This is a genomic window from Nocardioides cremeus, assembly GCF_030518195.1.
GTDB lineage: Bacteria > Actinomycetota > Actinomycetes > Propionibacteriales > Nocardioidaceae > Nocardioides > Nocardioides cremeus.
Map to the genome: position 1 here is coordinate 1 of NZ_JAULSC010000014.1, position 56,064 is coordinate 56,064.

General features: G+C 73.8%; 51 protein-coding genes and 1 tRNA gene (1 of these 52 only partly in view). 33 read left to right on the plus strand and 19 right to left on the minus strand.

Annotated features, from left to right (window positions below; translation table 11 throughout):
• Positions 1–354: 354 nt before the first annotated feature.
• A complete protein-coding gene (locus QWJ41_RS13605) occupies positions 355–1,296 on the minus strand; it encodes a matrixin family metalloprotease (RefSeq protein ID WP_302708954.1) in 942 nt (313 codons plus the stop codon).
• Between the two features lie 63 nt (positions 1,297–1,359).
• On the opposite strand from QWJ41_RS13605, the gene QWJ41_RS13610 reads away from it, so the two are divergent.
• On the plus strand, positions 1,360–2,547 hold the full coding sequence (locus QWJ41_RS13610) for a site-specific DNA-methyltransferase (protein WP_302708955.1): 1,188 nt from the start codon (positions 1,360–1,362) through the stop codon (positions 2,545–2,547).
• Positions 2,548–2,556: 9 nt separating this feature from the next.
• Here the strand turns inward: QWJ41_RS13610 and QWJ41_RS13615 are convergent, their stop codons facing one another.
• A complete protein-coding gene (locus tag QWJ41_RS13615; protein ID WP_302708956.1) occupies positions 2,557–3,960 on the minus strand; it encodes a WS/DGAT/MGAT family O-acyltransferase in 1,404 nt (467 codons plus the stop codon).
• Positions 3,961–4,168: 208 nt separating this feature from the next.
• On the opposite strand from QWJ41_RS13615, the gene QWJ41_RS13620 reads away from it, so the two are divergent.
• The 4 genes from QWJ41_RS13620 to QWJ41_RS13635 all read left to right on the plus strand — a co-directional run bounded on the left by QWJ41_RS13620 (position 4,169) and on the right by QWJ41_RS13635 (position 7,989).
• Complete coding sequence (locus QWJ41_RS13620) at positions 4,169–4,840, plus strand: HNH endonuclease family protein (protein ID WP_302708957.1); 672 nt, start codon at positions 4,169–4,171, stop codon at positions 4,838–4,840.
• A gap of 152 nt (positions 4,841–4,992) precedes the next feature.
• Entirely contained in the window at positions 4,993–5,382 is a 390-nt protein-coding gene (locus QWJ41_RS13625) for a hypothetical protein (protein ID WP_302708958.1), read from the plus strand.
• Between the two features lie 34 nt (positions 5,383–5,416).
• Positions 5,417–6,529, plus strand: a complete 1,113-nt coding sequence (locus tag QWJ41_RS13630) for an FUSC family protein (protein ID WP_302708959.1) — start codon at positions 5,417–5,419, stop codon at positions 6,527–6,529.
• Between the two features lie 74 nt (positions 6,530–6,603).
• A complete protein-coding gene (locus tag QWJ41_RS13635; protein WP_302708960.1) occupies positions 6,604–7,989 on the plus strand; it encodes a threonine/serine exporter family protein in 1,386 nt (461 codons plus the stop codon).
• Here the strand turns inward: QWJ41_RS13635 and QWJ41_RS13640 are convergent.
• The 3 genes from QWJ41_RS13640 to QWJ41_RS13650 are packed head-to-tail and all read right to left on the minus strand — an operon-like array spanning position 7,986 to position 10,960.
• On the minus strand, positions 7,986–8,516 hold the full coding sequence (locus tag QWJ41_RS13640) for a ribonuclease FAU-1 family protein (RefSeq protein WP_302708961.1): 531 nt from the start codon (positions 8,514–8,516) through the stop codon (positions 7,986–7,988). The genes QWJ41_RS13635 and QWJ41_RS13640 overlap by 4 nt on opposite strands.
• A gap of 30 nt (positions 8,517–8,546) precedes the next feature.
• Positions 8,547–9,389, minus strand: a complete 843-nt coding sequence (locus QWJ41_RS13645; RefSeq protein WP_302708962.1) for an SDR family NAD(P)-dependent oxidoreductase — start codon at positions 9,387–9,389, stop codon at positions 8,547–8,549.
• Positions 9,386–10,960, minus strand: coding sequence for a flavin-containing monooxygenase (locus QWJ41_RS13650; RefSeq protein ID WP_302708963.1), 1,575 nt, complete (start codon positions 10,958–10,960; stop codon positions 9,386–9,388). Before QWJ41_RS13650 ends, QWJ41_RS13645 begins: the two co-directional genes overlap by 4 nt.
• A gap of 49 nt (positions 10,961–11,009) precedes the next feature.
• Here QWJ41_RS13650 and QWJ41_RS13655 point away from each other — a divergent pair, with 49 nt between their 5' ends.
• Positions 11,010–11,621: a TetR/AcrR family transcriptional regulator gene (locus QWJ41_RS13655; RefSeq protein WP_302708964.1), complete on the plus strand. Its 612-nt coding sequence runs from the start codon at positions 11,010–11,012 to the stop codon at positions 11,619–11,621.
• A gap of 43 nt (positions 11,622–11,664) precedes the next feature.
• Here the strand turns inward: QWJ41_RS13655 and rocD are convergent, their stop codons facing one another.
• Positions 11,665–12,891 (minus strand): ornithine--oxo-acid transaminase, encoded by a 1,227-nt coding sequence (rocD, locus tag QWJ41_RS13660; RefSeq protein WP_302708965.1) that lies wholly within the window; start codon positions 12,889–12,891, stop codon positions 11,665–11,667.
• Positions 12,892–13,135: 244 nt separating this feature from the next.
• Here rocD and QWJ41_RS13665 point away from each other — a divergent pair, with 244 nt between their 5' ends.
• The 5 genes from QWJ41_RS13665 to QWJ41_RS13685 all read left to right on the plus strand — a co-directional run bounded on the left by QWJ41_RS13665 (position 13,136) and on the right by QWJ41_RS13685 (position 21,396).
• Positions 13,136–14,683, plus strand: coding sequence for a hypothetical protein (locus QWJ41_RS13665; protein ID WP_302708966.1), 1,548 nt, complete (start codon positions 13,136–13,138; stop codon positions 14,681–14,683).
• A 70-nt stretch (positions 14,684–14,753) separates the two neighbouring features.
• Positions 14,754–18,659, plus strand: coding sequence for an ATP-dependent RNA helicase HrpA (gene hrpA / locus QWJ41_RS13670; RefSeq protein WP_302708967.1), 3,906 nt, complete (start codon positions 14,754–14,756; stop codon positions 18,657–18,659).
• Between the two features lie 37 nt (positions 18,660–18,696).
• A complete protein-coding gene (locus QWJ41_RS13675; RefSeq protein ID WP_302708968.1) occupies positions 18,697–19,302 on the plus strand; it encodes a hypothetical protein in 606 nt (201 codons plus the stop codon).
• Between the two features lie 163 nt (positions 19,303–19,465).
• Positions 19,466–19,894, plus strand: coding sequence for a type II toxin-antitoxin system PemK/MazF family toxin (locus QWJ41_RS13680; protein ID WP_302708969.1), 429 nt, complete (start codon positions 19,466–19,468; stop codon positions 19,892–19,894).
• Between the two features lie 104 nt (positions 19,895–19,998).
• Positions 19,999–21,396: an extracellular solute-binding protein gene (locus QWJ41_RS13685; RefSeq protein ID WP_302708970.1), complete on the plus strand. Its 1,398-nt coding sequence runs from the start codon at positions 19,999–20,001 to the stop codon at positions 21,394–21,396.
• 53 nt (positions 21,397–21,449) lie between these two features.
• Here the strand turns inward: QWJ41_RS13685 and QWJ41_RS13690 are convergent, their stop codons facing one another.
• Both QWJ41_RS13690 and QWJ41_RS13695 read right to left on the minus strand, forming a co-directional pair.
• Entirely contained in the window at positions 21,450–22,844 is a 1,395-nt protein-coding gene (locus QWJ41_RS13690) for an HRDC domain-containing protein (protein ID WP_302708971.1), read from the minus strand.
• Positions 22,844–23,467, minus strand: coding sequence for a DUF3000 domain-containing protein (locus QWJ41_RS13695; RefSeq protein ID WP_302708972.1), 624 nt, complete (start codon positions 23,465–23,467; stop codon positions 22,844–22,846). The genes QWJ41_RS13690 and QWJ41_RS13695 overlap by 1 nt, the downstream gene beginning before the upstream one ends.
• A 71-nt stretch (positions 23,468–23,538) precedes the next feature.
• Between QWJ41_RS13695 and hemE the strand changes: the two genes are divergently transcribed.
• The gene (hemE, locus tag QWJ41_RS13700; RefSeq protein ID WP_302708973.1) at positions 23,539–24,609 is read left to right on the plus strand and encodes a uroporphyrinogen decarboxylase; all 1,071 of its coding nucleotides are present in this window, start codon (positions 23,539–23,541) and stop codon (positions 24,607–24,609) included.
• Positions 24,610–24,636: 27 nt separating this feature from the next.
• On the opposite strand, the gene QWJ41_RS13705 is transcribed toward hemE, so the two are convergent.
• Complete coding sequence (locus QWJ41_RS13705; protein WP_302708974.1) at positions 24,637–25,563, minus strand: DUF4349 domain-containing protein; 927 nt, start codon at positions 25,561–25,563, stop codon at positions 24,637–24,639.
• Positions 25,564–25,627: 64 nt separating this feature from the next.
• On the opposite strand from QWJ41_RS13705, the gene hemG reads away from it, so the two are divergent.
• The 6 genes from hemG to QWJ41_RS13735 all read left to right on the plus strand — a co-directional run bounded on the left by hemG (position 25,628) and on the right by QWJ41_RS13735 (position 32,281).
• Positions 25,628–27,013 carry a protoporphyrinogen oxidase gene (gene hemG / locus QWJ41_RS13710; RefSeq protein ID WP_302708975.1) on the plus strand — a complete coding sequence of 462 codons (1,386 nt, stop codon included), beginning with the start codon at positions 25,628–25,630 and terminating at the stop codon, positions 27,011–27,013.
• Positions 27,014–27,129: 116 nt separating this feature from the next.
• Positions 27,130–27,888, plus strand: coding sequence for a hypothetical protein (locus QWJ41_RS13715; protein WP_302708976.1), 759 nt, complete (start codon positions 27,130–27,132; stop codon positions 27,886–27,888).
• An 82-nt stretch (positions 27,889–27,970) separates the two neighbouring features.
• The gene (locus tag QWJ41_RS13720) at positions 27,971–30,043 is read left to right on the plus strand and encodes a sensor histidine kinase (protein ID WP_302708977.1); all 2,073 of its coding nucleotides are present in this window, start codon (positions 27,971–27,973) and stop codon (positions 30,041–30,043) included.
• Positions 30,040–30,690: a response regulator transcription factor gene (locus QWJ41_RS13725; RefSeq protein WP_302708978.1), complete on the plus strand. Its 651-nt coding sequence runs from the start codon at positions 30,040–30,042 to the stop codon at positions 30,688–30,690. Before QWJ41_RS13720 ends, QWJ41_RS13725 begins: the two co-directional genes overlap by 4 nt.
• A 49-nt stretch (positions 30,691–30,739) precedes the next feature.
• Positions 30,740–31,450: a hydrogen peroxide-dependent heme synthase gene (hemQ, locus tag QWJ41_RS13730; protein ID WP_302708979.1), complete on the plus strand. Its 711-nt coding sequence runs from the start codon at positions 30,740–30,742 to the stop codon at positions 31,448–31,450.
• Between the two features lie 192 nt (positions 31,451–31,642).
• On the plus strand, positions 31,643–32,281 hold the full coding sequence (locus QWJ41_RS13735; protein ID WP_302708980.1) for a hypothetical protein: 639 nt from the start codon (positions 31,643–31,645) through the stop codon (positions 32,279–32,281).
• Between the two features lie 10 nt (positions 32,282–32,291).
• Here the strand turns inward: QWJ41_RS13735 and msrB are convergent, their stop codons facing one another.
• Positions 32,292–32,711 carry a peptide-methionine (R)-S-oxide reductase MsrB gene (gene msrB / locus QWJ41_RS13740; RefSeq protein ID WP_302708981.1) on the minus strand — a complete coding sequence of 140 codons (420 nt, stop codon included), beginning with the start codon at positions 32,709–32,711 and terminating at the stop codon, positions 32,292–32,294.
• Positions 32,712–32,815: 104 nt separating this feature from the next.
• On the opposite strand from msrB, the gene QWJ41_RS13745 reads away from it, so the two are divergent.
• The 3 genes from QWJ41_RS13745 (at position 32,816) to QWJ41_RS13755 (ending at position 35,558) form a co-directional block, all read left to right on the plus strand.
• A complete protein-coding gene (locus tag QWJ41_RS13745; RefSeq protein WP_302708982.1) occupies positions 32,816–33,901 on the plus strand; it encodes a ferredoxin reductase in 1,086 nt (361 codons plus the stop codon).
• Between the two features lie 62 nt (positions 33,902–33,963).
• Entirely contained in the window at positions 33,964–35,205 is a 1,242-nt protein-coding gene (locus QWJ41_RS13750) for a fatty acid desaturase family protein (RefSeq protein WP_302708983.1), read from the plus strand.
• Positions 35,202–35,558: a hypothetical protein gene (locus QWJ41_RS13755; RefSeq protein WP_302708984.1), complete on the plus strand. Its 357-nt coding sequence runs from the start codon at positions 35,202–35,204 to the stop codon at positions 35,556–35,558. Before QWJ41_RS13750 ends, QWJ41_RS13755 begins: the two co-directional genes overlap by 4 nt.
• Positions 35,559–35,680: 122 nt before the next feature.
• On the opposite strand, the gene QWJ41_RS13760 is transcribed toward QWJ41_RS13755, so the two are convergent.
• From QWJ41_RS13760 to QWJ41_RS13770, 3 genes are read right to left on the minus strand one after another with little or no spacing between them, the layout of a single operon-like run.
• Positions 35,681–36,157 carry a GNAT family N-acetyltransferase gene (locus QWJ41_RS13760; RefSeq protein WP_302708985.1) on the minus strand — a complete coding sequence of 159 codons (477 nt, stop codon included), beginning with the start codon at positions 36,155–36,157 and terminating at the stop codon, positions 35,681–35,683.
• Positions 36,154–38,475, minus strand: coding sequence for a thiamine pyrophosphate-binding protein (locus QWJ41_RS13765; RefSeq protein ID WP_302708986.1), 2,322 nt, complete (start codon positions 38,473–38,475; stop codon positions 36,154–36,156). The genes QWJ41_RS13760 and QWJ41_RS13765 overlap by 4 nt, the downstream gene beginning before the upstream one ends.
• Before the next feature lie 23 nt (positions 38,476–38,498).
• Positions 38,499–39,728, minus strand: a complete 1,230-nt coding sequence (locus QWJ41_RS13770) for a trans-sulfuration enzyme family protein (RefSeq protein ID WP_302708987.1) — start codon at positions 39,726–39,728, stop codon at positions 38,499–38,501.
• A 114-nt stretch (positions 39,729–39,842) separates the two neighbouring features.
• Here QWJ41_RS13770 and QWJ41_RS13775 point away from each other — a divergent pair, with 114 nt between their 5' ends.
• Positions 39,843–40,328 carry an Lrp/AsnC family transcriptional regulator gene (locus tag QWJ41_RS13775; RefSeq protein ID WP_302708988.1) on the plus strand — a complete coding sequence of 162 codons (486 nt, stop codon included), beginning with the start codon at positions 39,843–39,845 and terminating at the stop codon, positions 40,326–40,328.
• A 19-nt stretch (positions 40,329–40,347) separates the two neighbouring features.
• On the opposite strand, the gene QWJ41_RS13780 is transcribed toward QWJ41_RS13775, so the two are convergent.
• Both QWJ41_RS13780 and QWJ41_RS13785 read right to left on the minus strand, forming a co-directional pair.
• Positions 40,348–40,548, minus strand: a complete 201-nt coding sequence (locus tag QWJ41_RS13780) for a hypothetical protein (RefSeq protein WP_302708989.1) — start codon at positions 40,546–40,548, stop codon at positions 40,348–40,350.
• Positions 40,548–41,822, minus strand: a complete 1,275-nt coding sequence (locus tag QWJ41_RS13785; protein WP_302708990.1) for a GNAT family N-acetyltransferase — start codon at positions 41,820–41,822, stop codon at positions 40,548–40,550. The genes QWJ41_RS13780 and QWJ41_RS13785 overlap by 1 nt, the downstream gene beginning before the upstream one ends.
• Positions 41,823–42,058: 236 nt before the next feature.
• On the opposite strand from QWJ41_RS13785, the gene QWJ41_RS13790 reads away from it, so the two are divergent.
• Both QWJ41_RS13790 and QWJ41_RS13795 read left to right on the plus strand, forming a co-directional pair.
• Positions 42,059–43,144, plus strand: coding sequence for a DNA polymerase domain-containing protein (locus tag QWJ41_RS13790; RefSeq protein ID WP_302708991.1), 1,086 nt, complete (start codon positions 42,059–42,061; stop codon positions 43,142–43,144).
• A gap of 331 nt (positions 43,145–43,475) precedes the next feature.
• Entirely contained in the window at positions 43,476–44,105 is a 630-nt protein-coding gene (locus QWJ41_RS13795; RefSeq protein ID WP_302708992.1) for a sulfotransferase family 2 domain-containing protein, read from the plus strand.
• Positions 44,106–44,132: 27 nt separating this feature from the next.
• On the opposite strand, the gene QWJ41_RS13800 is transcribed toward QWJ41_RS13795, so the two are convergent.
• Both QWJ41_RS13800 and QWJ41_RS13805 read right to left on the minus strand, forming a co-directional pair.
• Positions 44,133–44,678: a hypothetical protein gene (locus QWJ41_RS13800; protein WP_302708993.1), complete on the minus strand. Its 546-nt coding sequence runs from the start codon at positions 44,676–44,678 to the stop codon at positions 44,133–44,135.
• A gap of 31 nt (positions 44,679–44,709) precedes the next feature.
• Entirely contained in the window at positions 44,710–45,837 is a 1,128-nt protein-coding gene (locus QWJ41_RS13805; protein WP_302708994.1) for an ATP-dependent DNA ligase, read from the minus strand.
• A gap of 67 nt (positions 45,838–45,904) precedes the next feature.
• Between QWJ41_RS13805 and QWJ41_RS13810 the strand changes: the two genes are divergently transcribed.
• Positions 45,905–45,983 (plus strand) — tRNA-Gln (locus QWJ41_RS13810).
• A gap of 26 nt (positions 45,984–46,009) precedes the next feature.
• Here the strand turns inward: QWJ41_RS13810 and QWJ41_RS13815 are convergent.
• A complete protein-coding gene (locus tag QWJ41_RS13815) occupies positions 46,010–46,399 on the minus strand; it encodes a PaaI family thioesterase (RefSeq protein ID WP_302708995.1) in 390 nt (129 codons plus the stop codon).
• Between the two features lie 25 nt (positions 46,400–46,424).
• On the opposite strand from QWJ41_RS13815, the gene QWJ41_RS13820 reads away from it, so the two are divergent.
• The 3 genes from QWJ41_RS13820 to QWJ41_RS13830 all read left to right on the plus strand — a co-directional run bounded on the left by QWJ41_RS13820 (position 46,425) and on the right by QWJ41_RS13830 (position 50,185).
• Complete coding sequence (locus QWJ41_RS13820) at positions 46,425–47,510, plus strand: FKBP-type peptidyl-prolyl cis-trans isomerase (RefSeq protein WP_302708996.1); 1,086 nt, start codon at positions 46,425–46,427, stop codon at positions 47,508–47,510.
• A gap of 116 nt (positions 47,511–47,626) precedes the next feature.
• Positions 47,627–49,081: a bifunctional UDP-N-acetylglucosamine diphosphorylase/glucosamine-1-phosphate N-acetyltransferase GlmU gene (gene glmU, locus QWJ41_RS13825; protein WP_302708997.1), complete on the plus strand. Its 1,455-nt coding sequence runs from the start codon at positions 47,627–47,629 to the stop codon at positions 49,079–49,081.
• A 123-nt stretch (positions 49,082–49,204) separates the two neighbouring features.
• A complete protein-coding gene (locus tag QWJ41_RS13830; RefSeq protein WP_302708998.1) occupies positions 49,205–50,185 on the plus strand; it encodes a ribose-phosphate diphosphokinase in 981 nt (326 codons plus the stop codon).
• A 169-nt stretch (positions 50,186–50,354) separates the two neighbouring features.
• Here the strand turns inward: QWJ41_RS13830 and pepN are convergent, their stop codons facing one another.
• On the minus strand, positions 50,355–52,796 hold the full coding sequence (gene pepN / locus QWJ41_RS13835; RefSeq protein WP_302708999.1) for an aminopeptidase N: 2,442 nt from the start codon (positions 52,794–52,796) through the stop codon (positions 50,355–50,357).
• 262 nt (positions 52,797–53,058) lie between these two features.
• Here pepN and QWJ41_RS13840 point away from each other — a divergent pair, with 262 nt between their 5' ends.
• The 5 genes in view from QWJ41_RS13840 to QWJ41_RS13860 are tightly spaced (at most 24 nt apart) and all read left to right on the plus strand, a layout consistent with a single transcriptional unit that may run on beyond the window.
• Positions 53,059–53,736 carry a 50S ribosomal protein L25/general stress protein Ctc gene (locus tag QWJ41_RS13840; RefSeq protein ID WP_302709000.1) on the plus strand — a complete coding sequence of 226 codons (678 nt, stop codon included), beginning with the start codon at positions 53,059–53,061 and terminating at the stop codon, positions 53,734–53,736.
• 24 nt (positions 53,737–53,760) lie between these two features.
• Positions 53,761–54,378, plus strand: a complete 618-nt coding sequence (gene pth / locus QWJ41_RS13845; RefSeq protein WP_302709001.1) for an aminoacyl-tRNA hydrolase — start codon at positions 53,761–53,763, stop codon at positions 54,376–54,378.
• 19 nt (positions 54,379–54,397) lie between these two features.
• Positions 54,398–55,171, plus strand: coding sequence for a 3'(2'),5'-bisphosphate nucleotidase CysQ (locus QWJ41_RS13850; RefSeq protein ID WP_193666962.1), 774 nt, complete (start codon positions 54,398–54,400; stop codon positions 55,169–55,171).
• Positions 55,172–55,181: 10 nt separating this feature from the next.
• Complete coding sequence (locus QWJ41_RS13855; RefSeq protein WP_302709002.1) at positions 55,182–55,805, plus strand: HAD-IA family hydrolase; 624 nt, start codon at positions 55,182–55,184, stop codon at positions 55,803–55,805.
• Positions 55,802–56,064: the 5' portion of a lytic murein transglycosylase gene (locus QWJ41_RS13860; RefSeq protein WP_302709003.1), read on the plus strand. The gene runs 493 nt beyond the window's last position; only the first 263 of its 756 coding nucleotides appear in the window; its start codon is at positions 55,802–55,804; its stop codon lies beyond the right edge, outside the window. Before QWJ41_RS13855 ends, QWJ41_RS13860 begins: the two co-directional genes overlap by 4 nt.

The following is a 56,064-nucleotide window of genomic DNA, read 5'->3' on the forward strand; positions in this document are numbered from 1 at the left end:
GCCATGGACTCACGGGGTCTCGAGACGGTTGCTGCGCAACCTCCTCGACCAACGGCGCCGTTGGTCGAGCAGGGAGGAGCGCCAGCGACGAGCGACGCCGAGACCCCGTGAGGTGACCGCCCGCCGCAACCACTCGCCGTACGCCATGGAGTCACCGGGTTTCGCCGACGCTCGAGCCTTCGGCCCTCGCTGCTCAACCAACGGCGGTGCCCGTCGCCGTTGGTCGAGCAGGGAGGAGCGCCAGCGACGAGCGACGCCGAGACCCCGTGAGGTGCCCACTCGCCGTACGCCATGGACTCACGGGGTCTCGAGACGGTTGCGTCGCAACCTCCTCGACCAACGGTGGGGCCGGGCTCAGCAGCCGACGGCACCGAGGCGGGCGAGCCCCTCGAGGTCGCCGTCGCCGAGGTCGGTGCGCACCAGGTTGCCGCCGTACATGAGCTGGGTGTCGTCGTCGACGTGGGCCAGGCCCAGCACGTGGCCGAGCTCGTGCACGAGGATCGCGCGCATCGCCTGCTCGCCGCCGCGCTGGCCGGCGAGGCGGTCGAAGGTGTCGGTGTCGAGGGCGACCATGCCGGTCACGAAGCGCTCGGGCCCGACCTGGCGGGTCTCCCAGGCGCTGCCGCCGAGCCCGGCGACCTCACCCTCGAGCGCGGGGACCTCGTCGGCGTCGGCCCAGCCGATCAGCACCGGGCTGGGTGCGCCGGCCGCGACCGAGCGCCGGTCGAAGTCGCGGTCGTCGGTCTCGCCCTCGTCGGCGAAGACGAACCCGGAGGCCTCCTCGACGGTCTCGACCGACTCCTCGACGATCTCCTCCCAGCCGACCGGGGCGCCGTCGGGGTTGACGACGTAGGGGATCTCCTCGCACGGCGACCAGGTCACCGGCTCCTCGCTGCCGCGCTGGGTGCGCACGAAGGCGTACTCGCCGTCGCCGTCGCTGATGCCGACGATCTCGCCGAGCCGCTCGTTGCTGCCCAGCAGCTCGCGCACCCGGGTGCCGGTGGCGCCGGGGTCGCGGGCCACGATCAGCCCGGCGAGCACCGCCGCGACCAGCAGGCCCGGCAGCACCGGCCCGCGCGACCGCCGCCCGCGCCGGTCGCGCTGACCCGGCGCCGGGTCAGCGGGGGCGCCGTGGCCGCCGGCCCGGTAGAGCTCGCCGTGCGTGGGGGCGGCGGAGTCGTCGAAGAAGGAGGGGTCGAGCCCGTCCGGCCCGTCGAGCCCGGCGAGGCGGCACTCCATGTCGCGCACCCACCGTCGCTGGGCCCGCGCGTGCGCCCGCCGTTGCCAGAACCCCATGGCTCCATGCTCCCCGACGACTGGTGACGGCCCGGGCGCGGGGAGTGCGGCTAGGGTCGGCTGGTGGGCACCTGGAACACCCTCGTCGAGGGCGACAACCTCGACGTGCTCACCGACCTGGCGGCCCGGGAGCAGGTCTTCGACCTGGTCTACATCGACCCGCCGTACAACACCGGCAACGACTTCGCCTACAGCGACGACATCCGTGGCGGCGCGGGTGCCTCGCGGCACCAGGCGTGGGTGGCGATGATGCGCCCGCGCCTGGAGCTGGCGCGCAGCGTGATGTCACCGCGCGCGGCGCTCTTCGTGAGCATCGACGACCACGAGGCCGCCCACCTGCGGCTGCTCCTCGACGACGTCTTCGGCGAGACCTCCTTCGTGGCCCAGGTCGTGGTCAACCTCAACCCCAAGGGCCGCCAGCTCGGCCGCGGCTTCGCCACCAGCCACGAGTACCTGCTGGTCTACGCGCTCGACCCGGCGAGCTGCGCCCTGAGCGCGACCAGCGCGGAGACCGTCGACGAGCGCGACTTCGCGCTGCTGCACGAGGAGAGCGGGCGCCGCTACCGCGAGCTGCCGCTGCGCAACACCAACAAGAAGTTCAACCCGGTCACCGCACGCACCCTGCACTTCAGCGTGTGGGGCGACCCCGGCACCGGTCGGGTGTCGACGCTGCCCTTCGACGGTGGCGTCGAGGTCACCCCGGTCTTCGGCGACGGTCGACCCGCCGTGTGGCGCTGGAGTCGCCCGCTGATCGAGCAGCGCGCCGACGACCTGGTCTGTCGTGTCGTGCGCGGGCGCACCGGCGAGCGCGTCGACGTCTTCCAGCGCGACTGGCTGCACCCGGGCCGGCGCAAGAAGCTGACGACCATCTGGCTGGCCGAGGAGGTCGGCTCGACCGACACCGCCGTGGCCGAGCTCAAGGAGCTCGTGGGCCACGTCTTCGAGTCGCCCAAGCCGACCGGGCTGCTGCGCCGGATCCTGCACACGATGCCCGACGACGTCGCCGTGCTCGACTTCTTCGCCGGCAGCGGCACCACCGGCCACGCCGTCGCCCTGCTCAACGAGGAGGACGGCGGCACCCGCACCTGCCTCAGCGTCAACCGGGCCGAGCCCACCCGGCCCGGCTCCAACGCCGCACAGGCGGGCCTGGCCACGGTCGCCGACATCACCCGGGCGCGGCTGCGCGCGGTCGCCGAGCGGCACGGCGGCGGGCTGGTCGAGCTGGCCCAGCCGCCCGTGCCACCCGCCTGAGGCGACGCCTCAGGCGACCCCGGCCGCCTTCTCCAGCGCGGCGACCTCGTCCTCGAGGTGCACCAGCAGGCGCTGCAGGTGCGGCACGGTGCGGCGGCAGCCGGTCAGCCCGAAGGCGATGCGGCCGTCGTACGACGTGCAGGTGATGTTGAGCGCCATCCCGTTGATCGGGATCGAGAGCGGGTAGGTGCCGACCAGGCGCGCGCCGTTCCAGTAGTGGGTGGTGCGCGGCCCGGGCACGTTGCTGATGATCAGGTTGTACGGCGGTCGCACGATGCCCTCCATCCGCAGCAGCGGAGCCAGGATCATCGGGGCCTGGCCCAGGGCGCTCATCGCCAGGATCTGCACCTGCGTCATCGACGACAGGGCCTCCTTGCCGGCCTGCATCGAGTCGTGGATCGCCCGCAGGCGCTCGGCGGGGTCGGACCGGTGGGTGGCCAGCTGCACCATCACCGCGCCCACGGCGTTGCCGCCCTCGGCGGAGGCGATCTGCGACTGCTTGGCGTTCAGGCCCACCGGCACCATCGCCACCAGCGGGGTGTCGGGCAGGGCGTCGAGCTCGAGCAGGTAGGCGCGGATCGCGCCGCTGCACATCGCCATCACCACGTCGTTGATGGTGGTGCCGGTGGCCTTGCCGATGGCCCGCAGCCGCTCGATGGGCCAGTCCTCGGCGGCGAAGCGCCGGGCGCCGGTGATCTTCTGGTTGAAGATCGTGCGGGGCGCGTGGAAGGAGACAGCCGAGGTCTCGTTGCGCACCCCCTTGCTGAGGGTGCGCACCAGCGCGCCGGGCATCGCGGCGGCCTCGGCGGTCAGCGCCAGCGCGCTGCGCAGCGCGGCGACCGGGATCTGCGGCAGCGACGGCGCCTCGACGCCGCGGCCCGACCGGCTGCGCGGCGGACCGGCCGCCCACGGCGCGGGCATGCCACGCAGGTCGGGGTCGGTGGTCAGCACGCTCTGCAGCAGCCGCATCGCCGAGACGCCGTCGACCAGGGAGTGGTGGGTCTTGGTGTAGAGCGCCACGCGGCCGTCCTCGAGGCCCTCGATGACGTGCGCCTCCCACAGCGGGCGCTCCCAGGCCAGCCGGGTGGAGTGCAGCCGTGAGCACAGGTCGAACAGCTCGCGGTAGCGGCCCGGGGCGGGCAGCGCGCTGTGCCGCACGTGGTGGTGGGCGTCGAACTGCAGGTCGGGCTTCCAGACCAGCTGCCCGGCTGTGCGCACCGAGCGGTGCGGGTGCTTGAGGAAGAGCGGGGCGATCTCGTCGACGTCGCGCATCGCCTCGTACATCTCGCGGATGTACTCCGGGCCGGCCCCGTCGGGCTTCTCGAAGAGCTGCAGTCCACCGACGTGCATCGGCATGTTGCGGTTCTCCGCCAGCAGGAAGCCGGTGGCGGTGGGGTCGATCGGTGAGACCACGATGTGCCTTTCGCTCGGGCGCCGTACGGCGTCGCGGCCCCCGGGCGTGACGGGGACCACAAGGAGAACGTACGCCGGGCGAAGAAGTCATGCGCGCGCCGTCTCGAGTTCATCACGATCCTTCCCCGCCGCCGCCCGGCGCTGCCAGCATCTGCGGCACCGCGTCGGCTCGCTCGGGAGCCGGTGCCACGTCCCACCGGGAGCTGCTGTGCTGCGCCGACTCGTGACCACCCTGGTCCTCACCCTCGTCACCAGCGGGTCGGCGGTGGTGCTGCCCGCGGTGGACGGCGCTCCCGCGGTCGCCGCGACCCAGCAGTACTCCGCGCCGCTGAGCGTGGCGATCGGTGACCTGGTGGGCGCCTCCGAGGTGCGCACCGGCTACAGCCGGACCCTCTTCAAGCACTGGACCGACGCCGACGGAGACGGCTGCTCGACCCGCAACGAGGTGCTGATCAGCGAGGCCGACGACCCGGTCACCGTGGGCTCCGGCTGCTCGCTGACGGGCGGGCGCTGGTTCTCCTACTACGACGGCGTCTCGTGGACCGACCCGTCGGACATCGACATCGACCACATGGTGCCGCTGGCCGAGGCCTGGGACTCGGGGGCCTCCGGGTGGTCGTCGGCCGTGCGCGAGGCCTTCGCCAACGACCTCGACGACTACCGGAGCCTGGTCGGCGTGACCGACAACGTGAACCAGTCCAAGAGCGACAAGGACCCCGCTGACTGGCTGCCCGCCCAGCAGGTCTGCCGCTACGTGCGCGAGTGGGTGGCGGTCAAGCACCGCTGGCGTCTCACGGTCGACGGCTCCGAGCGGTCGGCGCTCTCGTCGGTCGCCTCCGGCTGCAGCGGCACCACCATCACGGTGACCCTGGCGCGCTGAGCACCGGCCCGCGGGCCGGTTCCCGTGCACAGGGCGGGCCCCGGGCGCGGGCGTCCCCAGGGCGCGGCGGGCGCCCCACGGTGGGGCAGGCAGGCTCCTAGCGTTCCCGACGAGCACCGGAACCGCCGGTGCCGGACCCCTCGGGAGCAGCCATGACCACCTCCACAGCCCAGGCACCGCACCAGACCCGTCCCGGCCCGCGCGCGGGCGCCGGCCGTCGCCTGCTGCTCGCCCTCGGCGCCGGCGTCGTCTCCACCGGCCTGGTGGTGGGCGCCGCGCAGGCCACCGGCGCGGCTCGGGACACCCGCGCTCCCGCGCCCGACACGATCGTGCGCGTGACCGGCAACGCCGACGGCGGCTTCGGCATCCAGCACTACGACGGCTCGACCCAGTTCCCGCCCACGATGAGCGAGGCGATGGCCGAGTGCCAGGAGTACCCGAAGAAGATCGGGCGGGTGCGCTGCCGCAAGGAGGTCAAGGTCTGGTACCGCGACCTCGCCGACCTCAAGCAGGCGATCAAGTACGCCCGCCGCGCCGGCTGAGCACGGTGCGGCCCGGCGGTGGCAGGATCGGGCCATGGCAGCGGCCCCGATCGACGAGCTCTGGAACCGTGGCCTGGCGCGCGGCCGCTCGTCGTACCGCGGCCGCGTGGCCCGGTGGAAGACCAAGCGCTGGCACATCGCGCAGTGCGCGGTGGCCGCCGCGGTGGCCTGGCTGGTGGCCTCCGAGCTGCTCGGGCACAGCGTGCCGGTCTTCGCGCCGATCGCTGCGGTGGTCAGCCTGGGCACCTCCTACGGCCAGCGGCTGCGCCGCGTCGCGGAGGTCACCGTCGGTGTGGCGGTCGGCGTCGGCCTGGCCGACCTGCTCGTCGCCGGGCTCGGGGCCGGCTGGTGGCAGCTGGGCGTGATCGTCGGGCTGGCGATGACGGCGGCCGTGCTGCTCGACGGCGGCACCCTGCTGGTCAACCAGGCGGCGATCCAGTCGATCTTCGTGGTCGCACTGCTGCCCGGCACCGGCGAGTCGTTGACCCGCTGGAGCGACGCGCTGGTGGGCGGTGCGGTGGCGCTGCTGGCCGCGACGGTGGTGCCGGCGGCCCCGCTGAGGCGACCGCGCGAGCAGGCCGCGGTGGTGCTGCGCAAGCAGGCCGACCTGCTGCGCGGCGCGGCCGAGGTGATCATCGACGGCGACGCCGAGCACGGTCTCGAGCTGCTCGCCGAGGCCCGCTCGACCGACCCGCTGCTGCGCGAGCTCAAGGCAGCGGCCGACGAGGGGATGGCGGTGGTGGCCTCGTCGCCGTTCCGGGTGCGGCACCGGCCCGAGATCCGCCGGATGGCCGACGTCGTCTCGCCGCTGGACCGCGCGATCCGCAGCACCCGGGTGCTGATGCGCCAGGTGGCGGTGGCGGCCTACCACCGCCGCCCGGTCCCGTCGTCGTACGCCGAGCTGGCCCGCGACCTCGCGCACGCCGTCGACGTCGTGGCCGCCGAGCTCGACACCGACCGGGTGCCGGTCGCTGCGCGCTCGTTCCTGGTGCGCGTGGGGCTCGACTCGGGTCGGGTCGAGCGCTCGCCGGAGATGACCGGCGACGTGGTGCTGGCCCAGCTGCGCTCCATCGTGGTCGACCTGCTGATGCTCACCGGGATGGGTCAGCTGGAGGCCACCGACACGCTGCCGCCACCGCCGCACTGAGGCCGCGGGCGACGTGAGCGAATCCACGCGGTAGGGGATTCGAGTCGCGTGCGGCGACCTGCCACCATCACAGCATGCTCGAAGCACGCGAGGCGAACCTCACCATCGACCTGTGCCTGCGGGTCGGTGAGGTGCTGCTCTCCTCGGGTGCGGGCGCCGCCGACGTGACGGCCACCATGCAGGGCGTCGCGCGCGAGCTCGGCATGCGCAACGCCGACGTCGACATCACCTTCACCTCGCTGGCGATGACGTACCAGGCGAACCCCGAGGAGCCGCCCCTCGCCTCGGCCCGGCAGGTCTCGCGCCGGGCCATCGCCTACGACCACCTGACCCAGGTCGACCACCTGGTGCGGCGCGTCCTCGACGGGCTGGTCGACGTGCACGAGGCGCGCAGCGAGCTGGCCCAGATCGTCTCCACCGGCCACGACCGCAAGCGCTGGGCGGTGACCGGCGGCTGGGGCCTGATGTGCGGCGGCGTCGCCATCCAGCTCGGCGGTGACCTGGTCGTCATCGCGCTGGCCGTGCTGTCGGCGATCCTCATCGACAAGATCCAGGACCGGATGCAGCGCCGCCGGATGCCGTCGTTCTACCAGCAGGTCGTCGGCGGCGGTGTCGCGACGCTGCTGGCCCTCGGCGCCGGAGCGACGCCCCTGTCGGTCAACGTGTCCCTGGTCGTCACCGCCAACATCATCATGCTGCTGGCCGGCATCGGCTTCATGGGAGCCCTCCAGGACGCGCTGACGGGCTTCTACGTGACGGCCTCGGCGCGGCTGCTCGAGGCGTTCCTGGCCACCGCCGGCATCATCGCCGGCGTCACCGGCGGTCTCAGCGTGGCCCGGGCGCTCGGCGTGCGGATCCCGCAGCTGGAGCCGGGCGTGGCGAACCTGCAGACCATCGGCATGCTCGCGATGGGCTCGGCCATCGCCGCCGCCGCCTTCGCCTACTCCACCTACGCCCCCGGGCGCATCCTGGCGCCGATCGCACTCGTCGCCGGGTTGGCGATGACCATCAGCAGGGTGGTCGAGCTGGCCGACGTCGGCCGGGCCTGGGCGGTCGCCATCGCGGCGCTCTTCGTCGGCCTGGTCAGCTTCACGGTCTCGGGCCGGATGCGGGTGCCGCCGCTGGTCGTGGTGGTGCCGGCGATCGTGCCGATGCTGCCCGGCCTGTCCATCTACCGCGGCCTGGCGCTGCTGGGCGAGGGCGGCAGCGCCACCTCGCCGGGCCTGCTCGCGATGGTCGCGGCGATCTCGGTGGCGATCGCGCTGGCCAGCGGCGTGATCCTCGGCGAGTACGTCGCCCAGCCGCTCAAGCGCGAGGCGCAGCGCGTCGAGGCGCGCCTGGCCGGACCGCGCCTGGTCGGCCCGGTGCACGTCATGAGCAGCACCCGCCGGCGCCGGCGCAAGCGGGCTGAGGCCGCGCGCGAGGCCGAGGAGGCCGCCGAGACCGGGGACGGCTCCTAGCGGCTGGCGCCCGTGGTGGCCGCGAGGTGGTCGAGCCACCGCTGGGCGTACCCGTCGTACGGCGCCGCCCCGGCCACGACCCAGTCGCGCACGCGCGCGCACCACTGGCGGGCCGCGGCCTGCACCTCGTCGGGGTAGCCGAACGCGACGCGGTGCTCCTCGAACTCGTCCTCGTCGTCGATGTAGACGCGACCCTCGGCCGTGCGCACCACGTCGAGGTCGAGGTCGACCGAGCGCAGCACGTCACCGTCCCAGACCGGGGGAGTGGCGACGTCGACGTAGACCGAGGCCCAGGTGCCCGGGGCGTGGAAGGTGGCGGCGTACCAGCCCTCGCGCGGGGCCAGGGTCACGGTGTCGACCTGGGAGTGGAACCGGGCGCCGGGGCGCTCGTGCAGCACCCCGGCGCGCACGCCGATCCAGTCGCCCCACTCGTCGGAGCCCAGCAGCAGGCCGTCGAAGCACCAGTGCGGGCGCTCGCCCCACTTGCTCATCTCGACGCGGACCGGGCGGGGGTCGGGCAGGCTCACCCGCCCGACCCTAGTGCGCCGCAGCGCCGTTCAGACGACGGTCGCGTCGGCCGGCAGCATCTTCTTGGCGCCCCGGGCGATGATGTCCTGGTAGCGCGAGCCGGTGAGCTTGGCCAGGTGGTGCAGGGCGTGCGCGTCGGCGCCGACGAGCACGCGGGCCTGGTTGCGGGTGATGCCGCGCACGATGATCTCGGCGGCCTTCTCGGGGGTCATCCGGGCCAGCTTCTTGTCGAACAGCTCGGCCGTCCTGGTCTTGTCCTCACGAGCCGAGACCCGCGCGTTGCGGGCGATCGCGGTCTTGATGCCACCGGGGTGCACCGAGGTGACCCCGACGGGGTGTCCGGCGACGAGCATCTCCTCGCGCAGCGCCTCGGTCATGCCGCGCACGGCGTACTTGGTGGCGTTGTACATGCTCTGGCCCGGCATCGAGATCAGCCCGAAGAGCGAGGAGATGTTGACGACGTGTCCCTCGCCGGAGGCGATCAGGTGGGGCAGGAACGCCTTGGTGCCGTGCACGACGCCCCAGAAGTTGATGCCGATGATCCAGTCGATGTCGTCGTACTCGAGGTCGAGCAGGTCGCCGGCCAGGGCGACGCCGGCGTTGTTGACCACGACGTTGACGCGACCGAAGTGGTCGGCCACCGCGTCGGCGTAGGCCGCGAACGCGGCCCGGTCGGCCACGTCGAGCCGGTCGCCGCGGACCTCGCGGGCGCCGGCGGCGCGGGCCAGCTCGACGGTGCCGGCCAGCCCGGCCTCGTCGACGTCGCTGAGGGCGAGCAGGGCGCCCTTGCCGGCCAGGTCGAGCGCGAGGGCGCGGCCGATGCCGGACGCGGCTCCGGTGATCACGACGACCTTGTCGCGGAGGTTCTTCATGCGGTCACTGCCTCTCGGTCGGTGCTGCTGGGGTGCGGGGGCGTTGCGGGGGAGCCGGGCGATCCGGGGGAGCCGGGCTCGGCGGTGACGGCGTACGCCGACACGTCGAAGCGCGCGAGCAGCCGGCGGAAGGTGAACGTGGTGCGCGGCCACAGCGTCGTGTTGCGCCCGTGCTCGTCGAGGTACCAGCTCGAGCAGCCGCCGGTGGACCACACGGTGCGGCGCATCCGGCGCTGCAGGTCGTCGTTGAAGACGGTGGTGGCGCGCTCGGTGGGCTCGACGCTGGCGTAGCGGTCGCGGCGCAGGGTGGCGATCGCGTCGCGCACGTAGGCCACCTGCGACTCGATCATGAAGACCATGCTGGAGTGGCCCAGGCCGGTGTTGGGGCCCACCAGCATGAAGAGGTTGGGGAACTCCGGCACCGTGGTGCCCTTGTAGGCGGCCATGCCGGTCTCGTCCCAGCGCTGCGCCAGCGTGCGGCCGGTGCGCCCGGTGGTGTGGTGGGCGAAGGGCAGGTCCGTGGCGGTGAAGCCGGTGGCCACCACCAGCACGTCGACCGGGCGCTCGGTGCCGTCGGCGGTCACGACGCCGGTGGCGCTGACCCGGGCGATGGGGTCGGTGACGAGGTCGACGTTGTCGGAGGCCACGGCGGGGTAGTAGCGGTTGGAGATCAGCACCCGCTTGCAGCCCAGCTCGAAGGTGGGGGTCAGCCGCTCGCGCAGGTCGGGGTCGGCCACGGCCTTGCGCAGGTTGGCCAGCGCGGCCTTCTTGGCCGGCAGCGCGATCCGGGCGTCGACGGTGAAGGCCGGCACGTAGGTCTCTCGGCCCCAGTAGATGGCCGAGCGGTAGGCGCGCTGCAGGCCGGGGACGTGGCGCAGCGCGGCCTTCTCGACCGACGAGTAACGCCGGTCGTGGCGCGGCAGCACGTAGGGCGCGGTGCGCTGGTAGAGGTCGAGGTGGGAGACGACCTCCTGCAGCTCGGGCACGATCTGGATCGCCGAGGCGCCGGTGCCGATCACGGCCACCCGCTTGCCGCGCAGGTCGACCGAGTGGTCCCAGCGCGCGGAGTGGAAGACCTCGCCCGCGAAGTCGTCGATGCCCTCGATGTCGGGCAGCCGCGGCTCGGAGAGGCTGCCGGCGCCCATCAGCAGGGTGCGCGAGGTCCAGGTGGTGCGGCCCTCGGGGCCCTCGGTGACGACGCTCCAGCGCTGGGTCGTGTCGTCCCAGGCGGCGTCGACGAAGGCGGTGTGCAGCTCGACGCGGTCGAGGATCCCCGACTCGCGCGCCACGCGCTGCAGGTAGGCCTGGATCTCCGGCTGGGGCGAGAAGGACATCGACCAGTCGGGGTTGGGCGCGAAGGAGAAGGAGTAGAGCTGGCTGGGCACGTCGCAGGCGGCGCCGGGGTAGCTGTTGTCGCGCCAGGTGCCACCCACGTCACCGCCCTTCTCGACGACCACCAGGTCGTGCTCGCCGTCCTCGGCGAGCTTGATCGCGGCGCACAGGCCGGCGAAGCCGGCACCGACGACGAGGTGGTCGACGGTCCGGGCGCGGGAGGGAGCGGGAGTGGACATGTGTGCACGGTATTGCGCCTATTGAATGAGTGTCAATAGTATGGCGTTCGTGAGCACCGACCCGCCGGCACCCCGCACCCGGCTGAGCCCCGAGCAGCGCCGCTCCCAGCTGCTCGACCTCGGCGTGCGGCTGCTGGCCACCCGCTCGGTCGACGAGCTGAGCATCGACCTTCTCGCCGAGGAGGCGGGCATCTCGCGGGGCCTGCTGTACCACTACTTCGGCAACAAGCACCAGTTCCACGAGGCCGTCGTACGCCGCGCGGCCGACGACCTGGTCAGCCAGACCGCGCCGCCGGTGGAGGGCGACCCGGTGCACCGGCTGCTGGTCTCGGTCACGGCGTACGTCGACTACGTGGACGCCAACTACGAGGGCTACCTGTCGCTGGTGCGCGGCGCGGCCAGCGGCAACGAGACGATGCGCGAGATCTACGAGGACGCGCGCCGGGCCCTGACCGACCGGATCTTCGAGGAGGACCCGAACGGCAACCTGGTGCCCGACACCCCCGCCGCCCGGCTGCTCGCGCGGGGCTGGGCGGCGATGGTGGAGGAGCTGGTGCTGCGCTGGAAGGTGCAGCCCGACGGGGTCACCCGCGACGAGCTGCTGGCGCTGATCGCCGGCTCGCTGCCGGCGCTGGCCCAGCTGCTGCCCGAGCAGCAGTAGGGCCAGCGGTAGGTCCGGCGGCAGGTCCGGCGGACCGGGCCGCTCAGGCCCCGCGCACGACCTCGGCGAGCTGGTCGAGGCCCCAGGTGAGGTCCTCGGCGGAGATGACCAGCGGCGGCGCCAGGCGGATCGTGGAGCCGTGGGTGTCCTTGGCGAGCACGCCGCGGGCCATCAGGGCCTCGCACACCTCGCGCCCGGTGCCGACGGCCGGGTCGATGTCGATGCCGGCCCACAGCCCGCGCACCCGCACCGCCAGCACGCCGTGGCCCACGAGGGCCTCGAGGCGCTCGCGCAGGATGGTGCCGAGCTCGGCCGCGCGGGCCTGGTGCTCACCGGTGGCCAGCATCCGCACCACGGCCAGGCCCACGGCGCAGGCCAGCGGGTTGCCGCCGAAGGTGGAGCCGTGCTGGCCGGGCTGCAGGACGCCGAGCACGTCGCGGTCGGCGACCACGGCCGAGACCGGCACGATGCCGGCGCCGAGCGCCTTGCCGAGCACGTAGAGGTCGGGCACGACGTCCTCGTGGTCGCTGGCGAAGGTCTTGCCGGTGCGGCCCAGGCCGGCCTGGATCTCGTCCATGGCCATCAGCACGTCGGTGCGGGTGCACAGCTCGCGCAGGTCGCGCAGGAAGCCGTCGGGGGGCAGCACGACGCCGCCCTCGCCCTGGATCGGCTCCATCAGCACGCCGACGGTGTTCTCGTCGATCGCGGCCTCCACGGCGGCGATGTCGCCGTAGGGCACCATCTCGAAGCCGGGGGCGAAGGGGCCGAAGCCGTCGCGGGCGTCGGGGTCGTCGGAGAAGCCGACGATGGTGCTGGTGCGGCCGTGGAAGTTGCCGGTGGCCACGATGATCTTGGCCTGGTTGGGGGTGACGCCCTTGACCTCGTAGCCCCACTTGCGCATCACCTTGATGGCCGTCTCGACGGCCTCGGCGCCGGTGTTCATCGGCAGCACCAGCTCCTTGCCGCACAGGTCGCCGAGCTCGGCGCAGAAGTCGGCGAACTGGTCGTGCACGAACGCGCGGCTGGTCAGCGTGAGCCGGTCGAGCTGCTCGTGGGCGACGCGCAGCAGGTCGGGGTGGCTGTGACCGAAGTTGAGCGCGGAGTAGCCGGCCAGCAGGTCGAGGAAGCGCTTGCCCTCGACGTCGGTCATCCAGGCGCCCTCGGCGTGCTCGACCACGACGGGCAGCGGCTTGTAGTTGCGGGCCGTGCGGGCCTCGCTGCGCTGGAACAGCTCGCTGCTGGAGCGGGACTCGGTCGCGGATGCCGTCATGGCGTCCTCCTGCTGCGTCGAAGGTGGCCGGCACGGCGTCGGCGTGCGGGTCGTGGGAGATCGTGCGGTGCTACGACTCCCAGGGGAGCAGATCGGAGCCCGAAAACCAAGATCGCGCGCGATCGTACGGCGCCGCCACCCCGGCGGAGCCGCGGGGCGGATTCCCGCCGTCGTCTGCGCGCGACGTACGGTACCGCCCGACACGCGGTCTGGTGCCGCTCCGCCCGACCGTCTGGACCGCTTCATGCTCCTCCCGCGCGCTCACGCGTCCGTGCTCTCCGCCCTCCTCCTCGCCGCCCTCCTCCTGGGGGTCACGGCCCCGGTCTCCGCCGAGGAGACCGACGCGGCCAGGACCGGCTCCCGGTCAGCCACTGTCGTCTTCCCCGACATCGAGGGGATCAACCCCGACAAGGACGAGTACGTCGTCGAGGTCATCGACAACGAGTACGAGAGCCTGCACGCCGAGTGGCGTGGCCACCGCACCCCGCTCGCCCTCGAAGGCCCCACCGTCGTCGAGCTGCCGGACGACAACGCCGGGAGGGTCGTCGTCACGGGATGCACGCAGGGCTCCTGCGCCGAGGTCGCGCAGTCTGGGCGCCTGGTGGTGATGCGCTCGCTGCCTGCGTCCTGGGACGGCAAGGTGCGGGTGGCGCAGGGGGCGGTCTCCGTCCTGGTCGACCTCGCGGTGAGACTGCCCCGTGTCGAGGGCACCGTCGCCTGGGAGCTGTTGGCCACCGACGGCTCCGGACCGGTCGCCTCGGGCGAGACCACGTACGAGACCCGGCACACCACGAGCCGTGGCGGGCTCGTCTTCGCCCTGGAGGTGCCGCCCGGCCTGCCTGAGGGGCGCCACGACCTGCGGGCACAACTGGTCGGCAGCTACCCCGAGCACGGCGAGCTGGCGGGCGAGGTCACCGGCGCCGTCGTGATCGACCGGACCGCTCCCGCCATCGAGGCCCTCGCCCTGTCGAACGACACGGTCTACCCGCCCTATGACGGCTACCTCGACAGCACCCGGATCAAGGTCACCGCTCCTCGTGAGGCTGTAGGAGGCAGCTGGCACGTCGAGAACGCGGTCGGCGAGATCGTCGATCGCGGCATCCTGCGCGAGCGTCGGGGGACCGACCGGCTGATCGGCAACTGGCACGGAAACGTTTTCGACGACAGCGAGGGCACTGTCCCCGCACCCGCAGGCGAGTACGAGGTGCACGCGACCGCCGTCGACAAGGCCGGGAACCACAGCGAGGCGGCCCGGGTGCCGGTCACGACCGTCAGCCAACGGAGGGTCAAGCGCTCCTTCGACCTGCGGCTGCGCCCGACCGATGCCGAGCTCCAGCGGTGGGTGGGCCGGTGCTCCCGGCTCAAGAGCCCCTCGTCGCGCAGGACGGCCGGCTCGATCGGGCTCTACTCGAACCTGCGGTGCGACAAGCCGGACGAGGGGCTGGTGGCGACGGTCAACGGTGTCTACCTGCCGCCCAGTGCTGACGGGCACTACCGCAACCTCGAGCTGACCATCACCGGCGGCCGGTCGAAGCGGCACCGCAACGGGGCGCTGGCCTACCTCGTCGCCTATGTCGAGAACCCGAAGGGACGCCTGAAGGGTCGCACCCAGCTGGGCCGTCGCCACCGGGCGTGGTCGGTCGACAGGTTCGGGGACAAGATGGTGCACGACCGTGACGAGCGGCCCTACGTCATCTGGCACGTGGCCCTGAGCGAGGGCAGCCGCTACGACGTCGACGAGTACCGGGTGCGCGGGCGCTACCACGCGCTCGTGGACGTCCCCACCGACTGAGCGCCGACCCGGCTCGTTCGAACCAGCCGAGTCGGCGGGGTGTGGGGGTGTTTGAGAGGATCGGCGGGTCATGGACGCGGCAGGTACGACGGCACCCGAGCCGAGCAGCAGCCCGTTCGATATCACCTACCCGCCCGAGCTGCCGGTCACCCAGCGCCGCGAGGACATCGCCGAGGCGATCCGCGACCACCAGGTCGTCGTGGTCGCCGGCGAGACCGGGTCGGGCAAGACCACCCAGCTGCCGAAGATCTGCCTCGAGCTGGGCCGTGGGCGCTCGACCGAGCACACCGCCCGCGACGGGAAGACGCGGCGGCGCGGCGGCCTGATCGGGCACACCCAGCCCCGCCGGATCGCGGCGCGCTCGGTCGCCGAGCGGATCGCCGACGAGCTCGGCCGGCCGCTGGGCGAGGAGTCGGTGGTCGGCTACCAGGTGCGCTTCACCGACCGCACCTCGCGCTCCACCCGGGTCAAGCTGATGACCGACGGCATCCTGCTCGCCGAGCTGCAGCGCGACCGGATGCTGTGGAAGTACGACACGATCATCATCGACGAGGCCCACGAGCGCTCGCTCAACATCGACTTCCTGCTCGGCTACCTCAAGCGGCTGCTGCCGCGCCGGCCCGACCTCAAGCTGGTCATCACCTCGGCCACCATCGACGTCGAGCGCTTCGCCGCCCACTTCGCCGACCGCGACGGCAACCCCGCCCCGGTCGTCGAGGTCTCGGGTCGCACCTACCCCGTCGAGGTCCGCTACCGCCCGCTCCTCGATCTCGGCGAGGACGACGACGAGGGCGAGCCGGTGCAGCGCGACCAGACCGAGGCGATCGTCGACGCGGTGCGCGAGCTCAGCGCCGAGGGGCCCGGCGACGTGCTGGTCTTCCTGCCCGGCGAGCGCGAGATCCGCGACACCGCCGACGCCCTGGCCGAGCTGACGACCTCCACCCGCGGCGGCGGCACCGAGGTGGTGCCGCTCTACTCGCGGCTCTCCGCCGCCGAGCAGCACCGGGTCTTCTCCTCCCACACCGGGCGGCGCATCGTGCTGGCCACCAACGTCGCCGAGACGTCGCTGACCGTGCCGGGCATCCGGTACGTCGTCGACACCGGCGTCGCGCGGATCTCGCGCTACTCCGCGCGCACCAAGGTCCAACGGCTGCCGATCGAGCCGATCAGCCAGGCCTCGGCCAACCAGCGCTCGGGGCGCTGCGGCCGCGTGGCGGCCGGCATCGCGATCCGGCTCTACTCCGAGGAGGACTTCGGCGGCCGCCCCGAGTTCACCGACCCCGAGATCCTGCGCACCAACCTGGCCAGCGTCATCCTGCAGATGACCAGCCTGGGCCTCGGCGACGTCGCCGGCTTCCCGTTCGTCGAGCCGCCCGACCGTCGCAACGTCGCCTCCGGCGTGCAGCTGCTCGAGGAGCTCGGCGCCCTGCAGGTGGGCGGCGGGAAGGAGCCGCGGCTGACCCGGCTGGGCCAGCGGCTGGCCCGGATGCCCCTCGACCCGCGGCTGGGCCGGATGGTGCTCGAGGCCGAGCGCCTGGGCTGCCTGCGCGACGTGCTGGTCATCACCGCCGCGCTGAGCCTGCAGGACCCCCGGGAGCGACCCGCCGAGCAGCGCGCCCAGGCCGACCAGCAGCACGCGCGCTTCAACGCCGAGGAGTCCGACTTCCTGACCTGGCTGAACCTGTGGCGCTACGTCAAGGAGCAGCAGAAGGAGCTCAGCTCGAGCGCCTTCCGGCGGATGTGCAAGCGCGAGTACCTCAACTACCTGCGGGTGCGGGAGTGGCAGGACTTCGAGTCCCAGCTGCGCCAGGTCTGCAAGGAGATGGGTCTCGACCTGGGTGCAGCCGGCTCGTCGGGCGGGGCGGCGTACGACGCCGACGGCATCCACCAGGCCCTGCTCTCGGGGCTGCTCAGCCAGATCGGGCTGCTGGAGGAGCGCGAGAAGCCCTCGCCGGGCGCGAAGCAGGCCAAGGGCCGCCGCCCGATGCGCGAGTACCAGGGCGCCCGCGGCGCCCGGTTCGCGATCTTTCCCGGCAGCACGCTGTCACGGAAGAACGCGGCGTACGTGATGGCCGGCGAGCTCGTCGAGACCAGTCGGCTCTGGGCGCGCCAGGTCGCGGCCATCGACCCCGCGTGGGCCGAGCGGCTCGGTGGCGACCTGGTCAAGCGCACCTGGTCGGAGCCGCACTGGAGCACCAAGCGCGCCGCGGTGATGGCCTACGAGCGCGCCACCCTGTACGGCGTCCCGCTGGTCGCCGACCGGCTCGTCTCCTACGGCAAGGTCGACCGCGAGGTCGCGCGCGAGCTGTTCATCCGCCACGCGCTGGTGCAGGGGGAGTGGCGCACCAACCAGAAGTTCCTCGAGCGCAACCGCGCCCGCCTCGACGAGGCCGCCGAGCTCGAGCACCGGGCGCGCCGCCGCGACATCGTCGTCGACGAGGAGACCCTCTTCGACTTCTACGACGCCCGGGTCGGCCCCGAGGTCGTCAGCGGCGCCCACTTCGACCAGTGGTGGAAGAAGGAGCGCCAGCGCAACGGGCGCCTCCTCGACTTCGACCCCTCGATGCTGACCCACGACACCGCCGAGGAGGTCCGCGCCGACGACTACCCCGAGCAGTGGGAGGGCGAGGGGCTGACCTTCTCGATCGCCTACCACTTCGAGCCGGGCGCCGCCGACGACGGCCTGACCATCGACGTGCCGGTCGCCACCCTCAACCGGGTCGCCGCCGACGACTTCTCCTGGAACGTGCCAGGCCTGCGCGAGGAGCTCGTGACCAGCCTGATCCGCAGCCTGCCCAAGAACCTGCGGGTCAGCTTCGTGCCCGCCCCCGACCGGGCCCGCGACTTCCTGCGCGAGACGCCGCCGGGCGAGGAGCCGCTGCTCGACGCGCTCGAGCGCTGGTGCCGCGCGACCGCCGGCGTCGTGGTGCCGCGCGAGGCGTGGGACTGGGCCAAGGTGCCCGAGCACCTGCGCCCCACCTACCGCGTCGTCGACGACCACGGCCGCGAGCAGGCCCGCGGCAAGGACCTGGAGGCCCTGAAGGCGCCGCTGCGCGGTCAGTTCACCCAGGCGCTCGCCGACGTGGCCACCGACTCCGGCCTGGCCCGCACCGGCGAGACCACCTGGGTCTTCGGCGACCTCGAGGCCTCCTTCACCCAGAAGCGCGCCGGCCACGAGGTCACCGCCTTCCCCGGGCTCGTCGACGAGGGCGCCACCGTGGGCCTGCAGGTCGCCGGATCGGAGGACGAGCGCGACGCCCGGCACCGGCTCGGGGTGCGCCGCCTGCTGCTGCTCGACCTCGACCGCGGCGGCGACGCCTCGGTCAAGCGGGTGCTCGACAGCCTCGACAACGCCCAGAAGCTCGGTCTCGCGGGCTCGCCCTACGCCTCGGTGGGCGAGCTGCTCGAGGACTGCCGGGCCGCGGTCGTGCAGGACGCCGTCGACGCGCGGCCCGCGGTGCGCACCCGGGCGGCGTACGACGCGCTGCTGGGCGTGGTGGGCTCCGACCTGGAGGCCCGGCTGCGCGGCGTGCTGGCCGACGTGGTGCGGGTGCTCGAGGGGTGGCGCCGGGCCGAGAAGGCGCTGTCGGGGCGCGCGGAGATGATGGTGCTCCCGGCGCTGACCGACATGCGCGCCCAGCTCGAGCGGCTGGTGCACCGCGGCTTCGTGGCGCAGGCCGGGCCGGCGCGGCTGCGCCGCTACCCGACCTACCTCGCCGCGCTGCTGGCCCGGCGCGAGAAGCTCGACGGAGGGCACCTGGCGGTCAGCCAGGACCGGCGGCTGATGGACACGGTGGCCGAGCTGCAGGAGTCCTACCTGCACCGTCTGGCCGCGCTGCCCGAGGGCCGGCCGCCGGGCGAGGCGCTGCGCCGCGTGCGCTGGATGCTGGAGGAGTACCGGGTCTCGCTGTGGGCCCAGCAGCTCGGCACCGACGGGCCGGTCTCCGACCAGCGGATTCGCAAGGTGCTGGGCTGAGCCCGCCCCCGGCCACCTCCGGCGTAGCGTGGAGCGGGTGAGCAGCGAGCAGCCACGACCCCACCACCGCCCGATGCAGATGACCAGCGCCTTCTTCGACGACGTCGAGGGCGGGGTCGATCCCGCCCTGGTCACCGAGGCCGCCGACCGCGCCGCCCAGCTGCTGGTGCGCGGGGCCCGCGAGAGCGACGACGAGGCGGTCGCCGAGCGGCTGCTGCACCTGGCCGACACCGAGGGCATCGAGGCCGTCGCCGAGGTCTGGGCGGGCTCGCCGGCAGACTCGCTGGCCGGCTGCCTGTGGCGGCTCTACCTGCTGCGTGCCTGGGTGCACGCCGAGCCGGTGCGCGCCGCGGGGGAGTTCGAGGAGGGCCGCACCCGGGCACCCGTCGCCCGGGTGGTCGCCGGGGTCGCGGAGCCACCGGGCCCCGAGGAGCTCAAGGCGATGGTCGACGAGGTGCTGCGCGGCATCGCGAGCGGTGACTTCGCCGACGTGCTCTTCCGCGGCGCCGCCTTCGCGCGCGTCGTCGCCGCCGGTCGGGCGGGGCGCGCCGACAGCGTCCACGACGACGTACGCCGCATGCTCGCGGTGGCCGAGCAGCTCGAGGCCGCGGGCCACGCCGAGCTGGCCGGGCGCCTGGCGTGAGCGCCGACACGCGCCTGTGCAGACCGGACTTGAGTCGTGCGGCTGAGCGTTTATGCTGGATGACGGTGCGCCGGACCGCGGCAGCCCCGGGTCCCACATATAGCCGCTACGAGCGGCCACGCGCCGTGAGGCGCTCCCGGTCCGGCGTACCATCACAGGCCTCATGAGCTTCCTGCCGCGCGCCTTCTCGTCCGTCCGCCGGCGCAGGCCGCGCGTCTCCTACCGTCCCCTGAGTGACGGTCGCCCCGACCCGGGCGAGGTCGTGTGGGCGTGGGTGCCCTACGAGGAGGACGCCTCGCAGGGCAAGGACCGCCCCGTGCTGCTGGTGGCCGCCGACCGCACCCACGTCTACGGGTTGATGCTCACCAGCCAGGACCACGACCGCGACGCGGCCGACGAGGCCCGCTGGGGCCGGCACTGGATGGACGTCGGCTCGGGCGGCTGGGACCGCGAGCGGCGCCCCAGCGAGGTCCGGCTCGACCGGCTGCTGCGCCTGGACCCCGCCGACGTGCGCCGCGAGGGCGCAGCGCTGGACCGCCCGGTCTTCGACGCGGTCGTCGCGCAGGCCCGCCGCTTCCACCGGCTGGGGTGAGGGAGAGGCCGCTCACGTTGCGCGATCGTGACCGTGCTCGGCCCCCGGCCACCGGGCCGCGCTGGATAGGGTGGCGCGGCAGATCCCCGACGGACGAGGTGGCAGTGAAGAGCAAGCGCAGGCAGGCCCGACGGGGCGTGGCCACGACCGTCGCGCTCCTGGCCCTCGGTCTCGTCGCGACCGCGTGCGACAGCGACGCCGGCAGCGAGCAGCCGCTGCCCGGTCCCGAGCCGGTGCCGGCACCGCAGGCCAAGACCGAGCTGACCCTGGGCGTGTGGGGCAAGCAGGAGGAGGTCGCGGGCTACCAGCGGGTCGTCGAGGAGTACAACGAGACCTCCACCACCAGCACCGTGACCCTGGAGACCTGGCCCGACCGCGACGCGCTCGACGACGCCCTGCGTGCCGGCGAGGCCAGCCCCGACGTCTACCTCGCCTCGCGGCGCGACCTGACGTTCCTGCGTGAGGAGGGCTACGCGACGCCGGTCGACGAGCTGCTCGACGAGCGCTCGGTCGAGTTCGGCGACGGCTACTCGCGTGACGCCCTCGAGGCCTTCTCCGCCGACACCCGGCTGCAGTGCATGCCCTTCGGCGTCTCGCCGATGGTGATCTACCGCAACACCGACCTCGTCGACTTCGAGCGGATGGCCGAGCTCGAGTTCGACACGCCCTCGCCCGGGTCGAGCCGCTTCACCTTCGACGAGTTCGCGGCCGCGGCCGAGTTCGCCACCAAGCCGCGCCGCCGCAGCAAGGGCGTCTACATCGAGCCGTCGCTGCGCGGCCTGGCGCCCTTCGTCTACTCCGGCGGCGGCGAGATCTTCGACGACGGCGACACGCCTACCTCGCTGGCGCTGTCGAGCGACGAGTCGCGCGACGCCCTGGAGCGCACCCTCCAGCTGCTGCGCCGCCCCAGCCTGACCCTGACCCAGGAACAGCTCGACAAGGCCACGCCCCAGGAGTGGTTCGAGCGCGGCCGCCTGGGCATGATCGCCGGCTACCGCGACCTGGTGCCCGAGCTGCGCGACGTCGAGGGCCTGGAGTTCGACGTGCTGCCGATGCCGACCCTCGACTCCCCGGCGACCATCGGCGACCTGACCGGGCTGTGCCTCAACCCGGCCACCGAGTCGATCAACGACGCCGCCGACCTGCTGGTGCACATGATCTCCGACGAGGTCGTCGGCGAGCTGACCCGCACCGGCTACCTGGTGCCGGCCAACCAGCAGGTGGCCCTGACCGAGGACTTCGCCCAGCCCGCCCTGCAGCCCGATCGCGCCGACGTCTTCACCTCGGCCGTGCGCTCGATGCGGGTGCCGCCGCTGCTCGACACCTGGACCCAGCTGCAGCGCCTGGTCGACGGCCCGATCGCCGAGCTGGTCACCGCCCCCGGTGTGCTCGACCTCGAGACCGCCACCACGCTGATCGACGAGGTCTCGCGCGAGGTGCTGGCGCCCGAGGCCGAGGAGAGCGAGGACCCCGACGCCGAGGAGACCGACGGCGAGGGATAGTCCCTGACCCTGCTCACCGCGACACGCGGGTGGGCGGTGTGGAACGTCGGGGACTATCCGCCCCCGGGCTCGACCGCATCGGGCTGGTCCGGATCGGCAGGGTCGGCCGGGGGCTCCGGTTCGGGCTCGACGTCGGCACGCAGCACGGCGTCGACGACCACCGGGCCGACGAGGGCGACCTGCCAGGGGCGTGCGCCCATCGCGGCGAGCGCCTCGGCGACGGCCTCGGCCAGCTCCTGCGGCTCGCGGGTCGCGGGCGGCGCCCAGAGCACGCGACGCAGCGAGTCGGGGGTCAGCAGGTTCTCCAGCGGCATGCCGTGCTCCTCGGCCAGCGCGCTCATCGCCTCGCGGGCCAGCACCAGGCGGCGGGCCGCGACCGGGTCGCGGTCGGCCCAGGCGCGCGGGGGAGGGGGACCGTCGGTGCGCGGGGTGCGGGCCGGCAGGTCGGCCTCGGGCATCTCCGCGACCTCGCGCAGCACGGCGGCGAAGCGCGCCGAGTAGCGGTCGGCACCCCGGCCGTGGAAACCCTTGAGCGCCATCAGCGTCGCCCGGTCGGTCGGCAGGGTGGGGGCGGTCGCGGCGGCGGTCAGCGCCGAGTCGGGCACGATCCGGCCCGGGGTCACGTCGCGCTGCTCGGCGATCTCGTCGCGCAGCTCCCACATCGCCTTGACCGCGCCGAGGGCCCGGCGACCGCGGACCTTGTGCAGGCCCGACGTACGACGCCAGGCGTCGACGCGCACCGGCTGCTCGAAGCTGCGCAGGGCGTCGAACTCCTGGCGGGCCCACTCGTCCTTGCCGGTGGCGACCAGCTCGGCCGCGATCAGGTCGCGCAGCTCGACGAGGACCTCGACGTCGAGGGCGGCGTACTCGAGCCAGGGCCGCGGGAGCGGGCGGGTCGACCAGTCGACCGCGGAGTGCTCCTTCTTCATCCGGCGCCCGATGAGCGTCTCGACCAGGGTGGCCAGGCCGACGCGGGGGTAGCCCAGCAGCCGGCCCGCCAGCTCGGTGTCGAAGAGCTCGGTGGGCCACAGGCCCTCGGCGCGCAGGCAGGGCAGGTCCTGGGTGGCGGCGTGCAGGATCCACTCGGACTCGCCGATGGCCTCCTGCAGCGGCGCCAGGCCGTCGAAGGCGATCGGGTCGAGCAGGTGGGTGCCCGAGCCCTCGCGGCGCAGCTGGATCAGGTAGGCCCGGTTGGAGTAGCGGTAGCCCGAGGCCCGCTCGGCGTCGATGGCCACCGGGCCCTCGCCGCCGGCGATCGCCTCGCACAGCGCGGCCAGCCCGGCCTCGGTGTCGACGACCTCGCCCAGGCCGTCGCGCAGGGTCAGCAGCGGGGCCGGCTCGACCTCGGGCTCGGCCGGCTCGGCCGACCGGGTGGTGTCGGGGGTGTCGGGGGTGTCGGTGGGGTCGGTCGAGCCGGTGGGCTCGACCTCCTCGGAGCGGGTCGCCATCAGCGCGCGCCGCGCTGCCCGCGCCGGCTCGGGAGCACCGCGACCCCGTCGGGGACCGGCTCGAGGCCGGCGGCGGTGCACAGCAGCTCGCCCCAGGCCTCGACGTGCGGCGCGGTGTCGGGCACCCCGTCGTCGCCGACGACCGGGGTCCACGAGGCACGGACCTCGATCTGGGCGGTGCCGCCCTCGTCGGCCATCGAGCCGAAGGACTCGGTGGCCACCCGGGTGACGGTGCCGGACTGGTGCGAGTACGCCGCGCCGTGCGCCTCGAGCGCGTCGGTGAGCCAGCTCCACCCCACGCCGGCCAGCAGCGGGTCGCTGACCAGGTCGACCTCGATCTCGGCGCGGGCGTAGGCCACGCAGCGGAAGGTGCCGCCCCAGGCGTCGTTGCCCTCGGGGTCGTGGAGCAGGATGATCCGCCCGGTCGCCACGTCGGTGTCGTCGACGGTCACGTCGGCGCTCAGCGCGGAGGACCACGGCGCGATGCGCTGCGGCGCCGGCATCTCCTCGCAGAGCACCTCGGGTCGCAGACGTGCCGTGCGCAGCCCGGCGACGGCCGCGGTGAACTCGGCGGGGGCAGCGGGCACCCCGGCGCCGGGGTGCGTCTCCTGGCGGACGACCATGCCCCCCAGCGTAGGCGTGGGGGCGTCGAACCGATGTGCGAACACGCCGTGGCACCTGCGACCCTTGCCCTGTGAGCACCGCCGCAGCCGACCCGTCCGGCCCGACCAGCCCCGCCCACGACAGTGCGTTCCTGCGGGCCGCCCGCGGCCAGGACGTGCCCCACACGCCCGTGTGGTTCATGCGCCAGGCCGGTCGCTCGCTGCCCGAGTACCTGCGCGTGCGCGAGGGCGTCGCGATGCTCGACGCCTGCATGGACCCCGAGATGGTCGTCGAGATCACCATGCAGCCGGTGCGCCGCTACGGCGTCGACGCCGCCATCTTCTTCTCCGACATCGTGCTGCCGCTCAAGGCCGTCGGCGTCGACCTCGACATCGTGCCCGGCGTGGGCCCCGTGGTTGCCGAGCCGGTGCGCACCCTCGCCGACGTCGAGCGGATCCCCGAGCTGACCCCCGAGCACGTCGGCTTCATCACCGAGGCGGTGCGCGGCCTGGTCGGCGAGCTCGGCTCGACCCCGCTGATCGGCTTCGCCGGTGCCCCCTTCACCGTGGCCTCCTACCTGGTCGAGGGCGGGCCCTCGAAGGAGCACGCCAAGACCAAGGCGATGATGTTCGGCGCCCCCGAGGTCTGGGACGCGCTGATGCGCAAGATCGGCCGGATGGCCGCCTCCTACCTCGAGGTGCAGGTCGCGGCGGGCGCCTCGGCCGTGCAGCTCTTCGACTCCTGGGCCGGGGCGCTGACCCCCGCCGACTACGCCGAGCACGTCGCACCGCACTCCACCGCGGTCCTCGAGCGCGCGGGCGCCCTGGGCGTGCCGCGCATCCACTTCGGGGTCGGCACCGCCAACCTCCTCGACCTGATGGGCGAGGCCGGCGCCGACGTCGTCGGCGTCGACTGGCGCACCCCGCTGGAGCGCGCGATCCCGCTGGTCGGCGACCGCGCGGTGCAGGGCAACCTCGACCCCACCCTGGTCTTCGCGCCCACCGACGTGATGACCGCACGGGCCGCCCAGGTCATCGAGGCCGGCCGCGCCGCCCGCGGGCACATCTTCAACCTGGGCCACGGCGTCATCCCCGCCACCGACCCCGACCAGCTGGCGCGGCTGACCGAGTTCGTGCAGGGCTACCCGCTCGAGCCCCGCTGACCCTGCCGACCCGGCTGAGCCTGCTGGTCAGGCGGCCGCGCGGCGGCGGCGTACGACGGGACGCAGCAGCAGCCAGGCCGGCGCCCCGAGCAGCAGCCCGAGCACCAGGAAGGGCAGCACCGCACCGGTGACGGTGGCCAGGCCCAGCAGCACCGTGGTCAGGCCGTCCCAGCCGGCCCGCAGCCCGGAGAGGAAGCCGGCCTCGGCGGGCTCGGGATCGGTGCGCGCGGCGTCGGCGCGCTCGACGTGCACGGTGATCGTCGACATCGACGTCTGGTCGGCCAGGTAGGCCTGCTGGCGCAGCAGCGAGTTGAGCCGCTCCTGGCGCTGGGTCAGCTGCTGCTCGACGGCGACCACGTCGCGGATCGAGCCGGCGCGCTGCAGCAGCTCCTCGATGCGGGCGATGCTCGCGCGCTGCACCCGGATGCGCACCCGGGTGTCGACGACCTGCGTGGTGACGTCCTCGCTGGTCGAGGTGGAGGCCTCGAGGTCGGCGACCTTCTCGAGCTCGTCCATGGCCTCGGTGAACTCCGCGCTGGGCACCCGCAGCACCAGGCGGGCGTCGCGCACCTCGCCCTCCTGGTCGGTGCGGGTCTCGCTGTCGGTGACCTGCCCGCGGTAGCGGTCGGCGACCTTCTGCACGTCGAAGCGGGTGTCGGCGACGTCGTCGCTGCGCAGGGAGACGGTGCCGGTGGAGATGAGTGCCGGCTGCTGGGCCGCGACCGCGTCGACGTCCCCCGAGCCGGCGACGGACTCGTCGGTCGAGCCGCCCGCCGAGGAGAAGGCGTTGCGCCCCGCGCGGTCCTCGACGGCGCCGGAGTCGGCGCCCGACATGGGCGCCGCCTCGCCGGAGGAGGAGTCGGACCCGCCGTCGGCACCCGAGCAGGCGCTCAGCGTGGTGAGCAGGGCGAGGCAGCTGCCGGCGAGCAGCAGGCGGGGCGAGGTGGCGGTCATGGGGGTGGGACGCCGCCCGCGACCGCCCGGTTCCCGGGCCGGGCGCGCGTGCCAGCATGGGGGCGTGCACAGGGACGTCGTGGTCGTCGGGGGCGGGATCGCCGGGCTGGCGGCCGCCCACGAGCTGGCCCTGGCCGGGCGCGACGTGCTGCTGCTCGAGGGATCGCCCGAGACCGGCGGCAAGCTGCGGGTGCGCGAGGTCGCCGGTGTGGGCGTCGACGTGGGCGCCGAGGCGATGCTCAACCGTCGCCCCGAGGGCGTCGACCTGGCCCGCGCGGTCGGTCTCGACGTCGAGCACCCCGCCGTGGTCTCGTCGCGGATCTGGACCGGCGGCGCGCTGCGGCCGCTGCCGCGCTCGCTGATGGGCGTGCCGCTCGACCTCGACCAGCTCGAGGCCTCGGGCGTCCTCGACGACGACGCGCTGGCCCGGGTGCGCGCCGAGCCGTCGCTGCCGCCCACCGACGTCGGCGACGACCTCAGCGTCGGCGACCTCGTCGACGCCCGGCTGGGCCCCGCCGTCACCGACCTGCTCGTCGAGCCGCTGCTGGGCGGCGTGTACGCCGGTCGCGCCCGGCGGATCTCCGCGCGAGCGGCCGTGCCCCAGCTGGTGGCGATGGCCGAGCGGGGCTCGCTGGTCGAGCAGGGCGCGGCGATGGCGCCCGCGGGTGCGACGTACGCCGCCCCGGTCTTCGCGAGCATCGCCGGCGGCATGGGCCGGCTGCCCGGCGTGCTGGTCGAGGCCGTGCGTGCGGCCGGCGGCGAGGTGCGCACCGGCGCGACCGTGCGCGTGCTGGCCCGCGAGGGCGCCGGCTTCCGGCTGACGGTCGGGCCGACGACCGCGCGCGAGAGCATCACCGCCGACGCCGTCGTGCTGGCCACCCCGGCCGCCGCGACCGCGCGCCTGCTGGGCGAGGTGGCCCCCGCTGCGGCCGACGCGCTGGCCCGCGTCGAGGCCGCTTCCGTCGGGGTCGTCACGCTGGCCTTCGCCGTCGACGACGTGCCCGAGATGGTCGCCGGCGGCTCGTCGGGGTTCCTGGTGCCGCCGGTGGAGGGCCGCGCGATCAAGGCCTCGACCTTCTCGTGCACCAAGTGGGCGTGGGTGGGCGAGGCGGGCGCCGCGCAGGGCGTCGTGCACCTGCGCACCTCGATCGGCCGGCACGGCGACGAGGCCTCCCTGCAGGCCACCGACGAGCGGCTCGTCGAGCTCTCGCTGGCCGACCTGCGCGACGCCGTCGGGCTGCGGGCGCGCCCCGTCGACACGCACGTGCAGCGGTGGGGCGGCGGGCTGCCGCAGTACGCCGTGGGCCACCTCGCGCTGGTCGCGCGGGTCCGCGAGGCCGTGGCCGCGGTGCCGGGGCTCGCGGTCTGCGGCGCGGCGTACGACGGCGTGGGGATCCCCGCCGTGGTCGGCTCGGCCAGCCTGGCGGTCCGCGAGGTCCTCGGGCGCTGAGCCGGCCCCGCGGCACCCGGTCCAGGGACCAGGTCTGCCCTGTTGTCCCTGTCGGCCGGGACATCCGGCCCCGCACGCTCGGCTCCTCAGCAGAGGACCGACCGAGAGGACCAGGCATGACCGCCACCACCAGCAACCCCGCCCGCACCGACCGCACCGACCGCCTCGACCGCACCGACCGCCTCGGCCGGGGGAGCCTCCCGCGACCCGGCGCCGCGGCGCCACCGCTCCCGAGGGCCTGGGCCCTGACCGGTGTCGCAGGGGCGATCGCCGGTGCCGGCGCCGTCGTCGCCTCCAGCCTGGTGGCGGCGGTCTACGACCCCGCCCTGGCCGGCGACCCGGAGCGGATCGCGGAGGCGGTCGGCGACAGGGCGCCGGTCATCGTCGCCTTCCACGTCCTGGGCGTGCTGGGCGCCGTGGCGACCATCGTGTTCGCCGCCGGCCTGCACCGTCGGCTGCTCGCCCGCCCGGGCGCCGGGCTGGCGCCCTCCGTGGCCGCCGCCGGCCTGCTCGGCACCGCCGTGGTGACCATCCTGGGCACCGGCCTGGACACCGAGTTCCTCTTCGCCTCGCAGGCCGGCGACGCCGCCGCCGACCCGCACGCGGTGGTCTTCTACAACCACTGGATCGGCACCGTCCCGTGGTGCTGGGTGCTCGCCGGTCTCGCCGGGGTCGCCGTGTGGCGCGCCGCCCGGGCCGGGGTCGTGCCGACCTGGATCGGCCGCGTCGGCCTGGTGCTCGGCGGGCTGACGCTGCTGCTCGGCATCTCGCCGCTGCAGTACATGGCCGGGATGACCGGCCCGGTCTGGCTGCTGGTCACGGCGGCCGGCTTCGCGGTCGGCGACCGGGCCCACCGCCACGGTGCCGACGCCTGAGCGGAGCAGTCGCGTGCCGCTCGACGACGCCGGCCGGGGAAATCAGTTCCCCGGCCGGCGTCGGCGCGCCCACAATGAGGCCGTGCTCGTGGCCGGCCGCCGACCTGCTCGCACGCCCGTCGGACGTCTCGTCTCCGGCCCGGGCGTGCCGCTGCTGTGCGCCGTGGCGCTGGTGGCCAGCATCGCGGTCGACGCCCGAGGACAGGCCGGGTCGCTGGGCGACCGGCTCACCGAGGGCCCCGGCTGGCCGTGGACCCTCAGCGGGCTGCTGATCGCCTCGCTCGCCGCCGTCGTCACCTCGCGCGATCCGCGCTCGCGCTTCGGGTGGGCGCTCGCCGGGTTCGGGGTCTTCTGGGCGGTCGACGGGCTGGCGCAGTCGTGGCTGTACGCCGGTGTCACCGGGTCGTCGGCCTGGCCGGGCAGCACGGCCGCGCTGTGGTTCTGGGGCCGGGTCGGCTCGCTGCTGCCGGTGGTCGCGGCCGTGCTGATCCTGGTCTTCCCCACCGGTCGCCTCCTGCCGGGTGGGTGGGGCCGTGCGTCGAGGGCGGCGCTGGCACTGATGTCGGGTGCCGTGCTGGTCTTCCTGCTCGCCCCCGCCCCGGTGCCGGGCGTGCTGCCCGAGGGGCTCGACCCCGACCCGCTGTCGGTGGGCTGGCTCCCCGGCGCGACGCTCCCGGTCGCCCGCGCCGTCACGGTGCTCGCCTTCGCCGTGCCCGTCGCCAGCGTCGTGGTGCGCTACCGCCGGTCGGAGGGCGTCGAGCGCGACCGGGTGCGGTGGCTGCTGTGGAGCGTGCTGGTGATGGTGCTGGCCATCGTCGCGGGAGCCTTCTACGACGGGCCCGGCGACGACCTGGCCACCAGCTTCGCGGTGATGGTGCTGCCGGCGGCGGCGATGGTCGTCGCGGTCGTGGAGCCCGAGCTGGTGCCGGTGCGCGACCTGCTGGCCCGCACCCTGGCCTGGGGCGCCCTGGGGCTGCTCGTCCTGGCCGTCGACCTGGTCGCCGTGGGCCTGCTCGACGCGCTGCTGACCAGGTGGGGCGGCGACGGGCTCTCCCAGCGCGAGGTGGTGGCCCTGGTGCTGCTGGTCTCGGCACTCGTGCACGTGCCGCTGCGTGCGCGGGTCTGGGCCTGGGCGCGCCGGCTGACCTTCGGCGAGCGGGCGGCGCCGTACGACGTGGTGGCCAGGCTGGCCGCCCGCCTCGAGCACACCGACGACGCCGCGGGCCAGCTGGGCGAGGTGGCGGGGGCCGTGGCGGCGGCGTTCGGGGTCTCGTTCGTGCGCGTCGAGGTCGAGCGGGGCGGCGGGGAGACGCTGGCGGTCAGCCATGGCCACGAGCCCGCGCAGGTGCGGGCGCTGGCGATCACCGACCGCGACCGCGAGGTCGGCCGGCTGCTGCTGCCGGCCCGGGGGATGCGCAGCCGGCTCTCGCTGCGCGATGAGCGGCTGCTGGGCGACCTGGTCCGCCAGGCCGCCCTGGCGGTGCGCACCTCGCGGCTGGCCGAGGAGCTGCAGGAGAGCCGCGAGCGCCTGGTGGTCTCGCGCGAGGAGGAGCGTCGTCGCCTGCGCCGCGACCTGCACGACGGCCTCGGCCCGGCCCTGGGCGGTGTGGTCTTCCGGCTCGAGTCGGCGCGGCTGCAGGTCGACGCCGACCCGGCCGCGGCCCGCGCGACCCTGCAGGACACCGCGGTGATGGTCCAGGACGTCGTCGCCGACGTACGCCGCCTGGTGCACGACCTGCGCCCGCCCGCGCTCGACGACCGGGGGCTGGTCGGCGCGCTGCGCCAGCTCGCCGAGCGGACCGGCCCCGCGGTGGCGGTGCGCGCCGGCGACCTGCCGGAGCTGCCGGCGGCGGTCGAGGTCGCGGCGTACCGGATCGCGGCGGAGGCGCTGGCCAACGTGGCGCGCCACGCCGGGGCCACGCGTGCCGAGGTGCGGCTGGCCTGCGAGAAAGGCGGCCTGCTGGTCGAGGTGGCCGACGACGGCGCCGGGGTGCCGGCGGACGCGGAGGCGGGGGTGGGGCTGCTGTCGCTGCGCGAGCGCGCCGACGAGCTCGGCGGGCGCACGGAGGTGCTGTGCCCGGGCCTCGACGGCGCGGGCACGCTGGTGCGCGCGTGGCTGCCGGTGGGCGGTGCGGGCGCGGTGAGGGCGGGATGAGCGGCCTGCGGGTCGTGGTCGTCGACGACCACCGGATCGTGCGCGAGGGGCTGGTCTCGCTGCTGGGCGCGCTCGAGGGCATCGAGGTCGTCGGGGAGGCCGCCGACGGGCGCGAGGCGCTGCACGTGGTGGGTGAGGTGCTGCCCGACGTGGTGGTGATGGACATCCAGATGCCGGGCCTCGACGGCATCGAGGCCACCCGCTTCCTGGCCGGGCGGCACCCCGAGGTGCGGGTCGTGATGCTGACGATGACCGAGGACGACGACACCGTGGTCAGCGCGATCCGGGCCGGGGCCTCGGGCTACCTGCTCAAGGGCGCCGGCGCCGACGAGGTGCTGCACGCGGTGCGCTCGGCGGCCACTGGCGGGATGGTCTTCGGCGCCTCCGTGGCCGCCCGGGTCGCCGAGCTGTTCGCCGGGGCCTCGCGGCCGGCCGCGGCCCCGGCCTTCCCGCAGCTGAGCGAGCGCGAGCACCGGGTGCTCGACCTGCTGGCCGCCGGTCGCAGCAACGACCAGATCGCCGCCGAGCTGTTCGTCTCGGGCAAGACCGTGCGCAACACCGTCTCGTCGGTCTACGCCAAGCTGCACGCCCCCGACCGGGCCGCCGCGATCATCCTGGCGCGCGAGGCGGGGCTGGGGCGCGGCTGAGCGCGCCACCAGGTGCGGCGCGGGTGGGGGCGGTTGGCACAATGAGGCCATGAGCGACACCCAGAGCAACGCCTCCCGGGTCCGGGAGATCAACGACTCGATCCGCTACACGATGTGGTCGGTCTTCCGCCTGCGCGACGTGCTTGGCGACGAGGCCGACCGCGCCGCCGAGGCCGCCGAGGTCGACGAGCTCTTCGAGGCGCTCGCCGGCGACGACGTGGTGGTGCGCGGCGTCTACGACGTCAGCGGCCTGCGCGCCGACGCCGACGTGATGCTCTGGATCCACGCCGTCGACTCGGTGCAGCTCCAGGACGCCTACCACCGCTTCCGCCGCACCGCCTTCGGCGCCCGGCTCGAGCCGGTGTGGTCGCAGATGGCCCTGCACCGCCCGGCCGAGTTCAACAAGAGCCACGTGCCGGCGTTCCTCGCCGACGAGGAGCCCAAGCGGCACATCTGCGTCTACCCGTTCGTGCGCTCCTACGAGTGGTACCTGCTCGAGGACGGCGAGCGCCGCGCGATGCTCGCCGAGCACGGCAAGATGGCGCGCGACTACAAGGACGTGCGCGCCAACACCGTGGCCAGCTTCGCCCTCGGTGACTACGAGTGGATGCTGGCCTTCGAGGCCGACGAGCTCTACCGCATCGTCGACCTGATGCGGCACCTGCGCGCCTCCACCGCCCGCCGCCACGTGCGTGAGGAGGTGCCGTTCTACACCGGCGCCCTGACCCCGGTCCCCGACCTCCTGCACCGCCTGCCCTGACCCGTCCCGAATCCCGCGCCGACCCGGCCTGAATCTCGCGCTGACCCGGCCTGAATCTTCACCGCGAGGAGAAGTGCAGGTACGGGCCGGCTCGGCGCGAAGTCTGGGCCCGGTCAGCGGGAGACATGGGCCGGGTCGACGATGAGGGAACCCCCGCCCGAGAGGAACCGTCCCAGCCCCATGCCCACCCCCATGCGCACCCCAGCCCGCCGGCGTACGACCGGTCTCGCCCTGCTCGTCGCCCCGCTGCTGATGGTCTCCGCGTGCGGCGGGGGAGAGGACGAGGTGGCCGTCGACGACGGCGCGGCGAGCTCGCCGGCGCCCCTGGAGCCGCAGGCCGCCCCCGGCACGGTGCGCACCCGCGACCTGGTCGTGGTGATGGACACCGGTGAGGGCCCCGAGATGTGCCTGGGACCGGTCGCCGAGTCCTACCCGCCGCAGTGCAGCGGCCCGGCCATCGAGGGCTGGAAGTGGCGCGACCAGCAGGCCTTCGAGAAGGCCGGCAACGTGCGCTGGGGCTACTTCGCGCTCACCGGCGACTGGGACGGCACCACCTTCACCGTCTCCGACGCGATCCCCGCGGCGCTCTACAGCCCGGTGCGCGAGGACGAGCAGGACCCGCCCCCGCCGCTGCGCCAGCGCGACGAGGCCTCGATCAACGAGATCGCCCGCGAGGTGAGCGAGCTGCCGGGCGTGGCCGGCACCTACGTGGAGAACAACCAGGTCGTGGTCGAGGTCGCCTACGACGACGGCGCGCTGCAGCAGCGCCTCGACGAGCAGTACGGCGCCAACGCAGTGCGGGTCGTCCCGCAGCTCGTCGACGCCGGCTGAGCGGCCGGGCTCAGCCCTCGACGGGCCCGGAGCCGTCGGCCGGCTCGAGGGTCATGCTGATCGAGTTGATGCAGTAGCGGTCACCGGTCGGGGTGCCGTAGCCGTCGGGGAAGACGTGGCCCAGGTGCGAGCCGCAGCCGGCGCAGCGCACCTCGACGCGCTTCATGCCGTGCGAGGTGTCCTCGATGTACTCGATGGTGTCGCTGAGCGGCTGGTAGAACGACGGCCAGCCGCAGCCCGAGTGGAACTTGGTGTCGGACTCGAAGAGCTTGGCCCGGCAGGCCTTGCAGCGGTAGACGCCGGTGGTCTCGGTGTCGGTCAGGCGCCCCACTCCGGCGCGCTCGGTGCCGGCCTGGCGCAGCACGGCGTACTCCTCGGGCGAGAGCTGCTCGCGCCACTCGGCGTCGGTCTTCTCCACGTCGTAACCCATGTCTCCAGCCTACGTGGGCCACCTCATCCCTCCGGGGCGTTGACGGGGCTCGGTGCACGGCTGTTCACTGTGTTCGGTAGAGGACCCAGCCCGAGGAGGCCCGGTTGAGCGCGACGATCCCGTGGGAGCGCGTGCGGCGTGCAGGCGCGAAGCTGACGACACCGCTGCACCCCGACGACTACCTCTCCCTGATCAACCCGTTGTGGAGCCAGCGCGAGCTGCGCGGGCGCGTCGAGGAGGTCGTGCAGGAGACCGAGGACGCCGCGACCCTGGTGATCCGGCCCGGCTGGGGCTGGCGCTTCGACCACCGCCCCGGGCAGTACGTCGGCATCGGGGTGCAGGTCGAGGGCCGGTTCCAGTGGCGCTCCTACTCGGTCAGCTCGCCCCCGCGCCGCTCCGGGCGCCACATCGCGATCACGGTGCGGGCGATGCCCGAGGGGCTGCTGTCCTCCCACCTGGTCAACGGGCTCGCGCCGGGCACGATCGTGCGGCTGGCCAAGCCCGAGGGCGACTTCGTGCTGCCCGACCCGCCGCCGCCGCGGATGCTGTTCCTGGTCGGCGGCTCGGGGATCACGCCGGTGATGGCGATGCTGCGCACCCTCGACCGTCGCCACACGATGCCCGACGTCGTCCTGCACTACTCCTCGCCGACGCCCGAGCGGATGATCTTCCGCGACGAGCTGGCGCGGCTGGAGGAGGCCCACTCTGGCCTCACGGTGCACCGCCTGCACACCGACACCGACGGCATCCTCGAGGTCGGTGACCGCGAGCGCGGCCTCGACGCGGTGTGCCCCGACTGGCGCGAGCGCGAGACCTGGGCCTGCGGGCCGGGCCCGATGCTCGACGCGGTGTCCGCGCACTTCGAGGCCGAGGGCCTCGAGGACCGGCTGCACCTGGAGCGCTTCACCCTCGAGCTGGGCGGCGACGGGGGCGAGGGCGGTCAGATCCGCTTCCAGACCTCCGGCAAGGAGGTCGAGGTCGACGGAGCCACGACCGTCCTCGAGGCCGGCGAGCAGGCCGGTGTCGGGATGCCCTACGGCTGCCGGATGGGCATCTGCCACACCTGCACCCTGACGCTCGTCTCCGGCACCGTGCGCGACCTGCGCAACGGCGAGGAGTACGCCCAGCCCAACGAGCAGGTGCAGACCTGCGTCACCGCCGCCGTCGGCGACTGCGTCATCGACATCTGAACCACCCCCTACCTACGAGCACCGACCCACGAGCACCGAGCCACCAGCACCGAGGAGACGACATGGCGATCGCCGACGTCCAGGAGTACACCCACCTCACCGACGACGAGGTCGAGCAGATCGGCCGCGAGCTCGACCGGATCCGCGCCGACGTCGAGGCGTCGCGCGGCGCCGCCGACGCGGCGTACATCAACCGGATGATCAAGGTGCAGCGCGGCCTCGCCGCGGCGGCCCGGGTCACCCTGATGACGACCTGCCACTCCAAGAAGGCGCGGGTGCCGGGCGCGGTCGCCGGCGCGACCATGCTCGGCCTGGCCAAGATCCTCGAGAACATGGAGATCGGCCACAACGTCATGCACGGGCAGTGGGACTGGATGAACGACCCCGAGATCCACTCCTCCAACTGGGAGTGGGACACCGCCCAGCCGGCCGAGCAGTGGAAGCACTCGCACAACTACATCCACCACCAGTTCACCAACGTGCTCGGCTACGACAACGACATCGGCTACGGCGTGCTGCGGATGGCGCGCGAGCAGCGCTGGAACCCCGCCAACCTCGGCCAGCCGGTCTACAACGCGCTGCTGGCCTCGCTGTTCCAGTGGGGCGTGGCGCTGCACGACCTCGACCTCGAGAAGATCCGCAAGGGCGAGAAGGACCCGAAGGAGATGAAGCGCCAGCTCAAGCAGATCTGGCGCAAGGGCCGCAACCAGGCGCTCAAGGACTACGTCGTCTACCCGGCGCTGTCGGGGCCGCACTGGCGCACCACCATCAAGGCCAACGCCACCGCCAACCTGGCGCGCAACCTGTGGTCCTACATGATCATCTTCTGCGGGCACTTCCCCGACGGGGCGATGCACTTCACCGAGGAGGAGCTCGAGGACGAGACCCGCTCGGAGTGGTACCTGCGCCAGATCCTCGGCGCCGCCAACTTCGAGGGCGGCCGGCTGCTGCACATCCTCTCGGGGAACCTCGGCTTCCAGATCGAGCACCACCTCTTCCCCGACCTGCCCAGCAACCGGTACGCCGAGATCTCGGAGCGGGTGCGCGCGCTCTGCGACAAGTACGACCTGCCGTACACCACCGGCCCGCTGCACCGGCAGTACGGACAGACGCTGCGCACGATCATGAAGCTCTCGCTGCCCAACCGCTTCACCTCCTCCGACTCCCCGCCGGAGCCGCCGAACCGCCCCGACGCCGTCGAGGCGCCGCCGGTCGACAAGGGCCGCAAGTCCGACGCCGAGCTGCCCCCGCGCCGCTCCGAGCTCGGCGGGTGGTCGCGCTCGGGCATCGGGCGGGCCTCGTGATCCGCGGCCTGGGCCGCGACGTCGACGCGCGTACGGCGCCCTTCGCGTGGGAGCCCGACGAGCAGGGTCGACCCGCGCTCATGGGGGCGCGGGTCACCCAGTGCGCGCTGAGCCGGATCTGCGGTGCGTGCGCCGAGTCGCTGGGTCGTCCGATCGCGTTCGTGGGTGACGCCGAGGAGGTCGCCCGCAACGCCTTCCACGCCCCGCCGCTGCACGAGGAGTGTGCGCGGGGCCTGGCTGCCGACTCGCCGGACTGGCGGGTGGTGGTGCTGACCGCGGGGTTCGAGTTCGTGCGGCCGGTCGCTGGTGCGGCCGACCGGCGGCCGACGTTCGAGCCGAACTCGCTGCTCTGACTGGCTGCCCGGGTCGTGGTCTGGGTCGTGGTCTGAGTCGTGGCTTGGGTCTTGGCCCCTGGACGCACCATGGCGCGTCCTGAGGCACACGACCCGAACCACGACCCGGACCACGACCCGGATCAGTGCTCGGGCCGCACCAGGACCTCGTAGTCCACGCCGGTCGGCGCCCGGAAGTGCCCGACCCGCTCGAAGCCCAGCGACGCGACCACCCGCAGCGCCCGGGCGTTGAAGCCGGCGACCGTCATCCGGTAAGCCGTCGGGGCAAACCGCGCGCGGCCGTAGGCAAGACCAGCCGCGATGGCCTCGCGACCGAGACCCTGACCGACCAGCTCGGGGTGCAGCCCGCCGCCGGTGTCGAGGGCGGTGTCGTCGTACGCCCAGCCCGGCACCCGTCCGTCGGGGCCGAACGAGCGGAAGCCCACCAGCCGTCCACCCGCGCTCAGCGCGTGGAAGCCCGACGCGGGGTCGGCGAGGGCATCGGGGTCGGCGTCGGTCATGTCGTAGCAGTCGTACGGCGCCGGGTAGCGCCAGGTGCAGATGTCGACCGCCTGGTCGCGGGTCAGCGGCGCCAGCGCCAGCGGGCCCAGGGACGTCACTCCACCAGGCCCAGCGCCGCGTCGACGACCGCCGCGACGTCGAGCCCGTGCAGGCGGTAGGCGTCCTCGAGGCCGGAGGACTGACCGAACTCGTCGACGCCCAGGCAGCGGAGCCGGTCACCGCGCGCGCCGGCGAGGAACGACAACGTGTGCGGGTGGCCGTCGAGCACGGTGACCAGCGGCGCCGGCGCGGAGGCGGGGAACAGCTCGGCGAGGATGTCGCCGCCGGTGCCGCCGCCGCGGCGGCCGCGCTGCTGGAAGGAGCGGAAGACCAGGTCGGGGCTGGTCAGGCAGACCACCCCGGCCCGCACGCCCTGCCCGCGCAGGCTCTCCGCCGCCGCGAGCACCTCGGGCATGATCGCGCCGACGCCGACGAGCGTCACCTGCTCCTCGTCGAGCGCGTGCCCGGCGGGCAGCCGGTAGCCGCCGGCCACCGCCTGGCGCCGGCGCCGCTCGACCAGCGCCGGGTCGTCGGGCAGGTCGGCGAGGGCGGGGTCGAGGGGCCGCGTGGAGAGCCGGAAGTACGACGACGTGCCGCCCGGCACGCCGACCGACTCCATCGCGGCCAGGAAGCACCACTCCAGGTCCTGCGCGAACGCCGGCTCCCAGGCGGTGCAGCCCGGCTGCTCGAGGCCGATCGAGGGCGTGGTGATCGACTGGTGCGCCCCGCCCTCGGGCGCCAGCGTGACGCCCGACGGGGTGCCGACCAGGATCGACTGACCTCCGGAGTAGATGCCGTAGGACCACGGCTCCAGCGCCCGGGAGACGAACGGGTCGTAGATCGTGGCGATCGGGATCAGCCGCTCGCCCCAGCGCGACCAGGTCGCGCCCAGCTCGCCGAGCAGCGAGACCAGGTTGACCTCGGCGATGCCGAGCTCGATGTGCTGGCCGTTCTGGCGCTCCGACCAGCGAAGCAGCCGCTCGGTGTCGTCGGCGAACCAGTCGCGGCGGTCCTCCACCGACCACACCCCGGCCTTGTTGATCCAGCCGCCCAGGTTGGTCGAGGAGGCCACGTCGGGGCTGCAGGTGACCACCTGCGCGGCCACCGCCGGCGCGTCGCGGTGCAGGTCGGCCAGCAGCCGGCCCAGCGCCGCCTGGGTCGAGACCGGCCGCTTGTGGGCGTGGCCCAGCGCGACCGGCACCGGGAGCGGGGTCGTCGGCGGCTGCGGCGTACGACGCAGGGCCGCGGCGCGCTGCTCGCACAGCTCGGCGCCGGCGCTGCCCGCGGGGAAGCGTGACCACGGCTCCGACCGGTCGCCCCCGGTCTGCTCGGCCAGGGCGTCCATCTGCTCGCCGGTCAGGAGCGCGGAGTGGTTGTTGGGGTGGCCCTCGGTGGGCAGCCCGCGGCCCTTGATCGTGTAGGCGAACACGACGGTGGGGCGGTCGTCGTCGACGTCGGCGAAGGTGTCGACCAGCAGCCCCAGGTCGTGGCCGCCGAGGTCGCGCACCAGCCCGGCCAGGTCGTCGGCGTCGAGGGAGTCCACGAGCCCGCGCAGCTCGGTCGAGGGCGACCACGAGTCCGAGGCGGCGAGCAGCCGGGTGGCGAGCTCGTCGCTGCCGGCGCGCAGCATCCGCTGGTACTCCTCGTTGGGCATCTGCTCCAGGCGGGCGCGCAGCTCGGTGCCGCCCGGCCGCTCGAAGAGCTCGCTGATGCGCCGGCCCCACTTGATGGTCACGACCTGCCAGCCGGCCGCCTCGAACATGCCGGCGAGCCGGGCGATCTGCAGCTCGGGCACGACCCGGTCGAGCGACTGCCGGTTGACGTCGACGACCCAGAGCACCTCGCCGAGTCGGGCCACGGCGGGGTCGGCCACGGCCTCCCAGATCGCGCCCTCGTCGAGCTCGGCGTCGCCGAGCAGGCTGACGAAGCGGCCGGCCGGGGGAGCGTCGGCGAAGCGGGAGGCGACGTAGCGGTGCGACATCGCCGCCCACAGCGCCGCGGTCGCGCCGATGCCGACCGAGCCGGTGGAGAAGTCGACGGTGTCGGGGTCCTTGAGCCGCGAGGGGTAGGACTGCAGCCCGCCCTTGGCCCGCAGCGTCGGCAGGTAGGCCTCGTCGAGGTCGCCGAGCAGGTAGTTGAGCGCGTGCAGCACCGGCGAGGCGTGCGGCTTGACCGAGACCCGGTCGTCGCGCTCGAGCTCGGCGAACCACAGCGCCACCATGATGTCGACCATCGAGGCCGACGAGGCCTGGTGGCCGCCGACCTTGACCCCGCTGTCGTTGGGCCGCCCGGCGTTGGCGGCGTCGACGATCGAGGTCGCCAGCCACAGCACGCGGCGCGAGACCTCGCGGAGAAGGGCAGGGTCGGGCGTGGTCACGGGTCTCCTCCGGAGGGGGTCGGTCAGACGCCGGCGGGCTGGGGCGCTTGGGTGCTCGGGCGCCACTGTGCCACCGCCGGGGCAGCCACGGGGGCCACCCTGCTGGCGTCGAGCGCAGCCGCGAGGTCCTCGAGCAGGTCGAGCGGGTCCTCCAGCCCGACCGAGAACCGGACGACGCCCGCCGCGGGTCGCGCGTGGGGTGCGACCGGGCGGTGGGTCAGCGCCGCGGGGTGCTGGACCAGCGAGTCGACGCCGCCCAGCGACACCGCGTGGGTGAACAGCCGCACCGCCGAGGTCAGCCGCGCGGCGGCGTCGTACCCGCCGTGCAGGGTGATGGCGACCATCGCGCCGGAGCCGCGCATCTGGGTGCCGACCAGCCCGCGGGGGTCGTCGAGACCGGGGTGGTGCACGACTGCGACCTCGTCGCGGCCCTGGAGGAACTCCACGAGCCGGTGGGCGCCGTCCTGCTGGGCGCGCACCCGCAGCGGCAGCGTGGCCAGGCCGCGGTGCAGCAGGTAGGCGCCGAGCGGGTGCAGGATGCCGCCGGTCACCGCGCGCACCTGGCGCAGCCCGTTGGCGGTCTCCTCGTTGCAGGCGATGACGCCGCCCACGACGTCGCCGTGACCGCCGAGGTACTTGGTGGCGCTGTGCAGCGCCATCGCGGCGCCGTGGTCGAGCGGGTTCTGCAGCACCGGCGTGGCGAAGGTGTTGTCGACCAGCACCGGCACGTCGCCGGCGGCGGCCACGGCGGCGCGGATGTCGAGCAGCTCCAGCGTCGGGTTCGCCGGGGTCTCCACGACCACCAGCGCGGTGTCGGGGCGCACGGTGGCCGCGATCTCGGCCTCGGTGCACCAGGTGACCTCGGTGCCGAGCAGCCCGGTGGAGAGCAGATGGTCGGTGCCGCCGTACATCGGGCGGACCGCGACGACGTGGCGCTTGCCGGTCAGCATCGTGCGCGAGAGCACCGCGGCCGACATCGCGGCCATGCCGGAGGCGAAGGCGACCGCCGACTCGGCGTGCTCGAGCGTGGCGAGCGCGGTCTCGAAGCGGGCCACCGTGGGGTTCCACAGCCGCTGGTAGACGTGGCCGCCGTCGGTGGGGTGACCGCCGGTGGCCATCGACTCGTAGGACTCGCCGCCGGTGTCGAGGTCGGGCAGCGGGTTGGTCGAGGAGAGGTCCAGCGGCAGGGCGTGCACGCCGAGGGCGGTCAGGTCGTCGCGGCCGCTGTGCACGGCCAGGGAGTCGAGGCGCATGCCGTGATCCTCGCTGAGAAGTCGTCCTGCCTCGGGCTCTGTTGTCGAAGACGTAGCCTGATCCACGATCACTTGCAGAAGAAGCAGGATCACTACCCTGACGAGGAGTTCGCGTTGCCTGGATCACAACCCGCCAAGGGGGCCGCCCCCGGCCTGGACTCCCTCGACCTCGACATCCTGCGCGCCCTGGGCGCCGACGGCCGCCTGACCAACAAGGCGCTCGCCTCGCGCCTGGGCGTGGCCGAGTCGACCTGCGCCTACCGGGTGCGCTCGCTGCGCGACCGCGGGGTGGTCGTCGGCACCAGCGTGCAGGTCGACGTCGCCGCGCTCGGCTTCCCGCTGCAGGCGGTCATCAAGGTGCGCCTGGGCAGCCACGACCACCAGCACGTCACGACGCTGTACGACGCCCTGGTCGAGGCCCCGGGCGTGCTGCAGGCGCTGCACGTGGCCGGCGAGGACGACTTCCACCTGCTGGTGGCCGTCGCCGACCCCGAGGCGTTGCGTGACCTGGTGCTCGAGCACGTCACGGTGCACCCCGTGGTGCGCTCGACCGAGACCCAGCTGGTCTTCGAGCGCCGCAAGGGCCGCGGGGTCCTGTGAGGCCGGTCCCCGCCGTCGCTCAGTCGGTCGACGACGTACGCCCGGCGAGCCAGGCGTGCAGCTCGGGCCCGTCGGCCTCGAGCCGCTCCATCTCCTCGCCGCCGTCGCAGGTCAGCAGCGCCACCGTGGTGTGCGCGGGAGAGGAGGCGACGACCTGCCAGTGCCCGCCGCGCAGCGCCCACTCCTCGAGGGTGCGTGCGGGTCGCGGGACGGGAGGCATCAGAAGCCCGTGGTGCACCAGGGTGTCGGGCCGCCGTCGGCCATCGCCGCGAAGGCGTCGGCGCCAGCCCCGGTGACCCGTCCGGCGACCGCCAGGTCGGCCGCGTCCACGTCACCGAGGTAGAGCTGGCCCAGGCTCTCGGCCGAGAGCCGCACGTCGGCGGCGTCGTCGGTACGCCGCACCGTGGCGGCGCCGCCGCTCGTGGTGACCCGCCAGCGACCGGAGGTGTGGCCCAGGGCGTCGTCGACGTCGAGCACCACGTCGCCGTCGGCGTGCCACGGGCGGGCCTCGAGGGCGACCGGCAGGTCGAGCACCCGCACCCACAGCGTGTCGTGCAGCGCGGTGGTGGTCACGACGCGGGGGTCGACCAGCGCGAGGTCGAGCGTGCCGAGCAGCGGGCTGCGGCCCCACCGGACCTTCTCGACGAGGTCGATGTCGGCGACGAAGCGCCACAGCCGCAGGTAGGACGACGTGGTGTCGGCGGCGAGGTCGACCAGCTCGACCGCCGCGTCCTTGCGGTGGTCACCGTTGTGCCTGAAGAGGGCGTAGCCGTCGACGGCGCCGGCGGCGTCGAGGTGCAGCACCGCGCGCAGCATCTTGTCGGGTGCGCCCTTGTCCCAGTCGTACTCGCCGGTCAGGAACATCTCGTAGAACGACGGCCGGCTGACCGCGCCGCGGGTGGCCTGCAGGTGGCGCCCGAAGACCTCGCGCACGTGCGGCCACGCCTCGGTCGGCTCCACCATCTCCAGGCTGCCCGGGTCGTCGAGGTCGCGCAGCCCGAAGTGGGCGCCCGTGTCGATCTCCACGCGTCGCCCGCGCACGGCGGGGCCGAAGCCGAAGCGGCCGTAGATCGAGCCCTCGGTCGCGGTCAGCGCCGCCACCGGGCGCCCCTGCGCCACCGCGTGGTCGAGGTCGTCGGTCATCAGCCGGCGCAGCAGGCCCTGGCGCCGGTGGGTGGGGGCGACGGTGACGTCGCTGATCATGTGCAGCCCGAGCGTGCGGCCCCCGCCGACGTTGAGCTCGCCCGCCCAGCTGGCGAAGGTGCCGACCGGCAGCGTGCCGCCGGCGACCCGGGCGGCCGGCCAGGCGCCACGCAGCACCGCCCCGTCCCGCCCGGCGTGCTTGCGCCAGCGGTCGAACTCGGCGTCGTCGTTGCGGCTGTCGTGGAACCCTCGCGAGAGGCCCTCCAGCCAGCCGCGCAGCAGCGCCGCGTCGGCGCCCTCGTCGCCGGGCTCGAGGGTGCGGAAGGTCAGGTCGGCGTGCGGCTCACTCACCCCGACACCCTAGGAGCCTCCCCGCCCACCCCTCCACGCGATATCCCCGCCGTTGGTCGAGCAGTGACGAGCGCCAGCGAGGAACGTCGCCGAGACCCGGTGAGGCGCCCGGTTGCTGTACGCCGGGTGGTTGCGGGGTCTCGGCGTCGCTCGAGCCTTCGGCCCTCGCTGCTCGACCAACGGCGGGGCCATCGCTGCTCGACCTACGGTGGGGCGTGGGCGCCTAGGGTGGCGCCATGGCGAAGGCGAGCGCGGCCGAGGTGGAGGCGGGCGGGCGTGCGGTGCGCGTCTCGAGCCCCGACCGGATCATCTACGAGGCGACCGAGCGCACGCCCGAGGTGACCAAGCTGATGGTCGCGCAGTACGTCGCCTCGGCCGAGGACGGGCTGATGCGCGCGCTGCGTGACCGGCCCACCGCGCTGGAGCGCTGGCCCTCGGGGGTGCGTGAGGGCATGCGCCTGGCCACCGGCCCGCAGGACTCGAAGGCCGAGGCGTTCTACCAGAAGCGGGTGCCCAAGGGCGCGCCCGACTACCTCGAGACCGCCACGGTCACCTTCCCGTCGGGGCGCACCGCCGACGAGATCTGCCCGACCGAGATCGCGGTGCCCGTGTGGTGCGCCCACATGGGCACGCTGACCTTCCACCCCTGGCCGGTGCGCCGCGGCGACGTCGACCACCCCGACGAGCTGCGCATCGACCTCGACCCCCAGCCCGGCACCGGCTTCGCCGACGCGGTGCGGGTAGCCGGTGTGGCTCGCGAGCTGCTCGCCGAGCTCGGGCTGACGGCGTACGTGAAGACGTCGGGCAACCGGGGCGTGCACGTCTACGTGCGCATCGAGCCGCGCTGGGAGTTCCTCGACGTGCGGCACGCCGCGATCGGCTTCGGGCGCGCGCTGGAGCGCCGCGACGAGCAGGTCACCACGGCGTGGTGGAAGGAGGAGCGGGGGGAGCGCATCTTCGTCGACTACAACCAGAACTGCCGCGACCGCACCATCGCCTCGGCGTACTCGCTGCGGCCGTTGCCCGGCGCCCCGGTCTCGACGCCGCTGTCGTGGGACGACCTGGCCGAGGTCGCCGACCCCCGTGAGCTGAACCTCTTCACGGTGCCCGAGCGGCTCGCCGACGGCGGGGACCCGTGGGCCGGCATCGACGATGAGGCGTTCTCGATCCAGCCGCTGCTCGACCTCTACGAGGAGCTGCCCGGGGGAGAGATGCCCTACCCGCCGGACCACCCGAAGATGCCGGGCGAGCCGCCGCGGGTGCAGCCGAGCAAGAAGGTGGCCGGGCACTGGGACGCCGACGGCAACCGCATCGAGGACTGACGCTCGCGGGGCCCGTGGGGCGTCAGGGGCCTGGAACCAGAAGGGCCCGCCCGGCGGAGTCTCAGCTGCGCCGGACGGGCTCCCGTCTGCGCGTCCGAGATTCCCCCCGGATCCTCGGACGCGATGGCCGGTCCGGGGCGAGTCCGCGTTCCCCCCAGAATCGCGGCATGCCCCCCGGTCCGACCGGGGAGGTCGCCCCCCGGCGACCTCGTGCCTCCAGACTAGGAGGAGAACCGGGGCAGTGGGGGAACACGTCATCCACAATCGGTCCAGGGTTTGGTAACACCGCGGGGCCGCCCGGCGCCGCGGGCCGCGCTGGTACTTTTCGCCCATGATGGTCTCGCACTCGGCGCGCGTGCTGTTCGTGCACGTGCAGAAGACCGGTGGCATCACCATCGACCGGATGCTGCAGGAGGCGCTGCCCGACTTCGAGTTCCTGCCCGGGCTCGGCGGCGGTCGCCACGCCAGGCTCGGCCCGGCGCTGCGCACCTACCCCGAGCTGTCGGAGTACTTCGTCTTCGGCTTCGTGCGCAACCCGTGGGCGCGGCTCTACTCGTGGTGGGCGATGATCAAGCGCGCCGAGGCCGACGCGGCGGCGGGCGTCGAGAAGGCCACCAACCAGATGGACCACAACCGGCTGTGGAAGCGGGTGCTGGCCACCTGCCCCGACTTCGAGGCGTTCGTGCTGCGCGGCACCCAGGAGCAGCGCGAGCTGCAGCGCACCCAGATCAGCTACCTGCGCGCCAAGCAGCGCGAGGCCGACTTCATCGGTCGCCAGGAGCGCTTCGACGCCGACCTGCACGAGGTCTTCGACCGGCTCGAGCTGGCCTGGCCCGGCACCACGATGCATGCCAACACCGGGCCCAGCAGCGACTACCGGGTGCAGTACTCCGACGAGATGCGCGACCGGGTGGCCGAGGTCTTCGCCGCCGACCTCGAGCGCTTCGGCTACGAATTCTAGCCGCTCCAGCCGGCGTACGCCGCCCGCTCAGAAGCCGCTGACGCCCTCGGGCCCGCCGGCCTGCTCGTCGAAGGTCTCGTGCTCGAGCAGGTGCAGCACCGGCACCCCCAGCTTGCGCCGGGCCTGCGAGGTCCAGTCGAGGTGGAAGAGCTCGGCCACGATGTGCGGGCGGGTCAGCACGATGGCCTCGCGGCCGTCGACGGCGGCCACCTCGGCGGCCAGCGCGTCGACCGGCGGCTCGGTGATGATCCGCCCGGTCGCCTCGGCCCCGGCACGCCGCAGGTGCTCCAGGGTCGCGGCCAGCTCGGCCTCGGAGCGCTCGCGGCAGTCCTGGCGCACGGCGTCGAGGTCGATCTCCGACATCGTCATGGCCGGCGAGGCCAGCATCTCCCCGCCCGAGAGCGAGCCCATCGCGGCCTCCACGCGCGCCGCGGCGTCCTCGAGCGGCAGCAGCACGTGGTAGCGCACCCGCTCGCCCTCCGCCGTCAGCTCGGTGTGCAGCGAGCGCACCTGGGTGGCGTCGGCGGTGGAGAGCGCCTTCTCGATCAGGAGTACGACGTCGTAGTCGGCCATGGCTCCATCCTAGTCCTGCGGCGGTGCGGGCCTACCCCTGTCCGAGCACCTCGTCGAGGTCGTAGCCGCTGACCTCGTCGAGCTGCTCGTAGCCGCAGGAGGCCGGGTCGCGGTCCTCGCGCCAGCGCTTGAAGTGCGCGGTGTGGCGGAAGCGGCGGCCCTCCATGTGGTCGTACTTGACCTCCAGCACCCGCTCGGGGCGCAGCGGCACGAAGGAGAGGTCCTTGCCGGCGCTCCAGCGGCTCTGGGTGCCCGGCACCCGGTCGGGGTTGGCGATCGCGCCGTCGTGCCAGCGCGCCCACGGGTGCTCCTCGATCGGGCAGGCCAGGTCGGAGAGCTCGTCCCACAGCTCGGCGCGTCGCTTCTCGGTGAAGCTGGCGCTGACGCCGATGTGCTGCAGCACCGGCCCGTCGTCGCCCTCGCTCCACAGCCCCAGCAGCAGGCTGCCGAGCAGCGGTCGCTCGGGCGTGGAGGTCTTGTGCTCGCGCATGCCGGCCAGCACCACGTCGGCGGTGCGCTCGTGCTTGATCTTCAGCATCGTCCGGGCGTTCTCGACGTACGCCGCCCCGAGCGGCTTGGCCACGACGCCGTCGAGCCCGGCGCCCTCGAACTGCTCCAGCCACTGCTCGGCGATCGCCGGGTCGGTGGTGGTGCGGGTCAGGTGGCAGGGCCCCGCGATCCCGGGGTCGGAGAGGTGGGCCAGGGCCTCCTCGAGCGCGGCGCGGCGCTCGGCGAACGGCCGGTCGACGTACGACTCGTCGCCCAGGGCGAGCAGGTCGAAGGCCACGAAGCCGGCCGGTGTCTTCTCCGAGAGCATGTCGACGCGGGAGGCGGCGGGGTGGATGCGCTCCTGCAGCACCTCGAACTCCAGGCGCTGGCCGCCGTCGGGTGTCGGGAGCGCCACGAACACCTCGCCGTCGAGCACGCAGCGCTCGGGCAGCTGCTCGCGCGCGGCCGTGACGAGCTCGGGGAAGTAGCGGGTCAGCGGCTTGGTGTTGCGGCTGGTCAGCTCGACCTCGTCGCCGTCCTTGAACAGCAGGCAGCGGAAGCCGTCCCACTTCGGCTCGAAGGACAGCCCGCCGTGCTTCTCGGGGTCGGGCACACCCTTGACGGACTTGGCGAGCATCGGCCGCACCGGCGGCATCACGGGCAGGTCCACGAGATCGACCCTAGACCCGACCACCCCCACCCGTCGGGCCGCGAGGACCCTAGGGTGGTGTCCTCATTCCCCGGTTGGTCTGCCGGCAGGGCCCGCCTGACTTTGAATCAGGACTAGCGACGTAGGTTCGACTCCTACCCGGGGAGCTCAGCTCGGGTCAGGGGTCGGTGGCTCAGCCCCGCGAGATCACCGCGTGCGTGCCGATGGCGCGGGCGATGACGTGACCGCCCTGGGTGATCTCGCCCTGGGTCGTGCAGATCCGCCCGCCCCGGCTCGTGCAGGTCGCGGTGCACACCAGCGGCTGCCCGGCCACCCCGGCCCGCACGAACTGCGAGCTCAGCTGCACGTGCGGCGCGACCATGCCCTCCGGGCCGGCGGCGTGGACCGCCCAGCCGGTGGCGCTGTCGAGCAGCGCGCTGAGGTAGCCGCCGTGCAGGATGCCGCCGCCGTTGAGGTGCTCGGGGCCGGGATCGGCCTCCACCACGGCGCCCTCGGGGTCGGCGCGCACCACCCGGAACCCGAGGTGCGCCGAGAACGGTCCGGGGTCTCCCACAGCGGTCATGGGCACACCGTAGGGGCCCGTCGTCGTGGGTGTGCCGGGAGCCCGCCCGGTCGGTGGCGTGGCCCGGCGACGTAGGTTCGACCCCGACCCGGGGCCCTCGCGCCCCGACCCCCGCCCCTCCGATGTGGAGAAGCCCGTGCTCCGACGCTCGCGTCCCCTGGCCGCCCTGTGCGCCGCCGTCCTGCTGTCCGGCCTGGCGGCCTGCGGCTCCGAGTCCGACTCCGCGGAGGAGGCGACCGGCTCGTCCGGCTCCGCCGGCCTCGAGGAGGTCAGCTTCTCCGGCGAGGTGGGCGAGAGCCTCACCGCCGAGTGGAGCGGGGCCATCGAGCAGCCCGACGAGACACAGGTCGAGACCCTGGTCGAGGGCGACGGCGAGGAGATCGCCGACGGCGCCACCGTGAGCACCTACGTGTACGTCGGCAACGGCAGCACGCAGGAGGACGTCTTCAGCGACTACGACAACGGCGCCCCGGAGTCGATTCCCAACGACGAGCAGGTCGGCGAGGTCTTCCTCGAGATGATGGACGGCGCGACGTACGGCTCGCGGGTCGTGGCGGTCACCACGCCCACCGACCTGCTCGGCGCCAACGCCGAGAGCAACTCCCTCGGGCTGGGCACCGACGACAGCGTCGTCGTGGTGATGGACCTGGTGGAGGAGCAGGAGGTCGCGCCGACCCCGTCGAGCGAGGAGGCCGAGGACGCCTCGCCCGACAGCCAGCCCAGCGTGGTCTCCGAGGGCGGCGACCCCGTCGGCCTCGACTTCGAGGGCATCGACGAGCCCGCGCTCGACGCACCCGTGCAGCGGGTCGTGCTGGAGGAGGGCGACGGCCCCGCCGTGAAGCCCTCCGACACCGTCACGGTCGACTACCTGGGCGCGACGTACGACGCCGACGCGCCGTTCGACGAGAGCTACTCGCGCGGTGAGCCGCTCGTCTCGCCGCTGAGCGGGCTGATCCCCGGGTGGAGCATCGGCCTCGACGGCGTGCCGGTCGGCAGCCGGGTGCTGCTGCAGATCCCGCCGGCCTACGGCTACGGCACCCAGGGCAGCCCGCCCAGCATCCCCGGCAACGCCACCTTGTGGTTCCTCATCGACGTGGTCGCGGCCGAGTAGCCCCACCGCGGTCGGGACGGCTCGCTCCCACGTCGCGAGGACCGCGCTACCCGAGCGCGCTTCACCTGCGGGCTCTACAGTGAGCCCGCTCCTTCCCTCGCTGATTCGGAGATCCCGTGGCCGACCCCGTCCTGCACGACCTGACCGTGATCGTCCTCGCCGCCGGCGGGGGGACACGGATGCGGTCGAAGACCGCGAAGGTCCTGCACCCGATCGGCGGGCGCAGCATGGTGGGCCACGTGCTGGTGGCCGTCCGCGGCTGCGCGCCGCGCCGGGTGGTCGCGGTCATCGGTCACCAGCGCGACCAGGTCGGCGCGCACATCGCCGAGCTGGCCCCCGAGGCGCTGCTGGCGGTGCAGGAGGAGCAGGCCGGCACCGGCCACGCCGTACGCGTCGGGGTGGAGGCGGCCGACGCCCGCGAGGGCACCGTGCTGGTCGCCTACGGCGACACCCCGCTGCTGACCGCCGAGAGCCTGCGCGCCTTCGTCTCCGAGCACGAGGCCGCCCAGCGCGCCGTCAGCGTGCTCAGCGGCGTCGTCGACGACCCCTTCGGCTACGGCCGCGTGGTGCGCGACGAGGACGGCGAGGTCGTGGCGATCGTGGAGCAGAAGGACGCCACGCCCGAGCAGCGCCAGGTCCGCGAGATCAACTCGGGGATCATGGCCTTCGACGCCGCGTTCCTGCACGAGGCCCTGCCGCGCCTGGGCAACGACAACGCCAACGGCGAGTACTACCTCACCGACCTGCTCGGCCTGGCGCGCGAGGCCGGCCTGACCGTCGGTGCCCACCCGATCGACGACGTGCGCCAGACCGAGGGCGCCAACGACCGCGCCCAGCTCGCCGAGCTCGGTCGCGAGCTCAACACCCGCATCGTGGAGCGCTGGATGCGCGAGGGCGTCACCGTGATGGACCCCGCCACGACCTGGATCGACGCCGACGTGGTGCTGGCCCCCGACGTGGTGCTGCTGCCGGGCACCCAGCTGCTCGGCGCGACCGTCGTCGGCGAGGACGCCGTCATCGGCCCCGACAGCACGCTCAAGGACTGCGAGATCGGCGCCGGCGCCCGCATCGTCCGGGTGCACGCCGAGCTCGCCGTGGTGGGCGAGCAGGCCGACGTCGGCCCCTTCTCCTACCTCCGGCCCGGCACCCGCCTGGGCGCGGGCGGCAAGATCGGCGGGTTCGTCGAGACCAAGAACGCCGACATCGGCGCGGGCGCCAAGGTGCCGCACCTGTCGTACGTCGGCGACGCCGAGATCGGCGAGGGCACCAACATCGGGGCCGGCACGATCTTCGCCAACTACGACGGCGTGGCCAAGCACCGCACCACCATCGGGCGGCACGCCCGCACCGGCTCCAACAACACCTTCGTGGCCCCCGTGACGATCGGCGACGGCGCCAGCACCGGCGGCGGCACCGTCGTACGAGGTGACGTGCCGGCGGGTGCGCTGGCGCTCAGCGCGGGGCCCATGCGCGTCATCGAGCAGTGGGCCCAGCAGCGTCGCGCGGGCACCCCGCAGGCCGAGGCCGCCGAGCGCGCGCAGCGGTCCGGCGAGGGCTCCGGACCCGCCTAGGCAAAGACTGCGCGTCAGGTCCGTCACACGCGGCGCCGCAGGCCGGTGTCGGGTTTCGCGGCCGACCGTCCGGGGGGCAGACTGTCGGGCGCACCCCACCCGTCGGCGACCCAGGAGCTGCTCGTGACCGGATACAAGAAGACCACCGAGAAGAACCTCATGGTCTTCAGCGGTCGGGCACACCCCGCTCTCGCCGAGGAGGTCGCGGGCATCCTCGAGACCGAGCTGGTGCCGACCTCGGCCTTCGAGTTCGCGAACTCCGAGATCTACATCCGCTACGAGGAGTCGGTGCGCGGCTGCGACGCCTTCGTGATCCAGAGCCACACCGCTCCGATCAACGAGTGGATCATGGAGCACCTCATCATGGTCGACGCGCTCAAGCGCGCCAGCGCCAAGCGGATCACCGTGGTGATGCCCTTCTACGGCTACGCCCGCCAGGACAAGAAGCACCGTGGACGTGAGCCGATCTCGGCGCGCCTGATGGCCGACCTCTTCAAGACCGCCGGCGCCGACCGGCTGATCGCCGTCGACCTGCACGCCGACCAGATCCAGGGCTACTTCGACGGCCCCGTCGACCACCTGATGGCGCTGCCCATCCTCACCGACTACGTCAAGGCCAAGTACGGCGACCAGCCGCTCGCGGTGGTCTCGCCCGACGCCGGCCGGATCAAGGTCGCCGAGCGCTGGTCGGCCAAGCTCGGCGGCGTCCCGCTGGCCTTCATCCACAAGACCCGCCGCACCGACCGGCCCAACGAGACCGTCGCCAACCGCGTGGTGGGTGAGGTCGCGGGCAAGATCTGCGTCCTGACCGACGACATGATCGACACCGGCGGCACCATCGTGAAGGCCGCCGAGGCCCTGGTGGCCGACGGCGCCGCGGGCGTGGTCATCGCCGCGACCCACGCGATCCTCTCCGACCCCGCCGTCGACCGGCTCAAGAACAGCCCGGCCGTCGAGGTCATCGTCACCGACACCCTCCCGATCCCCGAGGACCGCCGCTTCGACAAGCTGACGATCCTCTCGATCGCCCCGCTGGTCGCCCGCGCCATCCGCGAGGTCTTCGAGGACGGCTCGGTCACCTCGATGTTCGACGGCCACGCATAGCCGACCCGCCCCACACTCGCCGACACGGCCCAAACTTCCTGCCGAGTCGGCCTGAACTTCGCGCCGAGTCGGCCTGAACTTCGCGCTGACCCGGCCCGGACCTGCACCTGCGGGTCCGGGCCGGCTCGGCGCGAGATCCGGGCCGGGTCAGCGCGAAGAACGGGCCGGGTCAGCGTGAGATCTGGGGCGGGTCGGGCAGGTCGTCGAGCTGGTCGTTCCAGAGGCGGGCCAGCACGGTGGGCACCGAGCCCGCGGCCAGGGTGTCGGCGAGGCGCCGGCGCTGCGCGGGGCTGAGCTCGAGCGCCGGGAAGGCGTTGCGGCCCACGACCAGGGAGAAGCCCTGCCCGCGCCGCTCGCAGATGGCGGGGGAGTCGGCCAGGTAGGCGTCGACGTACGCCGTGCACAGCTCGACGCGCTCGGGGTCCCACAGGCCCTGGGCGCAGGCCTCGAAGACCCGGTTCGAGACGTCGGGGGCGCTCATCGTGGCCCACGCCGCGGCCTTGGCCTCGGCGGTGGGGCGGGCGGCCAGCGCGCGGGCGGCGCCCAGCTCGCCGGCGAAGGTCTGGTCGCGCTGCCGCTCGGCCTCGATCGCGTCCTCGTCGAGAGCACCGAGCGCCGCGAGCCGCGCCACCGTCGACCAGCGCAGCCCCGGGTCGAGGTCGACCCCGGCGTCGGTGCGCCCTGCCTCGAGCCACCCGAGCAGCGCGGAGGCGTCGCGGCTGGTCGCGGCCAGGCCACGGGTCAGCGCGATCGCCACCTGGTCGTCGTCGGTGGCCGCCAGCGCCGACCGGCAGGCCGCGGCGACCCGGTCGACCAGCGCGGGCGCCTCGGCGGCCGGGGTCGAGCGGGTGAGCACCGGGCCGAGCGCGCGGTCGAGGACCGCCGAGACCAGCGCCGGGCGCTGCTCGCCGGGCAGGTGCCGCTCCACCAGGTCGAGGAAGCCGGCCGGGGCCAGCGCACCGGTGCGCACCTCGTCGAAGGCGTGCGCCCACAGCACGGTGCGGGTGACCTCGTCGTCGACGTCACCGAGGTGCTCGGCCACGGTCGCGGCCGAGAGGTCGTCGAGGCGCAGCCGGGCGAAGGTCTCGCCCTGGCTGTTGGGCACCACCGCCAGGTCGGCCCACTCGGGCAGGGGCACCTGCTCGTCGGCGAGGTCGACCAGGCGGGTCCCCACGAGCACGCCGTCGGCGTCGAGCGCGCTGACCGAGAAGCGGTGCGGCCGCACGCCCTCGCGCACCAGCACCGGCACCCCGTCGTCGCGGCGACGCACGACCACGGTGTCGAAGCCGGTGCGGCGCAGCCACACCTCGGCCCACCCGCGCACGTCGCGGGGCGAGGCCGCGTCGAGGGCCTCGACCAGGTCGTCGAGGGTGGCGTTGCCGAAGCGGTGCCGGGTCAGGTGCGCGTTGACGCCGGCGAGGAAGTCGTCGTCGCCCAGCCAGGTCACCAGCTGGCGCAGGCAGGAGTTGCCCTTGGCGTAGGAGATGGAGTCGAAGTTGGTGAAGGCGCTGTCGACGTCGGGCACGTCCTCCGGCGCCGGCGCCACCGGGTGGGTCGAGCGGCGCTCGTCGGCGACGTACGCCGCGGGCTTGCGGGTGGCCTCGTGCACCACCAGCGTGCCGCCGAAGCCGGCGCCGTCGGCGGCGACCCGGTAGCCCATGTAGTCGGCGAAGCTCTCGTTGAGCCAGGTGTCCTCCCACCAGCGCATCGTCACCAGGTTGCCGAACCACATGTGCGCCATCTCGTGGGCGATGACGGTCGCGCGGCGCGAGCGCTGGTCGTCGGTGACCCGCCCGCGCGGCAGCATCTCGTCGCGGTAGGTCACGCAGCCGGGGGTCTCCATGGCGCCCCAGTTGTGCCCGGGCCCGAAGAGCTGGTCGTAGGAGTCGAAGGGGTAGGGCTCGTCGAAGAGCGTCGCGTAGTGGTCGAAGCAGTCGTTCGTGGTCTCGCGCAGCTCGTCGCCGTCGCGGTCGAGCTCGGCGGCCAGCGAGGCGCGCGCGTGCCAGCCGAACGGCAGCCCGGCGTGCTCCCAGGTCACCGAGTGCCACGGCCCGGCGCAGACCACGAACAGCGAGGGGCACAGCCGCGGCGTCGTCGCGAAGACCCAGCGCCCGGCCTCGCTCGAGGTCACGCGTCCGTTGCCGATCACCTGCCAGCGCGGGTCGGCCGCCACCGAGACGGCCATGGTGGCCTTGATGTCGGGCTGGTCGAAGCAGGCGAAGACCCGCTGCGCGATGTCGAGCGAGAGGTAGGCCGACACGTAGGTCTCGCCGTCGACCGGGTCGGTCATCCGGTGCATCCCGTCGCCGTCGCTGACGTAGGGCACCCGCGCCTCGACCCGCACCTCCACCGGCCGTCCGACCGGCAGGTCCTCGAGCCCCACCCGCCGCCCGTCGTACGCCGCCTCCACGGGCCGGCCGTCGACGCTGACCACGAGGTCACGGGCGTCGGTGAGCTCCACGAAGGTGCTCGGCGCGGAGGTGGTGAAGCGCAGGGTCGTCGTCGAGCCGAAGGTCTCGCCCGCGTGGTCGCGCAGGTCGAGGTCGATGTCGTAGGAGACGTCGGAGACCTGGGCGGAGCGGGCACGGGCCTCGGCGAGGGTGAGCGACATGCGGGCCACCCTAGGCACCCGGGCGGATTGGCACTCGCCGCGCGCCCGCGGCTAGACTTCTGCGGTTGCCTCGGCGAGGGAGCCGACCGTCCGCGGTCGCTCCGTGATCGACGCGGTCGGCTGTGAGAACCTCGCGCCGCGCTGTGTCGTGATCCCGACGGGCGCGGCGCTTCGTGCGTCCGGGCCCACCCGCAGGTGACCACCCGACCTTGCGAGGGTCCTGCCGGGACCCCGCACCGCTGTAGCGCACGAGGAGACACACATGGCTGCCGAGAAGATCGCCGCTGAGGCCCGCACCGAGTTCGGCAAGGGCGCCGCGCGCCGGATCCGCCGCGAGGACAAGGTGCCGGCCGTCATCTACGGGCACGGCAACGACCCGACCCACATCACGCTCCCGGGCCACGAGATCATGCTCGCGCTCAAGCACGGCGGCGCCAACGCCCTGCTCGACATCGACGTCGACGGCGAGAGCCACCTCGCGCTGACCAAGCAGGTCCAGGTCGACCCGATCAAGCGCTTCATCGAGCACGTCGACTTCGTGGCCGTGCGCCGCGGCGAGAAGGTCACCGTCGACATCCCCGTGCACGTGGTGGGCGAGGCCGTCGCCGAGACCCTCGTGGTCCTCGAGAACTCGGTCGTCTCGGTCGAGGCCGAGGCCACCCACATCCCCGAGTTCGTCGAGGTCGACGTCGAGGGCGCCGAGGTCGGCACCCAGGTGCACGCCTCCGACCTGAAGCTGCCCAAGGGCACCGAGCTGCTCACCGACGGCGACATCCTGGTCGTCAACGTGACCCAGCAGCAGAGCCAGGCGTCGCTCGACGCCGAGCTCGAGGAGCTCGAGGCCGAGGCCGGCATCGAGCACGAGGAGTCGGGCGACGAGGAGACCACCGAGGGTGGCGACGAGTCCGGCGACGCCGAGGCCGGCGACTCGCAGGAGTGATCGCGACGGGCCCGGGGGAGCACCATGACCGACGAGCGTGAGACCGGCGGCGCGAGCAGCGCCGTCTGGCTCGTCGTCGGCCTGGGCAACCCGGGCCCGACGTACGCCGGGCACCGGCACAACATCGGCTACCTCGTGGCCGACGAGCTGGCGTCCCGGCTCGGCTCGGGCTTCCGGGCCCACAAGTCCGGGCGCGCCGACGTCGTCGAGGGACGGCTCGGCGCGCCCGGCACCGGCGGCCCCCGGGTGGTGCTGGCGCGGCCCCGCTCGTACATGAACGAGCTCGGCGGCCCGGTCAAGGCCCTGGCCACCTTCTACAAGGTGCCGCCCGAGCGCGTCGTGGCGATCCACGACGAGCTCGACATCGCCTTCGACACCCTGCGCGTCAAGCTGGGCGGCGGCGACAACGGCCACAACGGCCTGAAGTCGATGCGCTCCTCGCTGGGCACCGGCGACTTCCACCGGGTGCGGGTCGGCATCGGCCGCCCCCCGGGTCGCCAGGACGTCGCCGACTTCGTGCTGTCCAACTACTCCTCGGCCGAGCGCAAGGTGCTGCCCTTCGTGGTCGACACCGCCGCCGACGCCGTGGAGTGCCTGGTCGGCGAGGGCCTGGAGAAGACCCAGCAGCGCTTCAACTCCTGATCGCGGCTACCCTCTGCTGGTGACTTTCGAGCCCGGAACCCCGCCCCCCGCCGCTGACGACCACGTGCTGGCCACCTGGCTGGCCGAGGCCGCCGGCCGCCGCCTGCTCGAGGTGCGTGCCGAGGGCCTGGAGGGCAAGGAGCTCAAGGACGCCGGCGACGCCGCCGCCCACGAGCTGCTGATGGACCTGCTGGCCCAGCACCGCCCCGACGACGCCGTGCTCTCCGAGGAGGGCAAGGACGACAAGGCGCGCCTGTCGGCCGACCGGGTCTGGATCATCGACCCGCTCGACGGCACCCGTGAGTTCTCCGAGCCGCCGCGCGACGACTGGGCCGTGCACGTCGCGCTGTGGCAGGGCGGCGCCCTGGTCGCCGGCGCCGTCGCGCAGCCCGAGCTCGGCGAGACCTTCAACACCGGGCAGGCCCCGGTCGTGCCGCCCCGCACCTCCGAGAAGCCGCGGATCGCGGTCTCGCGCAGCCGCCCGCCGGCCTTCGTGCAGGCGCTGGCCGAGGAGATCGACGCCGAGCTGGTGCCGATGGGCTCGGCCGGGGTGAAGATGATGTCGGTGGTGCGCGACGTCGCCGACGCCTACGTGCACGCCGGCGGGCAGTACGAGTGGGACTCCGCCGCCCCCGTGGCCGTGGCCCGCGCCGCCGGCCTGTTCACCTCGCGCGTCGACGGCAGCGAGCTGGTCTACAACCAGGACGACGTCTACCTGCCCGACCTCGTGGTCTGCCGCCCCGAGCTCAGCGAGCAGATCCTGGCCTTCATCGCCGCCCACGGCACCGAGTGAGCCGCCGGCCGTGACCGTCGAGCACGTGCTGCTGGACGCCGACGGCGTCCTGCAGCGCAGCGCCCCCGACCCCGTAGGGCTGCTCAGCGCCTGGGCCGGGGAGCGTGCCGAGGAGCTCGCGCACGCCCTGTGGCGCGCCGAGCGGGGTCCGCTGCGGGGCGAGGGCGACTTCGTCGAGGCCCTCGAGCGCATCGTGCCGGCGTACGCCGACGTGGCGCCGGGCGAGCTCTACGACGCGCTGTGGCGCGACATCGCCGTCTCCGAGGAGTCGCTGGCGCTGGCCGGGCGGCTGCGCGAGGCTGGTCTGGGGGTGCACCTCGGCACCAACCAGCACCGCCAGCGGGCCGAGCTGATGCGCACCGAGCTGGGCTACGACGAGCACTTCGACGTCTCCTGCTACTCGTGGGAGCTGGGCACCAAGAAGCCCGAGCCGGCGTACTTCGAGATCGCTGTCGAGCGGATCGGGGCGGCCCCCGCGCAGGTGCTCTTCGTCGACGACGTGGCCGCCAATGTCGAGGCCGCGCGTGCGGTCGGGCTGCACGCCGTGCACTGGCACCTCGACGAGGGGCACGACGTGCTGCTCGAGGCCCTGGCCGGCCACGGCCTCCCGCTCGGCGAGGCGGGCGCCGCGTGATCTCCGGCCCCCGCTCGATCGTGCTCTTCTCCTGCCTGCTGCTGGCGCTGTCGGGCGCCGCCTTCGCGCTGTCGCGGCTCTACACCCCCGAGCGCACCGTCGACCTGACCCCGCCGGCGGCGTACGTCGGCGCCCCGGTGCCCCCGCAGGCCGACCCCGGCACCGCGGTGCGCCGCACCCAGCTCGTCGACGAGGACTGGCTGCGCCGCACCAGCCGGGCCACCGGCATCCCGTCGCCCGCGCTGCGGGCCTACGCCGA

Bases quoted from the DNA above. Each gene is read 5' to 3' on its own strand.
- QWJ41_RS13605 (WP_302708954.1), bottom strand. From the start codon at position 1,296: ATGGGGTTCTGGCAACGGCGGGCGCACGCGCGGGCCCAGCGACGGTGG.
- QWJ41_RS13625 (WP_302708958.1), top strand. From the start codon at position 4,993: ATGACCACCTCCACAGCCCAGGCACCGCACCAGACCCGTCCCGGCCCG.
- QWJ41_RS13630 (WP_302708959.1), top strand. From the start codon at position 5,417: ATGGCAGCGGCCCCGATCGACGAGCTCTGGAACCGTGGCCTGGCGCGC.
- QWJ41_RS13635 (WP_302708960.1), top strand. From the start codon at position 6,604: ATGCTCGAAGCACGCGAGGCGAACCTCACCATCGACCTGTGCCTGCGG.
- QWJ41_RS13645 (WP_302708962.1), bottom strand. From the start codon at position 9,389: ATGAAGAACCTCCGCGACAAGGTCGTCGTGATCACCGGAGCCGCGTCC.
- QWJ41_RS13650 (WP_302708963.1), bottom strand. From the start codon at position 10,960: ATGTCCACTCCCGCTCCCTCCCGCGCCCGGACCGTCGACCACCTCGTC.
- rocD (WP_302708965.1), bottom strand. From the start codon at position 12,891: ATGACGGCATCCGCGACCGAGTCCCGCTCCAGCAGCGAGCTGTTCCAG.
- QWJ41_RS13665 (WP_302708966.1), top strand. From the start codon at position 13,136: ATGCTCCTCCCGCGCGCTCACGCGTCCGTGCTCTCCGCCCTCCTCCTC.
- hrpA (WP_302708967.1), top strand. From the start codon at position 14,754: ATGGACGCGGCAGGTACGACGGCACCCGAGCCGAGCAGCAGCCCGTTC.
- QWJ41_RS13680 (WP_302708969.1), top strand. From the start codon at position 19,466: ATGAGCTTCCTGCCGCGCGCCTTCTCGTCCGTCCGCCGGCGCAGGCCG.
- QWJ41_RS13690 (WP_302708971.1), bottom strand. From the start codon at position 22,844: ATGGCGACCCGCTCCGAGGAGGTCGAGCCCACCGGCTCGACCGACCCC.
- QWJ41_RS13695 (WP_302708972.1), bottom strand. From the start codon at position 23,467: ATGGTCGTCCGCCAGGAGACGCACCCCGGCGCCGGGGTGCCCGCTGCC.
- QWJ41_RS13705 (WP_302708974.1), bottom strand. From the start codon at position 25,563: ATGACCGCCACCTCGCCCCGCCTGCTGCTCGCCGGCAGCTGCCTCGCC.
- QWJ41_RS13715 (WP_302708976.1), top strand. From the start codon at position 27,130: ATGACCGCCACCACCAGCAACCCCGCCCGCACCGACCGCACCGACCGC.
- QWJ41_RS13725 (WP_302708978.1), top strand. From the start codon at position 30,040: ATGAGCGGCCTGCGGGTCGTGGTCGTCGACGACCACCGGATCGTGCGC.
- hemQ (WP_302708979.1), top strand. From the start codon at position 30,740: ATGAGCGACACCCAGAGCAACGCCTCCCGGGTCCGGGAGATCAACGAC.
- QWJ41_RS13735 (WP_302708980.1), top strand. From the start codon at position 31,643: ATGCGCACCCCAGCCCGCCGGCGTACGACCGGTCTCGCCCTGCTCGTC.
- msrB (WP_302708981.1), bottom strand. From the start codon at position 32,711: ATGGGTTACGACGTGGAGAAGACCGACGCCGAGTGGCGCGAGCAGCTC.
- QWJ41_RS13750 (WP_302708983.1), top strand. From the start codon at position 33,964: ATGGCGATCGCCGACGTCCAGGAGTACACCCACCTCACCGACGACGAG.
- QWJ41_RS13770 (WP_302708987.1), bottom strand. From the start codon at position 39,728: ATGCGCCTCGACTCCCTGGCCGTGCACAGCGGCCGCGACGACCTGACC.
- QWJ41_RS13780 (WP_302708989.1), bottom strand. From the start codon at position 40,548: ATGCCTCCCGTCCCGCGACCCGCACGCACCCTCGAGGAGTGGGCGCTG.
- QWJ41_RS13790 (WP_302708991.1), top strand. From the start codon at position 42,059: ATGGCGAAGGCGAGCGCGGCCGAGGTGGAGGCGGGCGGGCGTGCGGTG.
- QWJ41_RS13795 (WP_302708992.1), top strand. From the start codon at position 43,476: ATGATGGTCTCGCACTCGGCGCGCGTGCTGTTCGTGCACGTGCAGAAG.
- QWJ41_RS13800 (WP_302708993.1), bottom strand. From the start codon at position 44,678: ATGGCCGACTACGACGTCGTACTCCTGATCGAGAAGGCGCTCTCCACC.
- QWJ41_RS13815 (WP_302708995.1), bottom strand. From the start codon at position 46,399: ATGACCGCTGTGGGAGACCCCGGACCGTTCTCGGCGCACCTCGGGTTC.
- pepN (WP_302708999.1), bottom strand. From the start codon at position 52,796: ATGTCGCTCACCCTCGCCGAGGCCCGTGCCCGCTCCGCCCAGGTCTCC.
- QWJ41_RS13840 (WP_302709000.1), top strand. From the start codon at position 53,059: ATGGCTGCCGAGAAGATCGCCGCTGAGGCCCGCACCGAGTTCGGCAAG.
- pth (WP_302709001.1), top strand. From the start codon at position 53,761: ATGACCGACGAGCGTGAGACCGGCGGCGCGAGCAGCGCCGTCTGGCTC.